Source organism: Rhodospirillales bacterium, assembly GCA_016699855.1.
Lineage (GTDB): Bacteria > Pseudomonadota > Alphaproteobacteria > Reyranellales > Reyranellaceae.
Genome location: CP064988.1, coordinates 342,774 through 398,710 on the forward strand (window position 1 = coordinate 342,774; position 55,937 = coordinate 398,710).

52 protein-coding genes, 1 tRNA gene and 5 pseudogenes (2 of these 58 cut by a window edge) are annotated in these 55,937 nt (G+C 70.7%); 25 read left to right on the top strand and 33 right to left on the bottom strand.

Annotated elements, in window-relative coordinates; all coding sequences use genetic code 11:
* A protein-coding gene (locus IPK81_01595; protein QQS12992.1) for a lytic transglycosylase domain-containing protein crosses the window boundary here: on the top strand, positions 1–1,511 show its 3' portion. Its footprint begins 745 nt before the window's first position; 1,511 of the gene's 2,256 nt are visible here — the last part of the coding sequence; its start codon lies off the left edge, out of view; it ends in the stop codon at positions 1,509–1,511.
* Between the two features lie 6 nt (positions 1,512–1,517).
* Positions 1,518–2,204: a haloacid dehalogenase type II gene (locus IPK81_01600; protein QQS12993.1), complete on the top strand. Its 687-nt coding sequence runs from the start codon at positions 1,518–1,520 to the stop codon at positions 2,202–2,204.
* Between the two features lie 6 nt (positions 2,205–2,210).
* Here the strand turns inward: IPK81_01600 and IPK81_01605 are convergent, their stop codons facing one another.
* The 8 genes from IPK81_01605 to IPK81_01640 form a co-directional block, all read right to left on the bottom strand.
* Positions 2,211–2,837, bottom strand: coding sequence for a hypothetical protein (locus tag IPK81_01605; protein ID QQS12994.1), 627 nt, complete (start codon positions 2,835–2,837; stop codon positions 2,211–2,213).
* Between the two features lie 144 nt (positions 2,838–2,981).
* Entirely contained in the window at positions 2,982–3,209 is a 228-nt protein-coding gene (locus tag IPK81_01610) for a hypothetical protein (protein QQS12995.1), read from the bottom strand.
* Positions 3,210–3,435: 226 nt separating this feature from the next.
* The gene (locus IPK81_01615) at positions 3,436–3,666 is read right to left on the bottom strand and encodes a hypothetical protein (protein ID QQS12996.1); all 231 of its coding nucleotides are present in this window, start codon (positions 3,664–3,666) and stop codon (positions 3,436–3,438) included.
* A 327-nt stretch (positions 3,667–3,993) separates the two neighbouring features.
* On the bottom strand, positions 3,994–4,596 hold the full coding sequence (locus tag IPK81_01620; GenBank protein QQS12997.1) for a hypothetical protein: 603 nt from the start codon (positions 4,594–4,596) through the stop codon (positions 3,994–3,996).
* Between the two features lie 2 nt (positions 4,597–4,598).
* On the bottom strand, positions 4,599–4,886 hold the full coding sequence (locus tag IPK81_01625; GenBank protein QQS12998.1) for a hypothetical protein: 288 nt from the start codon (positions 4,884–4,886) through the stop codon (positions 4,599–4,601).
* Positions 4,887–4,897: 11 nt separating this feature from the next.
* The gene (locus IPK81_01630; protein ID QQS12999.1) at positions 4,898–6,286 is read right to left on the bottom strand and encodes an SWIM zinc finger family protein; all 1,389 of its coding nucleotides are present in this window, start codon (positions 6,284–6,286) and stop codon (positions 4,898–4,900) included.
* Positions 6,283–6,678, bottom strand: a complete 396-nt coding sequence (locus tag IPK81_01635) for a hypothetical protein (protein ID QQS13000.1) — start codon at positions 6,676–6,678, stop codon at positions 6,283–6,285. The genes IPK81_01630 and IPK81_01635 overlap by 4 nt, the downstream gene beginning before the upstream one ends.
* A 5-nt stretch (positions 6,679–6,683) precedes the next feature.
* Entirely contained in the window at positions 6,684–7,157 is a 474-nt protein-coding gene (locus tag IPK81_01640; protein ID QQS13001.1) for an ArsC family reductase, read from the bottom strand.
* A gap of 213 nt (positions 7,158–7,370) precedes the next feature.
* On the opposite strand from IPK81_01640, the gene IPK81_01645 reads away from it, so the two are divergent.
* Complete coding sequence (locus IPK81_01645) at positions 7,371–7,739, top strand: winged helix-turn-helix transcriptional regulator (GenBank protein ID QQS13002.1); 369 nt, start codon at positions 7,371–7,373, stop codon at positions 7,737–7,739.
* Positions 7,732–8,263 (top strand): annotated as a pseudogene (locus IPK81_01650) (SRPBCC family protein). The gene IPK81_01645 and the pseudogene IPK81_01650 overlap by 8 nt, the downstream one beginning before the upstream one ends.
* 3 nt (positions 8,264–8,266) lie before the next feature.
* Here the strand turns inward: IPK81_01650 and guaA are convergent.
* The 3 genes from guaA to IPK81_01665 all read right to left on the bottom strand — a co-directional run bounded on the left by guaA (position 8,267) and on the right by IPK81_01665 (position 11,156).
* On the bottom strand, positions 8,267–9,880 hold the full coding sequence (guaA, locus tag IPK81_01655; protein QQS13003.1) for a glutamine-hydrolyzing GMP synthase: 1,614 nt from the start codon (positions 9,878–9,880) through the stop codon (positions 8,267–8,269).
* 76 nt (positions 9,881–9,956) lie between these two features.
* On the bottom strand, positions 9,957–10,349 hold the full coding sequence (locus tag IPK81_01660; protein ID QQS13004.1) for an NIPSNAP family protein: 393 nt from the start codon (positions 10,347–10,349) through the stop codon (positions 9,957–9,959).
* Between the two features lie 48 nt (positions 10,350–10,397).
* Positions 10,398–11,156 (bottom strand): SDR family oxidoreductase, encoded by a 759-nt coding sequence (locus IPK81_01665; GenBank protein ID QQS13005.1) that lies wholly within the window; start codon positions 11,154–11,156, stop codon positions 10,398–10,400.
* 389 nt (positions 11,157–11,545) lie between these two features.
* On the opposite strand from IPK81_01665, the gene IPK81_01670 reads away from it, so the two are divergent.
* On the top strand, positions 11,546–14,389 hold the full coding sequence (locus tag IPK81_01670; GenBank protein ID QQS13006.1) for a calcium-binding protein: 2,844 nt from the start codon (positions 11,546–11,548) through the stop codon (positions 14,387–14,389).
* Here the strand turns inward: IPK81_01670 and IPK81_01675 are convergent.
* Both IPK81_01675 and IPK81_01680 read right to left on the bottom strand, forming a co-directional pair.
* The gene (locus IPK81_01675; GenBank protein ID QQS13007.1) at positions 14,382–14,903 is read right to left on the bottom strand and encodes a GNAT family N-acetyltransferase; all 522 of its coding nucleotides are present in this window, start codon (positions 14,901–14,903) and stop codon (positions 14,382–14,384) included. The two genes, IPK81_01670 and IPK81_01675, sit on opposite strands and share 8 nt — an antisense overlap.
* A gap of 13 nt (positions 14,904–14,916) precedes the next feature.
* Positions 14,917–16,257: an RsmB/NOP family class I SAM-dependent RNA methyltransferase gene (locus IPK81_01680; GenBank protein ID QQS13008.1), complete on the bottom strand. Its 1,341-nt coding sequence runs from the start codon at positions 16,255–16,257 to the stop codon at positions 14,917–14,919.
* Between the two features lie 270 nt (positions 16,258–16,527).
* Between IPK81_01680 and IPK81_01685 the strand changes: the two genes are divergently transcribed.
* Complete coding sequence (locus tag IPK81_01685; protein ID QQS13009.1) at positions 16,528–17,514, top strand: hypothetical protein; 987 nt, start codon at positions 16,528–16,530, stop codon at positions 17,512–17,514.
* 147 nt (positions 17,515–17,661) lie between these two features.
* Here the strand turns inward: IPK81_01685 and guaB are convergent, their stop codons facing one another.
* The 5 genes from guaB to IPK81_01710 all read right to left on the bottom strand — a co-directional run bounded on the left by guaB (position 17,662) and on the right by IPK81_01710 (position 22,529).
* Entirely contained in the window at positions 17,662–19,128 is a 1,467-nt protein-coding gene (gene guaB, locus IPK81_01690) for an IMP dehydrogenase (protein QQS13010.1), read from the bottom strand.
* 149 nt (positions 19,129–19,277) lie between these two features.
* Positions 19,278–19,922: a methyltransferase domain-containing protein gene (locus tag IPK81_01695; GenBank protein ID QQS13011.1), complete on the bottom strand. Its 645-nt coding sequence runs from the start codon at positions 19,920–19,922 to the stop codon at positions 19,278–19,280.
* A 193-nt stretch (positions 19,923–20,115) separates the two neighbouring features.
* Entirely contained in the window at positions 20,116–20,622 is a 507-nt protein-coding gene (locus IPK81_01700) for a DUF1993 domain-containing protein (GenBank protein QQS13012.1), read from the bottom strand.
* An 80-nt stretch (positions 20,623–20,702) separates the two neighbouring features.
* A complete protein-coding gene (locus tag IPK81_01705; GenBank protein ID QQS13013.1) occupies positions 20,703–21,431 on the bottom strand; it encodes an RlmE family RNA methyltransferase in 729 nt (242 codons plus the stop codon).
* Between the two features lie 9 nt (positions 21,432–21,440).
* Positions 21,441–22,529 carry a Ppx/GppA family phosphatase gene (locus IPK81_01710; protein QQS13014.1) on the bottom strand — a complete coding sequence of 363 codons (1,089 nt, stop codon included), beginning with the start codon at positions 22,527–22,529 and terminating at the stop codon, positions 21,441–21,443.
* A 146-nt stretch (positions 22,530–22,675) separates the two neighbouring features.
* Between IPK81_01710 and IPK81_01715 the strand changes: the two genes are divergently transcribed.
* Positions 22,676–22,749: transfer RNA gene (locus IPK81_01715), tRNA-Gln, on the top strand.
* Between the two features lie 144 nt (positions 22,750–22,893).
* On the opposite strand, the gene IPK81_01720 is transcribed toward IPK81_01715, so the two are convergent.
* The 10 genes and pseudogenes from IPK81_01720 to ccoN form a co-directional block, all read right to left on the bottom strand.
* Positions 22,894–23,112, bottom strand: a complete 219-nt coding sequence (locus tag IPK81_01720; GenBank protein ID QQS13015.1) for a hypothetical protein — start codon at positions 23,110–23,112, stop codon at positions 22,894–22,896.
* Complete coding sequence (locus IPK81_01725) at positions 23,109–23,318, bottom strand: hypothetical protein (GenBank protein ID QQS13016.1); 210 nt, start codon at positions 23,316–23,318, stop codon at positions 23,109–23,111. Before IPK81_01725 ends, IPK81_01720 begins: the two co-directional genes overlap by 4 nt.
* Positions 23,315–23,494, bottom strand: a complete 180-nt coding sequence (gene ccoS, locus IPK81_01730) for a cbb3-type cytochrome oxidase assembly protein CcoS (GenBank protein QQS13017.1) — start codon at positions 23,492–23,494, stop codon at positions 23,315–23,317. The genes IPK81_01725 and ccoS overlap by 4 nt, the downstream gene beginning before the upstream one ends.
* Positions 23,491–25,860: a cadmium-translocating P-type ATPase gene (gene cadA / locus IPK81_01735; GenBank protein ID QQS13018.1), complete on the bottom strand. Its 2,370-nt coding sequence runs from the start codon at positions 25,858–25,860 to the stop codon at positions 23,491–23,493. The genes ccoS and cadA overlap by 4 nt, the downstream gene beginning before the upstream one ends.
* Positions 25,857–26,330: a FixH family protein gene (locus tag IPK81_01740; GenBank protein QQS13019.1), complete on the bottom strand. Its 474-nt coding sequence runs from the start codon at positions 26,328–26,330 to the stop codon at positions 25,857–25,859. Before IPK81_01740 ends, cadA begins: the two co-directional genes overlap by 4 nt.
* Positions 26,331–26,341: 11 nt before the next feature.
* Positions 26,342–27,807 (bottom strand): annotated as a pseudogene (ccoG, locus tag IPK81_01745) (cytochrome c oxidase accessory protein CcoG).
* A 25-nt stretch (positions 27,808–27,832) separates the two neighbouring features.
* Positions 27,833–28,690 (bottom strand): cytochrome-c oxidase, cbb3-type subunit III, encoded by an 858-nt coding sequence (gene ccoP / locus IPK81_01750; GenBank protein ID QQS13020.1) that lies wholly within the window; start codon positions 28,688–28,690, stop codon positions 27,833–27,835.
* Positions 28,680–28,859, bottom strand: coding sequence for a cbb3-type cytochrome c oxidase subunit 3 (locus tag IPK81_01755; GenBank protein ID QQS13021.1), 180 nt, complete (start codon positions 28,857–28,859; stop codon positions 28,680–28,682). The genes ccoP and IPK81_01755 overlap by 11 nt, the downstream gene beginning before the upstream one ends.
* A gap of 10 nt (positions 28,860–28,869) precedes the next feature.
* Complete coding sequence (gene ccoO, locus IPK81_01760) at positions 28,870–29,592, bottom strand: cytochrome-c oxidase, cbb3-type subunit II (GenBank protein QQS13022.1); 723 nt, start codon at positions 29,590–29,592, stop codon at positions 28,870–28,872.
* Between the two features lie 12 nt (positions 29,593–29,604).
* On the bottom strand, positions 29,605–31,080 hold the full coding sequence (ccoN, locus tag IPK81_01765; protein QQS13023.1) for a cytochrome-c oxidase, cbb3-type subunit I: 1,476 nt from the start codon (positions 31,078–31,080) through the stop codon (positions 29,605–29,607).
* Between the two features lie 181 nt (positions 31,081–31,261).
* Between ccoN and IPK81_01770 the strand changes: the two genes are divergently transcribed.
* Positions 31,262–32,047 carry a DUF2189 domain-containing protein gene (locus IPK81_01770; GenBank protein QQS13024.1) on the top strand — a complete coding sequence of 262 codons (786 nt, stop codon included), beginning with the start codon at positions 31,262–31,264 and terminating at the stop codon, positions 32,045–32,047.
* A 12-nt stretch (positions 32,048–32,059) separates the two neighbouring features.
* Here IPK81_01770 and IPK81_01775 read toward each other — a convergent pair whose 3' ends face one another.
* On the bottom strand, positions 32,060–32,806 hold the full coding sequence (locus IPK81_01775; GenBank protein ID QQS13025.1) for a sulfite exporter TauE/SafE family protein: 747 nt from the start codon (positions 32,804–32,806) through the stop codon (positions 32,060–32,062).
* Between the two features lie 46 nt (positions 32,807–32,852).
* Entirely contained in the window at positions 32,853–33,620 is a 768-nt protein-coding gene (locus IPK81_01780) for a Crp/Fnr family transcriptional regulator (protein QQS13026.1), read from the bottom strand.
* 134 nt (positions 33,621–33,754) lie between these two features.
* On the opposite strand from IPK81_01780, the gene IPK81_01785 reads away from it, so the two are divergent.
* From IPK81_01785 to IPK81_01795, 3 genes are all read left to right on the top strand, one after another.
* Positions 33,755–34,246 carry a hypothetical protein gene (locus tag IPK81_01785; GenBank protein ID QQS13027.1) on the top strand — a complete coding sequence of 164 codons (492 nt, stop codon included), beginning with the start codon at positions 33,755–33,757 and terminating at the stop codon, positions 34,244–34,246.
* Positions 34,237–34,596 (top strand): hypothetical protein, encoded by a 360-nt coding sequence (locus IPK81_01790; protein QQS13028.1) that lies wholly within the window; start codon positions 34,237–34,239, stop codon positions 34,594–34,596. Before IPK81_01785 ends, IPK81_01790 begins: the two co-directional genes overlap by 10 nt.
* Positions 34,597–34,699: 103 nt before the next feature.
* Positions 34,700–35,506 carry a universal stress protein gene (locus tag IPK81_01795; GenBank protein QQS13029.1) on the top strand — a complete coding sequence of 269 codons (807 nt, stop codon included), beginning with the start codon at positions 34,700–34,702 and terminating at the stop codon, positions 35,504–35,506.
* A gap of 34 nt (positions 35,507–35,540) precedes the next feature.
* Here the strand turns inward: IPK81_01795 and IPK81_01800 are convergent, their stop codons facing one another.
* On the bottom strand, positions 35,541–36,734 hold the full coding sequence (locus tag IPK81_01800; protein QQS13030.1) for a CoA transferase: 1,194 nt from the start codon (positions 36,732–36,734) through the stop codon (positions 35,541–35,543).
* Positions 36,735–36,871: 137 nt separating this feature from the next.
* Between IPK81_01800 and IPK81_01805 the strand changes: the two genes are divergently transcribed.
* On the top strand, positions 36,872–39,208 hold the full coding sequence (locus tag IPK81_01805; protein ID QQS13031.1) for a xanthine dehydrogenase family protein molybdopterin-binding subunit: 2,337 nt from the start codon (positions 36,872–36,874) through the stop codon (positions 39,206–39,208).
* 101 nt (positions 39,209–39,309) lie between these two features.
* A complete protein-coding gene (locus IPK81_01810; GenBank protein ID QQS13032.1) occupies positions 39,310–41,550 on the top strand; it encodes a xanthine dehydrogenase family protein molybdopterin-binding subunit in 2,241 nt (746 codons plus the stop codon).
* Between the two features lie 22 nt (positions 41,551–41,572).
* On the opposite strand, the pseudogene IPK81_01815 reads toward IPK81_01810, so the two are convergent.
* A pseudogene (locus IPK81_01815) lies at positions 41,573–43,245 on the bottom strand (NAD(P)/FAD-dependent oxidoreductase).
* Between the two features lie 214 nt (positions 43,246–43,459).
* Between IPK81_01815 and IPK81_01820 the strand changes: the two are divergent.
* Positions 43,460–44,152 carry a GntR family transcriptional regulator gene (locus tag IPK81_01820; GenBank protein ID QQS13033.1) on the top strand — a complete coding sequence of 231 codons (693 nt, stop codon included), beginning with the start codon at positions 43,460–43,462 and terminating at the stop codon, positions 44,150–44,152.
* Here the strand turns inward: IPK81_01820 and atzF are convergent.
* Positions 44,125–45,963: an allophanate hydrolase gene (gene atzF / locus IPK81_01825; GenBank protein QQS13034.1), complete on the bottom strand. Its 1,839-nt coding sequence runs from the start codon at positions 45,961–45,963 to the stop codon at positions 44,125–44,127. The genes IPK81_01820 and atzF overlap by 28 nt on opposite strands.
* 291 nt (positions 45,964–46,254) lie before the next feature.
* Here atzF and IPK81_01830 point away from each other — a divergent pair, with 291 nt between their 5' ends.
* The 11 genes and pseudogenes from IPK81_01830 to IPK81_01880 form a co-directional block, all read left to right on the top strand.
* Positions 46,255–47,856: an ABC transporter substrate-binding protein gene (locus IPK81_01830; GenBank protein QQS13035.1), complete on the top strand. Its 1,602-nt coding sequence runs from the start codon at positions 46,255–46,257 to the stop codon at positions 47,854–47,856.
* 16 nt (positions 47,857–47,872) lie between these two features.
* Positions 47,873–48,886, top strand: coding sequence for an ABC transporter permease (locus tag IPK81_01835; protein ID QQS13036.1), 1,014 nt, complete (start codon positions 47,873–47,875; stop codon positions 48,884–48,886).
* Between the two features lie 2 nt (positions 48,887–48,888).
* Entirely contained in the window at positions 48,889–49,734 is an 846-nt protein-coding gene (locus IPK81_01840; protein ID QQS13037.1) for an ABC transporter permease, read from the top strand.
* Entirely contained in the window at positions 49,731–50,699 is a 969-nt protein-coding gene (locus IPK81_01845; GenBank protein QQS13038.1) for an ABC transporter ATP-binding protein, read from the top strand. Before IPK81_01840 ends, IPK81_01845 begins: the two co-directional genes overlap by 4 nt.
* Positions 50,696–50,836 carry a hypothetical protein gene (locus tag IPK81_01850; GenBank protein QQS13039.1) on the top strand — a complete coding sequence of 47 codons (141 nt, stop codon included), beginning with the start codon at positions 50,696–50,698 and terminating at the stop codon, positions 50,834–50,836. The genes IPK81_01845 and IPK81_01850 overlap by 4 nt, the downstream gene beginning before the upstream one ends.
* A pseudogene (locus IPK81_01855) lies at positions 50,773–51,719 on the top strand (ABC transporter ATP-binding protein). Before IPK81_01850 ends, IPK81_01855 begins: the two are co-directional and overlap by 64 nt.
* Positions 51,720–51,773: 54 nt before the next feature.
* Complete coding sequence (locus IPK81_01860) at positions 51,774–51,959, top strand: DUF4089 domain-containing protein (protein QQS13040.1); 186 nt, start codon at positions 51,774–51,776, stop codon at positions 51,957–51,959.
* A gap of 6 nt (positions 51,960–51,965) precedes the next feature.
* Positions 51,966–53,350: pseudogene (locus IPK81_01865) on the top strand (AtzE family amidohydrolase).
* Positions 53,351–53,376: 26 nt separating this feature from the next.
* Positions 53,377–53,784 carry an oxalurate catabolism protein HpxZ gene (gene hpxZ / locus IPK81_01870; GenBank protein ID QQS13041.1) on the top strand — a complete coding sequence of 136 codons (408 nt, stop codon included), beginning with the start codon at positions 53,377–53,379 and terminating at the stop codon, positions 53,782–53,784.
* A gap of 13 nt (positions 53,785–53,797) precedes the next feature.
* Positions 53,798–54,775, top strand: a complete 978-nt coding sequence (locus IPK81_01875; protein QQS13042.1) for a hydroxyacid dehydrogenase — start codon at positions 53,798–53,800, stop codon at positions 54,773–54,775.
* Positions 54,776–54,948: 173 nt separating this feature from the next.
* Positions 54,949–55,937 carry the 5' portion of a BMP family ABC transporter substrate-binding protein gene (locus IPK81_01880; GenBank protein QQS13043.1) on the top strand. 127 nt of this gene lie beyond the right edge of the window, so only the first 989 of its 1,116 coding nucleotides appear in the window; it begins with the start codon at positions 54,949–54,951; the stop codon falls past the right edge of the window.

The following is a 55,937-nucleotide window of genomic DNA, read 5'->3' on the forward strand; positions in this document are numbered from 1 at the left end:
CGGCGTTCGCGCAGGAGAGCTGGCGCGTCGGCACGTTCCGCAACGCCGACGAGATCTCCTTCCTCGCCCGCTACGGCCAGCACTTGCGGCCGGACGACCACCTCCAGCGTTTCAACCGCCTGCTGCGCGAGGGCAAGGACAAGGTCGCGCGCGATCTCGTGCCCAAGCTGGCTGAGGACGACCGCAAGGTCGCCGAGGCGCGGCTGGCGCTGCAGCAGCGCGCGCCCGAGGCCACCGTCGTGCTGCGCGCCGTGCCGGCGGCGCGCCAGGGCGACGGCCGCCTGCTGCTCGACCGCGTCCGCTTCCTGCGCCGGTCCAACGACCTGGCCGGCGCGCGCGCGCTGCTGCTGTCGCTGCCCGCCGATCTGCGTCAGGACGACGACTGGTGGACGGAGCGCCAGAGCGCCGCGCGCGACTCGCTGCAGGCCAACCGCGCCGAGGAGGCCTACAGGCTGGTGTCCGCGCACGGGCTGACGCCGCGCGGCATCGCGTTCGCCGAGGCCGAATTCCTCGCCGGCTGGATCGCGCTGCGCTGGCTGAAGAAGCCCGACGAGGCGCTGAAGCGGTTCCAGACGCTCGAGGAGAACGTCGCGACCGCGCTGTCGAAGAGCCGGGCCGCCTACTGGATCGGCCGCGCCCACGAGGCCGCGAAGCGCGCCCGCGAGGCGCAGGCCGCCTACGAGAAGGGCGCCCAGTTCAGCCACACCTTCTACGGCCAGCTCGCGGCCCGCAAACTGCCGGGCGGCGCGCTGCGCTACACGCCGGACCCGGTGCCGACCGCGCTGGAGCGCGACTCCGTCGAGAAGCGCGAGATCGTCGCGGTCGCGCGCTGGCTGCGGCAGATCGGCGAGGACGAGCGCGCGCGCCCGTTCCTGCTGCGCGTCGGCCGCCTGTCGCAGAGCGCCGGCGAGATCGGTCTCAGCGCGACCATCGCCCTCGACATGGGCCGGCCCGACGTCGCGCTGGCGATCGCCCGCCGCGGCGCGGAGGCCGGCATCGTCTTGACGGAGGCGGCGTTCCCCGTCGTCGACATGGGCTCGACCGGCTCGGTCGAGCGCGCGCTGGCGCTGGGCCTGGCGCGGCAGGAGAGCGCGTTCAGCACGTCCGTCGTATCGCCCGCCGGTGCGATGGGCCTGATGCAGCTCATGCCCGGTACGGCGCGGCAGGTGGCGCAGAAGCTGGGCCAGCCCTACGACCAGGACCGCCTGCTGCGCGACCCCGCCTACAACGTCGCGCTGGGCTCGCACTATTTCTCGGAGATGCTGGAGAAGTTTGGCGGCTCCTACGAGCTGGCGCTATCGGCCTACAACGCCGGTCCCGCGCGCACGGCGCGCTGGCTCGACACGATCGGCGATCCACGCACCGGCGCCATCGACATGGTCGACTGGATCGAGCTGATCCCGTTCCGCGAGACCCGCAACTACGTGCAGCGCGTGATGGAGGCGGTGGTCGTCTACCGCGACCGCCTCAACGGACCGTTCCGCGCCGTGCCGGCGCCGCGGCCGCGCTGACCGGAGATGGACGCGCCCCCCGCCCTCCCCGGAATCCGCGTCTGCGTGTTCGACGCCTACGGCACGCTGTTCGACTTCAACTCGGCGGTCGCCCGCCACCGCGACGAGATCGGCCCGCAGGCCGACCGGCTGTCGGAGATGTGGCGGACGAAGCAGCTGAGCTACACGTGGCTGCGCAGCCTGATGGGCGCCTACGCGCCGTTCTCGCAGGTGACCGCCGAGGCGCTGGACCACTGCCTCGCGGCCTGCGGCGTCGACAAGCCCGGGCTGCGCGGACGGCTGATGGACGCCTACCGCGCGCTGTCGCCGTTTCCGGAGGTGGTGGCGACGCTGCGCGCGCTGAAGGCGGCGGGCATGCCGACGGCGATCCTGTCGAACGGCGATCCCGCCATGCTCGACGCCGCCGTCCGAAGCGCCGGCATCGCCGAGCTGCTCGACGCCGTGCTCAGCGTCGATTCGATCAAGGTGTTCAAGACCGACCCGCGCTGCTACCGGCTGCCGACCGACCGTTTCGGCGTGGCCCCGCGCGAGGTCTGCTTCCTGTCGTCGAACTGCTGGGACGCGCACGCCGGCGCCCATTTCGGCTACCGCGCGCTGTGGGTGAACCGCGCCGGCGCGCCCGACGACAACCTGCCGGGCGAGATCGCCGGCCAGTTGTCGACGCTCGCCGGGCTGCCGGCGCTGGTCGCCTGAGCGGGCCTAGGCCCGATCGCGCCAGCCGTAGTTGAAGCTGACGGAGATCCGTTCGCCGGCGTGCCGCGTGGCCGGCACCTCGTGGCGCAGCCAGCTCTCGAACAGCGTGGCCATGCCCGCCCGCGCCGGCACCGTGACGAACGACCGCCGCCGGGGTGGCAGGTCGCTTCGGCGCGGCGGCGCCGCCATCAGCATCGACAGCCGCGGATCCTCGAACTTCAACCCGGCGGCGCCGCGCGGCGTCGCCACGTAGTAGGTGCCGCTGATGAACGACAGGGGATGCAGGTGCGAGCCGTGCGCGACGCCGGCCGGCATCACGTTGGCCCAGCAATCCGTCATCTCGAGCCGGCGGCCGCGCAGCTCGTAGCCCAGCGCGTCGGCGAAGTCGCGCACCACCTTCGCCAGCCGGCGTTCCAGATCGGTGAACGGCGCCGACACGCGGTGGAGCTTCGACAGCGTCGCGTACGAGGTGTAGCCGCCGACGTAGTTGACGTCCGACCATGCCCGGCCCGGCGCGTCGTGCAGGCGCAGCGCGTCGATCGCGTCGCGCAGCCGTCCGTTGAAGCCGGCGACGTCGCGGCCGCCCAGCGGCGCGCGGTGGATCAGCGTGGGAAATAGCTTCAGATCGGGCATCGCCGCCCTTCTAGCCGACGGCGCGACGGCCGGCGAGGCCGCCGCGCGCGGCCTCAAGACGGGAAGAGCCGCCGGAGGCGTTCCGGCGGCTCTTGGAATTCCACGGACAGGCCCGGCGCCACGGCGCCCGGCCGTCCTCGATCGCTAGCGCTGCGGCGTGGTCGCCGCGCCGACGCCGGCGCCAATCGCGCCGCCGACCAGTGCGCCACCGACCACCGACAGGCCGCCCGTCGCCGCGCCCACCGCGGCGCCCGCGGCCGCGCCCATGGCGCCGCCAGTCACGGCGCGCTGGCCCCAGGTCTCGCCGCACGCCGACAGCGACAGCGTCGCGAGCGCCAATCCCGCGATCGTCGCGGCAGTCTTCGATTTCATGACCATACGCTCCTCCACAATTCCATCTGTGTGCCGTCGGGCAGGATCTCCCCCCGCGCGCTGGACGGACCAAGGTTGAGCCCCGGGCGTGGCGACAATATGGCGGTCGCGAGGCGCGGCGTCGACCGGATCGGGACGCGCGATCAACGGCTTATCCCCCGTCACGCGAAGCGGCCGCGCCCAGAGGACGCGGCCGCTTCCACGTTACGCTACGCCACTCGAAACCCTAGCTGCCGCCCTCTTTCTTTGGCATCGTCAGCACGCCGACGCCGGCGCCGAGAGCGCCACCGATCAGCGCGCCGCCAAGCAACGACAAACCGCCTGTCGCCGCGCCGACCGCCAGACCCGCCGCCGCGCCGATGCCGCCACCCGACGCCGCGCGCTCTCCCCATGTGTCGCCGCAGGCGCCCAGGACGAGCCCCGCCGCGACGAGAAGAGCCAATGCCCTTTTCGTCATTCCATTCTCCGGAAAATTCTTAAAAGGGCGGCAATCACGCGCCGCCGAATGCTGAGGGGTACGCGGGCCCCGAGTACTTTGGGGGAAGGAGGGGCCCATACTACGCTTTGTTCTGAACGCTCCCACAATTGAGGGGGGTGGGGTTCGGGAGCGTTCTGTTTATGACTCGAAGATAGCGCCTTAGAGTCTTGGAATCAATACATTTTTTTGGAATCAATTCCGAGTCGAATTTGAATCTGATTTCAATGGGTTAGCCGATTTCGCGCGTTTCCATCGCCGCGCGCCCGCGCCAGCGAATTCCCCGTCAGCGCACGCACCACGGAATCGCTACGCCGGCGCGTCCCGGCCGCCACCGACATCCGGCAGTTCGAGGGCCGACCGCAGGCGTCCAGCGCCGCGGCGGTAGAGCGTCGACTCCGCGACGCCGGCCAGCAACCCGGGATCGGGCGCGAAATCCGGCACGCGCTTGTTGAACGCGATGGCGCCGCAGCCCGGCACCCTGCAGGGTGGCTTGTCCTTCGGGCACGAGGCGAACGAGCAGAGACGGCCGAGGTAGCGGTCGGTGCCGGGCTCGAACAGGAAGACGTCGAGCTGGTGGCCGACCACGCTGACGCCCTTGCCCGCCTCGTAGGCCGCGCGCAGGGCGCGGTCCGTGGCGCGGCGCAATTCGCCGAGCCGCCGCTGCGACGAGATCCAGACCGCCATGTCGAGGTCGCCGCATTCGTGCCAGATCTCGACGCGGGCGCGGCGGAACTCGCTGAACCGCGGGACCTCCTTCCACAACGCCTTGGCGACGGCGCCGATCACCGCCACCGCGTCGATCTCCGGGAACGCCATCCAGGCATCCGTCACGACATCGGCGGCGCGGCGGAATTCGCGCTGGCGCTCGACCATGCGGCGGTCCTCGGCGTCGATGGCGGCGCGGCGCATCCCTACTCCAGCAGCTTCATGAAGTTGCGCTTGCGCGCAAAGCGGAGCTTGAGCGACGCGATATGCTCGGCGTGCTCGGCCGCGCTCCGCAACGTCGCCATGCGGGCCAGCAGTCTCGCCGCCTGGGCGTAGGCGCTGTCGCCACCGACCGTCGCGAAGAACTCGACCTCCGGCGCGTAGACCGCAAGCGCCTCGCGCGGATGCGTCGTCTCGGTCGCGCGGGCGAGATCGGCCACCGACGCCTTCGACGCGCCGTGGGCGTGCGCCACCTCCCACGCCGCGTCGAACATCCGCTCCCGCTTCAGGATCTCGACGACGACGTCGACGAGACGGCCCGCGCGACCGGGGCCGTCCTCCACGAGCCTCGCGCGGAGAAGCGCGATCGCCCACGCGCCCGCCTCCTTGCCGCCTGTCTTGCGCAGGCGCTCGTACAGCTCGGTGTTCGGCGACTTCTCGAACGCCCGCCGCAGGAGCGCGACGGCGTCGGACTTCCGCCGGGCCTTCGCCAGCAGGTCGGCGGTGAACAGCACGAGCCGGTGGTTCGGCGGGCCGTCCTCGAACATCCACAGCCCTTCCTCGGCGCGCCGCAGCGCCTCGTCGGCGCGTCCCTGCGACAGGCAGAACTCGGCCAGCGCCTGATAGTTCGACGGCGTCGACAAATCCTTGGCGCGCAAGGCGATGCGCAGGTCGACATCGCCGTCGCGCTCGGCGAAGGCGTCGAGGATGTCGATCGAGGCGTGCGGTACCTCGAAGGCGTCGTCCGCCGGATGCCGCCCCGCGCCGCGCCCGCCGGCGCGCGCCGGCAGCTTCTCCCACGCCTCGGTGGCCAGGCGGCGGTACTCGGCCAGCCCTTTCGCGCCCAGGATCTCGGCGTAGACCCACGCGGCGCGGTGGAAGACGTCGCCGGCACCCTCCGTCTCGAGCCGGTATAAGGTCGCGCGAGCGCCACCGGATCCGGCCGCGCGACCCCCGCGGCGGCGAGGTGGATGTCGCGCGCCCGGGCCAGCGACGCGCCGCAATAGCCGTCGGAATCGTCGACCGACTCGATCGCCGCGGCGATCCGGTCGATCGCCCGCTGCGCCAGCGCGAGCGCCACGCCGGCGCGTCCGGCCGCCGCCAGCTCGGCGACGGCGTCGAGCGCTGCGTCCACGCCGGCGGCCCAAGCCGGCACGGCGTGGTACTCGACGTAGCTCCGCACGCGCGTCGCGTCGTCGATCGCCTTCCGCAGCCGCGCCTCGACGGTCTTGTCGTCGCCGGCCAGCGCCGCCGCCGCGAGGTCGAGCTTGCGGAAAAGGGCCCGGTCCCGCTCGGCGAAGCCGACGACCATGTCGACCAGCGCGTCCACGCCCTTCGCCTTCAGATGCGCGCGGATGCGCGGCAACGCGTCGACGGTCGCCCCGGCATCGCCGCCAGCGGCGTTCGCGGCCAGCGCGACCGCGACCATGTGCTTGCAGAAACCGCGCTCGAAGGCGGGGCACGAGCACTCGCCGCCGATGCCGGCGCCCCGACCGGTGACCTCCGTGCGGTAGTCCTCGCCGCCCGCGACCACGGCCAGCACGCGCCCGGGTTCGATGGCCAGTATCTCGACCTGGCCGCGTTCGACATAGGCCTCGCCCCGCGCGAACACCTTGTCGCCGGCGAACCGCCGCAGCGCCGCCACGTCGAACCGGGGCTTGCCCTTGCTCCTCATGGCGGGCGCGACCGCCCGTCGGTCTCGATCAGCCGGGGCGCGTCCTCGAACGGGACGTCGGCGTGCAGGCGCCACCACTGGCCGGTATGCCGCCGCCACATGACGTCGAACCGGACCTCCGCCGGGTGCGCCTCGGCGTGGTCGAGGCGCGCGAACGGCTCGTCGAACTCCTCGCGGGCGTTGTCGGCGAAGCCCGAGCGGTAGCGGGTGATGAAGCTGTATTTGCTTCCCCGCCACCGGCCGAGGATGCCGACGGGATCGTTGAGCGTGGTGGGTTTGATCTCGGGCAGGAACCGCGGCTTCAGGACGTCGACGATGAAACGCTCGCAGGCCGCGGTAAAGGCGGCCTTCTTCTCCGTGGTCAGAGCATTATCCCACGCCCGTTGCGTCACCGGTTTCACCACACCTGCACCCGCTCCACGCGGCGTCGCGCCGACCGCGGGTTCAACGTGCCTCCGGCACCGGCGGGATTCAATCCCGGGGCTGTGGGCGGCCCGCCGGCGTCCGACGTCGTCTCAGGCCGGGAAGGCCGCCGCGTAGACTCCGGCTTGAAGCCGACGAGGACGCGGCCGCCGGCGACCAGCACCGGCCGCTTGATCATCGAGGGCTGCGCCAGCATCAACGCGATGGCCCTGGCCTCGGTGAGCCCGGCCTTGTCGGAATCCGGCAGCTTGCGGAACGTCGTGCCGGCGCGGTTGAGCAGCGTCTCCCAGCCGACGGCGCGCACCCAGCGCGCCAATGTCGCGCGGTCGATGCCCGCCGCCTTGTAGTCGTGGAAAGCGTAGGCGACACCGCGCGCGTCGAGCCAAGCCCGCGCCTTCTTCATGGTGTCGCAGTTCTTGATGCCGTGGATGGTGGTCGTACCGGCCATCTTTCCCTCGTCGACGCGACGCCCGGCGCGCGTTTCAGCCGAAACTCGCGCGGTGGGCGAGCGATTTTGTACCCGACCTTGCCGGCAGCGACGACGCCCAGGAGCGGACCGGCGTCCAAGTCTTGGTGGTCGGCCCACCTCAGGACGTCCGCCAAGCTGAAAAACTCAACCAACGGGTTGACAATAGGTGATCATGATTTCACTCTCAACCAAATGGTTGAATTAGAAACCACCCGGCTCGACGCCGTCTTCCACGCGCTCGGTGACGCCACCCGCCGCCGGATGCTCCGCGACCTGACCGACGGCGAGCGCAGCGTCGGCGAGCTGGCGGCGCCGTTCGACATGTCGCTGGCGGCGGCCTCCAAGCACGTCAAGGCGCTGGAGCGTGCCGGGCTGGTGCGGCGTACCGTCAAGGGCCGCACCCATCTCTGCCGCCTCGACGCCGCGCGTCTGGCGGAGGCGCACCGATGGATCGAGTTCTACCGCCGGTTCTGGGAGCGCCGCCTCGACGTGCTCGAGGATCTCCTGCGCCGGGAAGACGCCGCCGATACCGATGGACCCAAAGGAGACGAGCATGACTGACACCGCCACCCTCGCCGCCTACGGCGTCGTGACCGAACCCATGGCGGTGCGCATCGAGCGCATGCTGCCCGGCCCGATCGAGCGGGTCTGGTCGTATCTGACCGACAGCGAGTTGCGCGGCCGCTGGCTGGCGAAGGGCGAGATGGACCTCCGCGTCGGCGGCCGGGTCGAGCTGATCTGGCGCAACGCCGAGCTCACGCCGCACAACGAGACGCCGCCGGAGGGACACAGCGCCGAGCACCGGATGGAGAGCGTGATCACCCGCCTCGACCCGCCGCGCCTTCTGGCCTTCGGCTGGCAAGGCGGCGCCGAGGTCACGTTCGCGCTGGAACCGGTCGGCGACCAAGTTCGTCTTGTGATCGACCACCCCAAAAACTCCCGGCCCCGCATGCTGCTGCGCCGGGGCGTCGGCGGGCTGGCACGCCCCCCTCGAGCGGGGCGGGCCCCTGGGGAGCGGGCGCGTGCCGGGCCCGTTCTGGCCCGCGTGGCAGCGCCTGCGCGACGAATACGACCGGCGCCTGCCGCGCTCAGCGTTCGATGCCCCCGCCGCGGGCCCGGCCGGCGCGCCCGCCGCCGCCCCGCGGCGCCGCCCTCCCACTCTCGATCGTGCCCGGCGGCTTGCTGGTGATGTCGTAGGTCACGCGGTTGACGCCGCGGACCTCGTTGATGATGCGGGTCGCCACCCGGCCGAGGAAGGCGTGCTCGAACGGGTAGTAGTCGGCGGTCATGCCGTCGGTCGAGGTCACGGCGCGCAGCGCGCAGACGTGGTCGTAGGTGCGGCCGTCGCCCATCACGCCGACGGTGCGCACCGGCAGCAGCACGGCGAAGGCCTGCCAGATCTCGTCGTAGAGGCCGGCCTTCCTGATCTCGTCGAGATAGACGGCGTCGACCCGGCGCAGCAGGTCGAGCTTCTCGCGCGTGATGTCGCCGGGGATGCGGATCGCGAGGCCGGGTCCGGGGAACGGATGGCGGCCGACCATGTCGGCGGGCAGGCCGAGCTCGCGGCCCAGCGCGCGCACCTCGTCCTTGAACAGCTCGCGCAGCGGCTCGACCAGCTTCATGTTCATGCGCTCGGGCAGGCCGCCGACGTTGTGGTGGCTCTTGATCGTCACCGACGGCCCGCCGGTGAAGCTCACCGACTCGATCACGTCGGGATAGAGCGTGCCCTGGGCGAGGAAGCCGGCGCCGCCGATCTTCTTGGCCTCCTCGTCGAACACGTCGATGAACAGCCGGCCGATGGTCTTGCGCTTGATCTCGGGATCGACCACGCCGGCCAGCTCCTTGAGGAACAGGTCGCTGGCGTCGCGGTGGATCAGCGGGATGTTGTAGTGGTCGCGGAACAGCGTCACGACCTGCTCCGCCTCGCCCATGCGCAGCAGGCCGTGGTCGACGAACACGCACTGGAGCTGGTCGCCGATCGCCTCGTGCAGCAGCACGGCCACGACCGACGAATCGACGCCGCCGCTGAGGCCGCAGATCACCTTCTGCTTGCCCACCTTCCGGCGGATATCGGCGATGGCGCGCGCCTTGAACGCGCCCATGGTCCAGTCGCCGGCGCAGCCCGCGATGGTGCGCGCGAAGTTGCGCAGCAGCTTGGCGCCGTCCGGCGTGTGCATCACCTCGGGATGGAACTGCACGCCGTAGAAGCGGCGCGCCTCGTCGGCGACGGCGGCGAACGGCGCGTTCTCGCTGGTGGCGATCACCTTGAAGCCGTCCGGCAGCCGCGTGACGCGGTCGCCGTGGCTCATCCACACCGGCTTGTGGTCGCCGGGCTTCCAGACCCCGTCGAACAGCGCGCTGTCGGCCTTGACGTCGATCTCGGCGCGGCCGAACTCGCGGTGGTGGCCGCTTTCGACGGCGCCACCGAGCTGGGCAGCCATCGCCTGCTCGCCGTAGCAGATGCCCAGCACCGGCACGCCCGAGGTGAACACCGCCTGCGGCGCCCGCGGCGTGTGGGTCTCGGTCACCGACGCCGGCCCGCCGGACAGGATGATCGCCTTGGGATCGAAGGCCTTGAGCTTGGCGTCGTCGAGCGCGTTGAACGGGTGGATCTCGCAATAGACGCCGGCCTCGCGCACACGTCGGGCGATGAGCTGCGTGACCTGCGAGCCGAAATCGACGATCAGGATGCGATCGGACATGGGCGCCTTCTCCGGGGCGCGCGACATCGGCCGCGCCAACGAGGGAGCGGGTTGTTAGCAAACGCGGGCGCCGGGCTCAACGCGGGCCGGGACCCGCGCTGGGGAGAACCGCCGGGGAGCGCCCCCAGCCCCGCCCCCAAAAGGCCCCTACTTGACCGACGAGAAGGGGGGGGGCCCGCGGTTTGGGGACAGAGGCTAGCGACTGGCCGTCGGCCTCGGTCTCGGCCCGCTTGGCCAACCACTCCGGATCGGTCGCAGATCCGGCCCATTTCTTCTCGCGGTCGGCCAGCGAGTCCCAGGCCAGCAGGTAGTACAGCTCCTGGTTGGATTCGCCGATCGCGGTGGTCCAGAAGCCGGCCTGCTTGATGCCGTGCTTCTCCCACAGCTTCAGCGTGATGGTGTCGAAGCGCTTAAGCAGCGCCGGCAGCCGGCCCGGCAGGCAGCGGTAGATTCGCAGCTCGTAGATCATCGCGTTTCCCTTCCCTCTCGATCGATGTCGTTGGATTCGTTCGCGTCGCTACGCCAGCCCGAGGCGCTGGCGGAACGCCTGATCGCGCAGCGACGCCTCCGTGCCCGCGAGGTCGTCGGCCGCGGGCGCGCAGAGATAGACCACGGCCCGCGCGGGATGGTCGACCGGCGCCAGATCGCCGCGCGGGATCTGGCTGACCCGGTTGACGCCCGAGGCGCGGATGGAGACCTGCATGTCAGTGTCGACCGTGCCCGGCGACAGGCCGAACACGCGGATGCCGGCGGCGCCGTGCTCGAGCGCCAGCGACGTCGTCAGCATCGCCAGCCCGGCCTTGCCGGCGCAATAGGCGCTCCAGCCCTCCAGCGCGTGGTGCGCCGCGCCGGAGGAGACGTTGATGATCGTGCCGCCGCCGCCCGCCAGCATGCCCGGCAGCGCGGCGTGGATCACGTGGTAGGCGCCGACGAGGTTGATCTGGATGTTGCGCGCCCACGCCGCCGGATCGGTCGCGGCGATGGCCGCGATCGGCTCGATGACGCCGGCGTTGTTGACGACGATGTCGAGGCCGCCGAAGCGCGCGCGCGTCTCGGCCACCATGCGCTCGACCGACGCGTGGTCCGCGACGTCGCAGGCGGTGGCCGCCGCCTTGCCGCCGGAGGCCACGATGTCAGCCGCGACCTTGCTTGCCAGCGCGCCATCCCGCGCCGCCAGCATCACGCCGGCGCCGGCCTTGGCCAGCGCCGCCGCGACGGCCGCGCCGATCCCGCGGCTGGCGCCGGTCACCAGCGCCGTCTTGCCGTTCAAACCCATACGATCAGATCCCCCCGTCTGCGTTCCGCCGCGCTCCACCGTACGACGCCGAACCACGGCGACGATAGTGCTTCCGTCACCGGCGACGGCGGAGGCGAAGCCGGGTCGCGACACCGGCGCGGGCCGCCCGCCTTGACCCGGCCGGTCGAAGCGGCATAGCCTTTTGCATCCTGGTTTTCCTCCACGCGTGCGTCCGAGCGTTCCGCGGCAACCGCGGCGAGGAACAGTCCATGGCGACTTTCGCCGGTTCCGAGAAATTCGACGCCACCGGCGCGCGTCGCGACGCGATGACGCTCCGGCACACGTCGCGTCCCGGACGGAAGACGTAGGCGTAGCGCATCGCGGTCGCAGGGCGGGTCCAGTCGATCCGCCGACGGGGAGAGCGGAGCATGGCCAGCATCGGTGGCGGCGCGGGCGACGACGTCCTGACGGACTCGACGCTCCCCGAAGGCAACGACAGCTTCTTCGGGTTCGGCGGCGCCGACACCATGACCGCCACCTCGGGCCACGACACGATGTACGGTGGCGCCCAAAACGACACGATGGACGGCGGTGCCGACATCGACACGCTGTACGGCGACAACCAAGACGACCTCCTCTACGGTAGTTCAGGCTTCGACGCGCTGTACGGCGGCGACAACGACGACGACCTGTTCGGCGGCTCGGGCAACGACACGATGTACGGAGGAACGTCCGAGGACTACCTCCACGGCGCCGGCGACGGCGACACCATGTACGGAGACCAGGGCAACGATTCGCTCGACGGCGTCGACGGCGACGACATCCTGTTCGGCGGCGACAACGCCGATATCCTCGAGGGCGGCACCGAGAACGACACGCTCTACGGCGGCGATTTCTCCGACAGCCTGTTCGGCAGCGACGGCGCCGACATCCTCTACGGCGACCTCGACCTCGATTCGCTCATGGGCCAGGGCGGCGACGACACCGCCTATGGCGGTGGCGCGCTCGACCGCATCCAGGGCGATTCCGGGAACGACACGCTGTTCGGTGACGACGGCGACGACGACATCTCCGGCAGCGGCGACGAGGACTGGCTGTTCGGCGGCACCGGCGACGACAAGATCGAGGGCGGCGACGCGAACGACCGGATCGAGGGCGGCGCCGACAACGACACCGTCACCGGCGACGCGGGCGACGACATCCTCGAGCTGGACACCGGCGACGACACCGCCGCCGGCTACGAGGACGACGACAGGATCGGCGGCTGGGACGGCGACGATCTGCTGTTCGGCGACCAGCCGCTGGGCGACACCCTGGAAGGCGTGGCCGGCGACGACACCATGGTCGGCGAAGGCGGCGCCGACACGATGTTCGGCGGCGGCGGCAACGACACGATGGCCGGCCACACCGACGAGCCGACCGAGGAGGCCGATCAGGCGGACACGATGTTCGGTGAGGCCGGCGACGACCTCCAGATTGGCGGCGATGCCGGCGACACGCTCTACGGCGGCGACGCCAACGACACCCTGGTCGGCGGCGGTGTTCCGGAGGTACCGCTCATCCTCGCCGACGGTGACGACGCCCTGTTCGGCGGCCTCGGCGACGACACGATGCGCGGCGATGGAGCCAACGACTTGCTGGACGGCGGCGCCGGCAACGATCTGGCGGACTACAGCACCATCACCGGCCCGCTGGTCGCCACGCTGAGCGGTGGCGGGACGGTGACGCTCGCGGTCGATGGCGTCGACACGTTGATCGGCGTCGAGGGATTGGCGGGCGGCGCATTCGACGACACGCTGACCGGCGACGGCGTCGCAAACGTGCTCGGCGGCAACGGCGGGGACGACACGCTCGACGGCGCCGCTGGAAGCGACACTCTCTACGGCGGGCTGAACGCCGATCTGTTGTTCGGCGGAGGCGAGGACGACACGCTCGTGGGTGATGGCGGCGCCGACGCTCTGTTCGGCGGCGAGGGCAACGACCGGTTCGACGAGGCGGCCGACGGCGCCGCTGACACGATGAACGGCGGCTACGGCGACGATTTCTACATCCTTCGCGAGGCCGGCGAGATCGTCGACGAGAACTCCCCCGGCACCGCAGGCCTGGACACCGTCTGGGTGTCCTTCACCAACTACACGCTGACCACCGGCACCGAGGTCGGCGCCGTGAACTTCTCCGGCCCCGCCATCCTCACCGGCGAGGGCGACCGCAACACGCTGTTCGGCGAGGCCTCGCAGGACACCCTGTTCGGGCTGGGCGGGTCGGACTACCTCTACGGCTTCGGCGCCGACGACACGCTGTACGGCGGGCTGGGGCCGGACTTCCTCTACGGCGGCTCCGGCAACGACACGCTCGTGGGCGGCGAGGACAACGACTACTACCGCCTCGACGATGGCGGGGCGGACACCATCGTCGAGGTGGCGGATGGCGGCGTCGACCAGGTGTGGGTCAATTTCTCCGGCCACACCATGCAGGCCAACGTCGAATGGGGCGTGCTCAACTTCGATACCGCAGGCGACCTGACGGGCAACGCCATCGACAACACGCTCTACGGCACCGACGGCGTCAACACGCTGATGGGCGGCGGCGGCAACGACAATCTGCTGGGCTACGCCGGCATCGACGTGTTGCACGGCGAGGACGGCGACGACGTGCTCCAAGGCGGGCTCGACGCCGACACGCTGTACGGCGGGGCCGGCAACGACGCCTTCATCGGCGGCGGTGGCGCGGGCAACACCTATTTCGGCGGGACCGGCGACGATTTCTTCAGGGTGGACGCCGCCGGCGACGTGGTCAGCGAAACCGGCGGCTCCGGCATCGACACCGTGTGGGTCTCCGTCACCGTCGACTACGTCGCCCCGGACGGGATCGAGAACCTCGCCGCGAACATCGGCACGGCGCTCAACCTCACCGGCAACGGGCTGGACAATCTCATCCAGGGCAACGACGCGGTGAACACGCTCAGCGGCGCGGCCGGCAACGACACGCTGCAGGGCTTCGACGGCGCCGACCGGCTGATCGGCGGGGCGGACCGCGACATCCTCAGCGGCGGCGCCGGCGCCGATGTGTTCGCCTATGCGCTGGGCGACGGCAACGATGTCATCGTGGACTTCAACTTCGCAGACGGCGACCGCGTCGACCTGACGGGAATCTCCTACATCGGCAACGGCGCGACGGCGGACGTCGCGATCCTGTCGGCCGACGGCGGCGCGACCACGTTCACGCTCTCCGCCAACAACGGCTACAACTGGACCGGCGCGGAGTTCATCTGACGGCGGCGCGCAGATCGCGCCATCCATAGGCGATCTCGCGGATGTCGGCGCCGCCGAACCGCTCCGGACGCTCGCCGAGCCGGACGCCGCCGAGCGCCTCGTAGAAGAACCGCGCCGGATTGCCGTCCAGCACCCAGACGATCGCCGCGCCGTGGCCGCGCCGCGCCATCCAGGCGAACGAGGCCTCCATCAGCGCCCTGCCCGCACCCTCGTTCTGGCGACCGGGCTCGACGTAGAGCCGGTAGATCTCGCCGCCCTCGAGGAACGCCTTCGACGCGGCGCGCGCCGGACCGACGGTCGAGAGTCCGAACACGCCGCTTTCGTCCTCCGCGACCAGCGTCGCGCCGGCCGACTCGTGCTGGAGTTCCCGCGCCCACGCCGCGGCCTGGCGGACGTCGGACATCCCGACCAGGACCATATCCGGCAGCAGGCCGGCGTAGGCGTCGCGCCAGGAGTCGACATAGACCCGCGCCAGCGCCGCGGCGTCCTCGACTACGGCCGGACGGATGCGCACGGTCCGCTCCGGCCTACGCCGCCGCGGCTTTGGTGGCGGCCCGCTCCAGCACCGCGACGAAGAAGCCGTCCGTCCCGTGCCGCGCCGGCGTCAGCCGCAGATACGGTCCCGAGGTGCCGTCCGCCGGCAGCGGCGTGCCGACCGTTCCGCCCCAGAGGTTGGCGACCGGCAGCGGCGTGAATTCCGGATGCGCGGCGAGGAACGCGGCGACCACGTCCTCGTTCTCGTCCGGCAGCAGCGAGCACGTCGCGTACACCAGCCGGCCGCCGGGTTTCACGAGCTTGGCGGCCGTCGCCAGGATCTCGCCCTGCTTCGGCGGCAGCTCGGCCAGATCGAGCGGCGTCAGCGACCAGCGTCCATCGGGATTGCGCCGCCATGTCCCGGTGCCGGTGCAGGGCGCGTCGACCAGAACCCGGTCGAAGCCGCCGGCGTGGCGCTTGATCCATTTGCGGCCGTCGGCGTCGAGCACGCGCCGTTCGACGTTGTGCACGCCGGCGCGGCGCAGGCGCTGGCCGGAGCGGTCGAGCCGGAACGCCGCCACGTCGCAGGCCACGACCCGGCCCTTGTTCTCCATGCCGGCGGCGATCGCCAGCGTCTTGCCGCCGGCGCCGGCGCAGTAGTCGACGACTTGCATGCCGGGACGCGCGTCGACCAGGAACGCCACGATCTGCGAGCCCTCATCCTGGACCTCGACCAGCCCGTCGCGGAACGCCGGCGACGTCACGACCGAGGGCCGTCCTTTGAGGCGCAACCCCAGCGGCGACAGCTTGGTCGGCGCGCCGTCGACACCCTGCTCGCGCAGCAGGCGTTGGGCGTCGCTACGCACGCCCTTCAGTGGATTGACCCGCAGGTCCACCGGCGCGGCCTCGTCGAGCGCCCGCACCTCGGGTTCGAAGCGGTCGCCGAACGCCTTGGCGAAATGCGGCGCGATCCACTCCGGCAGATTCAGCCGCACATGGTCGGGCTGCTTCGGATGGTCGAGCGTGTGGCCCTCGAGCCGCCGCAGGGTCGCCCGCTCCTTCTCGGTCAACGACGGCGCGCGGTAGAGCCCGACGTCGATCGTCTTCTCCATGCGGTCGACCTGGAGGCCCTCGGTCAGCACGCCGTCGGCGAACACGCGCATGCGCGCGCTGGGCGCGCCCTCGTGGCGAGCGTGGTCGAGCCACCAGTCGAGCTGGGCGCGGCGGCGCAACACGCCGTAGAGACGCTCCGTGATCGCCCGCCTGTCGCCGCCACCGATGAATTTGCGCGAGCGCAGATAGTCGCCGACGACGGCGTCGGCCGGTTTGCGCGGCGAGGCCTGGATCGCGTCGAGAATCTCGATCGCCGCGGCGAGTCGCGCGGACGGACTCACGGCCGGGCTCCCGAGTCCGCGGCGCGGCCGGAATTTGAATCCGCGTCGATTTGATGATACGAACCAGACACTTAACCGTTCTTTCTTGTGACGCGTGGGGGCCGGAAGATGGAGCCATCGGCGGACAGCGCCGTTCCTTCCACCCCGGCAGGCGAAAGTCAACGCGCGCCCGGCCGCGCGGCCAGCCGCCTCCGCGACGCCGCGACCGGACTGGCGCTGACATTGGCGACGCTGGTCGTCTGTTTCATCGTCCTGGAGGCGGCCGGTCGGATGATCGCGGCGCGCGCCTCGCTGTTCCGGTTCCAGAACTACATCACGGACTACCGCACCGCGCTGGGTCGCGGCCATCCCATGCAGTACGACGCGGAGCTCGGCTACGTCCCGCGTCCCAACTACAGCGGCAAGGAGAACCTCGACGGCGTCCAGTTCACCTACTCCGCCGACGGGCTGCGCCTGCACCACATCGGCGCGCCGCCGCGGGTCGAGACGCCGGCGATCCTCGCGGTCGGCGATTCCTTCGTGCAGGGCGCCGAGGTCGAGGACAACTCGTCGTGGCCCGCCCATCTGCAGCGCGCGCTCGACCGGCGGGTGCACAACGGTGGCGTCGGCGGCTACGGGCTGGACCAGATCACGCTGCGGGCCGAGCGGCTCGTGCCCTCGCTCAAACCGGCGGTGCTGCTGCTGGGATTCATCCCCGACGACATCGACCGCACCGAGCTCAACACCCGCAACGGCGTCGCCAAGCCCTACTTCCGCATCGTCGACGGCGGGCTGCGGCGCTTCAACGCGCCGGTGCCGCCGCCCGATCCCGCCGCCGGCAAGCTCGATCCCGTGCGCCAGATCCTCGGCTATTCCTATCTCGTCGACTTCACGATGCGCCGCCTCGGCTTCCTCGACTACTGGTACGGTGGCGTGGCCGGCGAGCACCGCGCCCATAGCGACGGCCCGGCGGTGGCCTGCCTGCTGATGAAACGCGCCGCGGCGCTGAAGGCGGCGCACGATGTGCGCGTGATCGTCGTCGCCCAGTACCCGCCGCAGGTCTGGACGCAACCACCGTTCCAGCGCGAGCAGACCCGCCGCGCCGCCGACGTGCTCGACTGCGCCCGCAAAGCAGGGCTGGAGACGCTGGACACGTTCGAGGGCGTACGCGCGGTCGTCGCGCGCGACGGCCACGGCCCCTACTACATCAACGGCCACATGAACGGCGCCGGCAACAAGCTCGTGGCCGGTCTGATCGCGGACTATCTCAAGCGCTGAGCGGCGGGCGTCCAACGCGCGATCGCACGCCGCGGCCCTCCGTCCGTTCCACCTCAACCCGAGCGCAGCGAGGGGTCTTGACGTGGCGGACGGCCCCCTCGCTGCGCTCGGGTTGAGGTGGAGAGGGACGGACGTGAGGTCCGCCCCCTACCCGTTCTGACGGTAGTTCGGCGCCTCGCGCATGATGTCGACGTCGTGCACGTGGCTCTCGCGCAGGCCGGCGCCGGAGATGCGCACGAACTCGCGGGTGGTCTGCATCGCCGCGATGTCGCCGTTGCCGGTGTAGCCCATCGCCGCGCGCAGGCCGCCGACGAGCTGGTGAATGACGTTGCCGACCGGGCCCTTGTAGGGCACCCGGCCCTCGATGCCCTCCGGCACCAGCTTCAACGTGCTCGCCACCTCCTGCTGGAAGTAGCGGTCGGCCGACCCGCGCGCCATGGCGCCGATCGAGCCCATGCCGCGGTAGGATTTGTACGAGCGGCCCTGGTAGAGCATGACCTCGCCCGGCGCCTCGTCGGTGCCGGCCAGCAGCGAGCCGATCATCGCGCAGTCGGCGCCGGCGGCGATCGCCTTGGCGAGATCTCCCGAGAATTTGATGCCGCCGTCGGCGATCGCCGGCACCCCCGCCCTATGGCATTCGTCGGCGGCTTCGAGGATGGCGGTGAGCTGCGGCACGCCGACGCCCGCGACGACGCGGGTGGTGCAGATCGAACCCGGCCCGATGCCGATCTTCACCGCGTCGGCGCCGGCGTCGATCAGCGCCTTGGCGCCCTCGCGCGTGGCGATGTTGCCACCGATGATCTGGGCGTAGTTGCTGAGCTTCTTGATGCGCGCGACCTGCCCCAGCACGCCGGCGGAATGGCCGTGCGCGGTGTCGACGACGATGACGTCGACGTCGGCGTCGAGCAGCGCCTCGGCGCGTCGGTAGTCGGTGTCGCCGACGCCGGTCGCGGCCGCCACGCGCAGGCGACCCTTGGGATCCTTGTTGGCGCCGGGGTGCTTGTTGGCCTTCTCGATGTCCTTGACCGTGATCAGGCCGACGCAGCGGTAGGCGTCGTCGACCACCAGCAGCTTCTCGATGCGGTGGGCGTGCAGCAGCCGGCGCGCCTCGGCGGCGCTGACGCCCTCGCGCACGGTGACGAGCTTGTCCTTGGTCATCAGCGTGTAGACGGGGGACGTGGGCTCGGTCGCGAAGCGCACGTCGCGGTTGGTCAGGATGCCGGCCAGCTTGCCGCCGCCGCGCTCGACCACGGGGATGCCGGAGATCTGGTGGTCGGCCATCAGCCGCAGCGCGTCGGCCAGCGTCTGGTCGGGATGGATGGTGACGGGATTGATCACCATGCCGCTCTCGAACTTCTTGACCCGGCGCACCTCGTTGGCCTGCGCCTCGATGTCGAGGTTCTTGTGGATCACGCCGATGCCGCCGAACTGCGCCATGGCGATCGCCATCGCCGCCTCGGTCACAGTGTCCATCGCGGCGGACATCACGGGGATGCCCAGTTCGACGGTGCGGGTCAGCCGGGTGCGGGTGTCGACCTGGTTGGGCAGGACTGAGGACGCGGCCGGCTTCAGGAGGACGTCGTCGAACGAAAGGGCTTCCTGAAACATGGCCATCTCCGGCGGTTGGGATGGCGGCCCGCGCCATCCTCGGGGGTCCCTAGGGGTGGCGCGGCATCATACACATCGCGGCCGCGATGTGAAGCGGACAACAAGATATTGTGTCGACGTGGAAAATCGAGTGATTCCAGCCCGTTGCCACAAATTCATACGGTGGCGACGAACCGGGCGCCGCCCAGCCGCCCGGACACGACGAGATCGACGAAGCGCTCGTAGAACCGCACGTAGTTCGCATGGGGATCCGCTCCAGACCCGCGCCGCGCCTCCTCGCGCAGGCCCCGGTACATCTCCAGGCGGGCCCGCAGGATCGGCTTCCATAGGACCGAGACGTCCTCGTGCGCGATCGAGTCAAACCCCGCGGCCGACAGCAGCGCGCCGTACTCGGCCGGCGTATGGATCGCCTTCGCGGCGATGCCCGTCGACATCAGCGCGCGATCGTCGGTCGTCAGCCCCGGCCCCGCCGTCCAGTCGGTGAACGCCAGACGGCCGCCGGTGCGCAGCGCCCGCCGCGCCGCCGCCAGCAGCCGCGGCTTGTCGGCGATGTGGAGAAACGCCTCCTGGCTCCACGCGATGTCGAACGCGCCGTCCGGCACCGGCGGCGCCGTGACGTCGGCTTCGATCACCGCGATCCGGCCGGCGAGTCCGACCCGCGCGTTGAGGTCCCGCGCGCCGGCGCAGCGTTTGGCGTTGAGGTCGACCGCCGTGACCTCGACGCCACGGACGACGACGTTGTGCCGCGCCGGGCCGCACAACCCGGCGCAGAGATCGAGCACGCGGTCGCCGGGCCGCATGCCGGCGGCCGCGGCCAGCGCGTCGTTGGCGTCGAGGCCGCCGTAGTGGTCCTGGTCGTGCGGCCATAGATCGGCGGCCGACAGGCCGTCGGGGTTCCACGCGCGGCTTGGACCTTCTCGAGGACCTGCGCCGCGGTGATCGGATGGTCGTCGTAGAACTGGACGACGTGGCGGTCCGCCATCGGCCGACCTTTCAGAGGCCGCCGATGAAATCGCGCTTGCCGATCTCGACGCCGCAATGGCGCAGGATCGCGTAGGCCGTGGTGCAGTGGAAATAGAAGTTCGGCATCGCGAAATGCAGGAGATAGATCTCGCCCGTGAAGGTCATCGGACTGCCGCCGATCTGCCGCGTGATCTCGCGCGCATCGCCGCCGTCGATCTGCTCCGGCTTGAAGGTCGCGAGATGCGCCAGCGTCCGCGCGACGCGCGCCTGGACGTCGGCGAAATTCGCCTCTGAATCCTCGAATTTCGGCGGTTCGACGCCGGCCAGCAGCGCCGACGTGTTCTTGGCGAAATCGGCGGCGATCTGCACCTGGCGCACCAGCGGCAGCATGTCGGGGAAGAGCCGCGTCTGCAGCAGCACGCCCTCGTCCATCTTCCTGGCGGCGGCGTGCGCGGCGGCCTTCTCGAACACCTTGCCGACCGCCGCGAGCTGCCGTCGGAACACCGGCACCGAGGCCGAGTACATCGAGATCGCCATGTCGTTTCCTCGCCCATCGGGGGATACCGGCCGATGTCCGGCCGGATGCGCGCGCAGGCAACGCCGAAACGACCGGCCCGTCAACCGCCGGCGCCGGCGCTCCCGCGGAATCCGGTGGCGACGACGAACATCTCCGCCGAATCGGCGCGGCTCGACGGCGGCTTCACATGCCGCACGCTGGCGAAGTCGCGCTTCAGCAGATCGAGCAGGCCGCGCTCCGTGCCGCCGCGCAGCACCTTTGCGACAAACGTCCCGCCGGGCTTCAGCACCTCGCGCGCGAAATCGTGCGCCGTCTCGGCCAGCGCCATGATGCGCATGTGGTCGGTCTGCGTGTGCCCCGTGGCCGGCGCCGCCATGTCGCTGAGAACCGCGTCGGCGGGCCCGCCCAGCGCCGCCTTCAGCATCGCCGGCGCGTCGTCGAGCATGAAATCGTGGTGCAGCAGCTCGACGCCGGCGAGCGGCTCGACCGGCGTGACGTCGATGCCGACGATGCGCCCGCCGGTGCGGTCAGGCGCGACGCGCTCGACCGCCACCTGGCACCAGCCGCCGGGGGCGCAGCCGAGGTCGACGATGCGCGCGCCGGGCTTGAGGAAATGGAACTGGTCGTCGAGCTCGCGGATCTTGAACGCGGCGCGCGAACGGTAGCCGCGGCGCCTGGCCTCGTGCACGTAGGGATCGTTGAGCTGGCGCTCCAGCCACAGCGTCGAGGAGATCTTGCGGCCCTTGGCGGTCTTGACGCGGACCGCCGCGTCGCGGCCGGTGAACGCGGTGCCGCCCTTCACGCCGCCGCCCTTCGATGCCCTGGCCATGTCGCGCCGTCAGCCCGCGGACGCGGCGGTGTCGTCGTCGAACCGGCGCAGCGGATCGCAGTCGCGGTCCGCCTGGCGCATCAGATCGGCCAGCACCCCCTCGCGCAGGCCGCGGTCGGCGACGACGATCCGCGGCACCGGCCAGCGCCGGCAGACCGCCTCGAGGATGGCGCCGCCGGCCAGCGCCAGCTCGGCCCGCTCCTCGCCGATGCACGGCTCCTGCGTCAGCGACGCCACCGACATGCCGGACAGCCGCGCGCAGATCCGCATGACGGCGTCGCGCGCGATCACGGTGCCGTCCACGGCGTTGCGCGCGTAGCGCCTCAGACCCATGTTGTGCGCCGCCATCGTCGTGACGGTGCCCGAGGCGCCGATCATCTGGACGCGGTCGGCCTCGATCTCCCGGCGGACGCCGTTGCGGGCGCAGAACGGCGCCAAGGCGTCGTCGATCTGGCGCAGCATCGCCTCGTAGACGCCTTCCGGCAGCGCCGCGTCGCGCGCCAGGCCGGTGGTGCGGGCCTCGGTCAGCGTGACCACGCCCCACGGGATCGACACCATGTCGCGGATCGCCGGATCGACGCCGCAGACGGTCGGCGGCCGGTCGTCGAGCGCGATCCACACGACCTCGGTCGAGCCGCCGCCGATGTCGACCAGCAGCGCCCTGGGCCGCGTCGGATCGAGCAGCTGCTGGCAGCTCGAGACCGCCAGGCGGGCCTCCTCGCGCGCCGAGATGACGTCGAACACGAGGCCTGTGCGCTCGCGGACGATGTCGAGGAAGGCCTGCCCGTTGGTGGCGCGCCGGCAGGCCTCGGTCGCGATATGCCGCGACCGCGTGACGCGGCCGCGGCGCATCTTCTCGGCGCAGACCTCCAGCGCCGCCAAGGTGCGGCCGATGGCGTCATCGCACAGCGCGCCGGTGTCGGTCAGGCGCTCCCCGAGCCGGACGGGGCGCGAGAACGAGTCCGTCACGTCGAAGCCGGTGGCCGACGCGTTGGCGACGAGTAGACGGCAGTTGTTGGTACCGAGATCGATGGCCGCGAACGTGTGCGCGAACCGCCCACGACGCCAGCCGCCGACATCGGCCGCCCCTTCCGACATGAAGCTTTCTCCTCGGGGCGATGGTACCGAAGCGCCCGCCATCGGGCGAGCGAATTTCCGGCCGAGGTGCCGCCCGGCGCTTGCCAAGCGGGGGCGCCCTCGCTAAATCATCGCCCGCGCGGCCCCCAGGCCCAAGCGCGTCCCGTTGGGGGATAGTTTAACGGTAGAACACTCGGCTCTGACCCGTGTAGTCTAGGTTCGAATCCTAGTCCCCCAGCCAACAACCTTTTCGTCACTGAAAACGAGCGTTTGCGCGCGGTAGGCACGTCAGCCGCCGCGGCGTCGCGGGCACGCCTCCGCGCCTCCGGCCCCCGGGGCCGGGAGCGGAGCGTGGACGACGGGATCGGTGGTATCGGGCGGTGGATCAGGGCCGCATGAAGGAGATCGGCGCGTCCTCGTCGAGGTTCTCGGCGGTCGCCACCAGTTCGGCCGCGATGTCGGCGGGCGACCGGCCGGCCTCCTTGAAGACGCGGACCGCCTCGGCGATCAGGTTGCGGGCGACCACGTCCTTGTCGAACGACTGCGTGCCCGCCTCGACCAGCGCGGCGGCGACGTGCTTGGCCACGATGGTGTAGGCGCTCATCGCGTGCCTCCTCCTTCGCCGCGCTCGACCGCGTCGAAATGGCGCTTCAGAAGCCAGAAATCGAACGCCACGCCGAACACCAGCAGGCCGAAGCCGAACACGGCCATGCCGAGGTCGACGGAGCGCGCCCACAAGAACAGCCCCACCACCGCGCCCAGCGTCGCCAGCGTCGCGACCACCGCGGCCGATATCTCCTCTTCCCTCATCGTCCTCTCCCTTCCTCGCCGCCGCGGCGCGCCGGACGGTCGTCGTCGAACAGCAGACGCGCACCGTCGCCATCCGGATCCTCGAACTGGCCCGACCGGAGCGCCCACAGGAACGCCAGCAGACCGGCGAAACCGAGCGCCAGCGCCAGCGGCAACAGGAACAGCATCGCGTTCATCGAGACGCCTCCCCGGACGGCGCGCGCCCCGCGCGTATCGCGTTGAGCACCACCAGCAGCGACGAGCCGGACATCGCCGCCGCCGCGACCGGCGGCGTCAGCCCACCGGCCATCGCCAACGGCACGGCGACGACATTGTACACCAGCGCCAACGCCAGATTGACACGCATCGCCCGCGTGGCGCGTTGCGCCAGGTCAACCGTCGCCGACACGACCCGCAGCGACCGCCCCTGGAACAGCGCGTCGGCGGCGGCCGTGGCGACATCGGTGGCGTCGCCGGGCGACAGCGAAGCGTGCGCCGCGGCCAGCGCCGGCGCGTCGTTGATGCCGTCGCCCACCATCAGCACGCGGCGGCCGGCGTGCGTCAGCGTCCGGATCCGCTCGAGCTTGTCCTCGGGCGTCGCCCCCGCCGTCCAGTCACGGATGCCCGCCGCCGCCGCGACGCGGGCGACCGCCGGCGCGCGATCGCCCGACAGCAAAGCGACCCGCAGCCCTCGCGCCTCCAGCGCCGCGACCGTGGCCGCCGCGTCCGGACGCAGCGGATCGGCGAAGGCGAACCGGACCGGCTCCCGGCCCGGTCGCGCCAGCCACAGTTCCGCCTGGTCGCCGCCGGCCGATTCCGGCACGCCGCAGAACCGGCGCGATCCGAGCCGTCGATCGCCGGACCGCAGTCCCCGGCCCGCCACCTCCTCCACGCCGTCGGCCGCCGCCACGTCCGGCGCGGCGGCCGCGAGCGCCCTCGCCAGAGGGTGCCGCGACACCGCCGCGAGCGACGCCGCCTCGCGCAGATCGTCGGCCTCCCACGCGCCGTCGCGCAGCAGCTCCGGCCGGCCGATCGTCAAGGTGCCGGTCTTGTCGAACACCACCGTGTCGACGGCGCCGATCCGCTCGAGCGCCGTGGGCGACACAACGAGCACGCCCATGCGCGACAACGCGCCGACGGCGGCGGTCGCCACCGCCGGCTGCGCCAGGGCCAACGCGCAGGGACAGGTGACGATCAGCACCGAGATCGCGGCCAGCAGCCCCTCGCGCGCCGAGGCGTCGAGGACCGCCGTCCACGCGACGAACGTCGCGGCCGCGAGCACGTGCACGAAGGGCGCGTAGTAGCGCGCGATCCGGTCGGCCAGCGCCTGGTAGCGGGAGCGGCCCTGCTCGGCGGCCTCGAGCAGGCGCGCGACGCGCGCGAGCGTGGTGTCGTCGCCGGTCGCCGTCACGCGGACGCGCGCCGGCGCGCCCATGTTGATCGCGCCCGCCGCGACGCGGCCGCCGACCGCGACCTCGACCGGATCGGTCTCGCCGGTGACGATCGAGTTGTCGACCCGGATCGCCGCGTCGAGCGCGTCTCCGTCCGCCGCGAAGCGCTCGCCGACCGCGACCCGGAGGACGTCGCCGGCACGCACATCGGGCGGCGCGACCGTCCGGAGCGCGCCGTCTCCGCCCTCGACCACGGCGACTCCGGCCGCGAGGCTCAGGAGGTTCGCGGCGGCAGACCGCGCCCGTCCCCGCGCCCGGCGCTCGACGTAGCGCCCTGTCAGCAGGAAGAACACCAGCATCAGCGCCGATTCGAAATAGGCGTGCGGACCGGACCGCAGCGTCTCGGCAAGGCTGATGCCCGCCGTCAGCGCGACGCCGACCACGATCGGCACGTCCATGTTGGAGCGCCCGTGCCGCAGCGCGCCGAAGGCCGAGCGCGCGAACGGGCGCGCGGCGTAGAGCAGCGCCGGCAGCGCGATCAACGCGGACACGGCGTGCAGCAGGTCGCGCGTCGCGGAGCCCATCCCCACCGCGCCCGACCACACGGACAACGACAGCATCATCACGTTGGCGGCCGCGAACCCGGAGACCGCCAGGCACCGCAGCAGGAACCGCTCCTCGTCGTCGGCGAGCCGGGCGGCGGCGCCCGGCACGAACGGCGCCACCCTGTAGCCGAGACGCCGGACCAGTGCCGCGAACGCGACGGCCTTCGACGGTTCGCCGTTCCACGCCAGGCGCAGGCGCCGGGTGGTCGCGTTGAGGCGGGCCTCGACCACGGCCGGGTCGCGGCCGACCGCGCTTTCGATCAACCAGACGCATGCCGCGCAATGGAGTCCGTCGACCGCGAGATCGACCGACGCCCGGCCACCCTGTACGCGGACATACGGCGTCGGATCGACCGGCAACGCCTCGGTCGCCGGCGCGTCGACCCGGACGGGACGCCGGGCGTAGTAGGCGTCGAGTCCGAGTTCGCGCACCAACGCGTAGGCGCCGGCGCAGCCGGCGCAGCAGAACCCGCCGGCGCCCGCGACATCCGCGCCGCAATGGGCACACGCCGTCGCGGCGGCGCCATGGCGCGGCGCGTCGACCGCCGCGAGGGAGAGCGATGTCACGGCGCCATCACCCGCGCGACCGCCTCGTGCGCGCCGGCGGTGAGACGGACCGCCCAGACGCCGCGCAGCGGCAGCGCCACGGCCGCGCGGTAGACGCCCGGCTCGGTCTCCGACAAAGCCACCTCCAGCGACGCGCGCTCGCCGACCGGCCGCGTGAACACCGCTCTCGGCGTCAACGCCGCCACCGGCGCGCCGTCGCGCCCGACATAGACGGCCTCGACCGCGCCGCCGGAATCCACGACGCGGACGGTCGTCCGCCACCCCAGCTCCGCGATTCCGGCGTCGCGGGCGATCACGCGGTTGTAGGCGCGCCCCTCCTCGTAGGCGTTGCGCGTCGCGACGCCCGGAAAGGTCGTCAGCGCGAACCACAGCATCACCATGTTGACGGCGACGACGAGGCCGAGCCCGGCGGGAAACAGCCAGGGGACGATCGAGCCGCGCGCTCTGGCGGCCGGTGTGGCGATGTCCATTCCGCTTCCTCCTACCGTGCCGCCGGTCCGGCGAAGACCGTCGTCCGCCGCGCGACCACCCTGCCCGACCCGTCGAGCACCCTGAACGTGACGTCGGTGAACGCGCCGGGCAGCCCCGCGCGCGGGGCGCGCGCGTAGATCGTGAACGTGCCGACGGCGTCCGACCGCACCGCCAGCTCGAGCGCGCCGGTGGTCGGCGCCCCGTCCGCCAGCGCGACGCTGCTGCCCGGCGGCCCGTCGAAGCGCAGCGTGTAGGTCGCCGGTGAGCGCGTCTTGTTGAGCACCTTGACGGTGTAGCCGTTGCGGATCGCGCCGTCGGCGAGGGTGACGAATTGCGGACTGCGGTCGCGCTGCACGTTCACCTCGACCGTGGCGCGCAGCAGAAGTCCCGCCGCCATGACGCCGGCGACGATCGCCAGCAGGCCGGCGTAGATCAGCGTCCGCGGCCGCAAGAGGCGGTGGACCGGCTTCTCCTTCCGCGCGGCGGCCGCGTCGGCGGCGAAGGTCGTCCACGCGATCAGGCCGCGCGGGCGGTCGATGCGGTCCATGATGTCGTCGCACGCGTCGACGCACAACGCGCACCCGATGCATTGAAGCTGCGGGCCGTTGCGGATGTCGATGCCCGTCGGGCAGACCTGGACGCAGGCCTTGCAGTCGATGCAGTCGCCGCGCCCTCCCACGGCTGGTCCTTGCGCTTGGCGCCGCGCGGCTCGCCGCGCCACGCGCGGTAGGTCACGGTGAAGCTGTGCTCGTCGAACATCGCCGCCTGGAAGCGCGGCCACGGGCACATGTAGGTGCACACCTGCTCGCGCGCCCAGCCCGCGAAGGTGTACGTCGTGACCGTGAACAGGCCGACGAAGAAGTAGACGCCGAGGCCGGCGTCGCCGGCGAGGAAGGCGCGCGTGACCGTCGGGGCGTCGTTGAAGTACCACACCCACGCGCCGCCGGTCGCCAGCGAGATCAGCAGCCACGCGGCGTGCTTCACGGCCTTGCGCGCGACCTTGCCGGCCGTCCGCGGTCCCTTGTCGCGCCGGATGCGCTCGTTGCGGTCGCCTTCGATCCAGCGTTCGACCAGCATGAAGAGGTCGGTCCACACCGTCTGCGGACAGGCGTAGCCGCACCACACCCGCCCGAACAGGCTCGTCGCCAGGAACAGCCCGATGGCGCCGAGGATCAGCAGGCCGGTTATGTAGTAGACCTCCTGAGGCCAGATCTCGAGGTCGAAGAAATAGGCGCGGCGGCCGACCATGTCGATCAGCAGCGCCTGGCCCGGCGCCTCCGGGCCGCGGTCCCAGCGCAGCCAAGCGCCGGCGTAGTAGATTCCGAGACACGCGACCAGCAGCGCCCATTTGACGGTCCGCCACCGGCCGGAGACGCTGCGCGGATAGACGCGCACGCGCGAGGCGTAGAGCGACTCCGCGCCGGATGGAGCCGCCTCCCGCGACGAACGCGCGGACCGTCCCGGCTCGGCGCCCATGTCGCTCACTCCGCGGCCGCGGCGGCTACTTGCCGCCGCCGAGCCCGTGCACGTAGAGGGAGAGCATCTTGATCGTCGCCTCGTCGAGGCGGCCCTCCCAGGCCGGCATGGCGCCGGCGCGCGACGCGTGGACGCTGGCGCGGATCGAAGCGCGGTCGCCGCCGTACAGCCAGATGGCGTCGTTCAGCGCCGGCGCTCCGACCTCGCGGTTGCCCTTGCCGCCCTCGAGATGGCAGGCGACGCACTGCTCCGCGTAGACCTTGGCGCCACGCGCCGCCTTCGCCGGGTCGTGCTGGGCCTTCGACAGCGACAGCACGTGTTCGACCACATCGTCGATCTGGGCCGGCGTCAGCGCGCCGTCGAGCCCGAAGCGCGGCATCTGCGACTGGCGCCCCTTGTCGTGGTCCGAGCGGATGCCGAAGCGGATCGTGTGCTCGATCTCCGCCATCGAACCGCCCCACAGCCACTCGTCGTCGGCCAGGTTGGGGTAGCCCTTGATCCCGGCGCCGCCGGACTGGTGGCACGGCGCGCAGTTGATGTTGAACGCGATCCGGCCGCCCGTCCGGGCGACGCTCAGCAGCTGGGGGTCCTTGCGGATGTCGTCGAGCGACGCGCCGCGGATCCTGTCGAGGTAGGGCTTCTGGACGTCAGCCGCCCGCGACAGCGTCGCGGCCACGTCCTTGCGCTCGGTGTGGCCGAGGATTCCCGTCATGCCGGGGAACCAAGGATAGAAGACGCACCACGCCACCGCCCAGACGATCGTCGCGTAGAACGTGTATATCCACCATCGCGGCAGCGGCGTGTTCAGCTCCTTGATGCCGTCCCACTCGTGACCCGTGGTCTCGGTGCCGCTGACGGCGTCGCGCTCGACGTTACCGGCCATCGCGGCCTCCATTGGCGGGGTTGTCTTCCTCGAGCGGGATGCGGGCCTGCGCCTCGAGATCTCCGCGCCGGCGCGGCCACATGGTCCAGACGATGATCACGGCGAACATCGTGAAGAACCACAGCGTCCACAGCGGCTTGATCTGCGGCAGGAGCTCGTTGAGAGTCATCGCGGATCCCCTACTGCCTGAGTTGCTCGGGCTTGACGTCGCTGAACTTCACGAGCGTCCCGAGCATCTGGAGATAGGCCAGCAACGCGTCCATCTCGGTGATCCGGGCGGGATCGCCGTCGAACGCCGCGACCACGGCCTTCGGATAGCGCTCGAGCAGTCCCTTCGTGCTGGCGTCGGGGTTGCTCTGCGCCTCGAGGTCGGCGACGGCGTTGGCGATCATCGCCTCGGTGTAGGGCACGCCGACGGTCCGGTTCGCCTTGAGGTGGCCGGCGATCGAGGCGTAGTCGAGCGGCCGGTCGAGGAACGGATAGGACGGCATGATCGACTCCGGCACGACGGAGCGCGGCGCCACCATGTGCGCGACGTGCCATTCGTTCGAGTACTTGCCGCCGACGCGCGCGAGATCCGGCCCGGTGCGCTTCGAGCCCCACTGGAACGGGTGGTCGTACATGCTCTCGGCGGCGAGGCTGTAGTGTCCGTAGCGCTCGACCTCGTCGCGCAACGGCCGCACCATCTGGCTGTGGCAGACGTAGCAGCCCTCGCGGATGTAGATGTTGCGGCCCATCAGCTCGAGCGGCGTGTAGGGCCGGACGCCGGCGACGCGCTCGATGGTGGTCTCGACGGCGAACAGCGGCACGATCTCGACCAGACCGCCGATCGCGACGGTGACCAGGGTGAGCGCCAGCAGCAGCACGCTGTTGCGCTCGATGGTGGCGTGACGGAAGGCCATGATCCCCTCTCCCTACGCGGCCGCGCGGGCGGCCGGGGCGGCGGCGGGCACGCCGTGCGTCACCGTGCGCCACAGGTTGAACACCATGATCACCGCGCCGCCGAGGAACAGGAGGCCGCCCAGCGCGCGGATCAGGTACGAGGGGTGCTTCGCCTCGACGGTCTCGATGAACGAGTACTGCAGGAAGCCGAGCTCGTCGTAGGCGCGCCACATCAGGCCCTCCATGATGCCGCTGACCCACATCGACGTGATGTAGAGGACGATGCCGATGGTCGCGACCCAGAAGTGCCATGCGACCAGCCGCTGCGACCACACGGCCTGGCGGTTCCACAGGACCGGGACGAGGTAGTAGAGCGTCCCGAACACCACGAGGGCGTTCCAGCCGAGCGCGCCGGAATGCACGTGGCCGATCGTCCAGTCCGTGTAGTGGCTGAGCGCGTTGACCTGCTTGATCGACATCATCGGCCCCTCGAACGTGGACATGCCGTAGAAGCCGACCGCCGTGACGTTGAAGCGCAGGGAGGGATCCGTGCGCAGCTTCTCCCACGCGCCGGACAGCGTCATGACGCCGTTGATCATGCCGCCCCATGACGGCATCCAGAGCATGATGGAGAACACCATGCCGAGCGTCTGCGCCCAGTCCGGCAGCGCGGTGTAGAGCAGATGGTGCGGGCCGGCCCAGATGTAGAGGAACACCAGCGCCCAGAAGTGGATGATCGACAGGCGGTAGGAGTACACCGGGCGCCCCGCCGCCTTGGGGATGAAGTAGTACATCATCCCGAGGAAGCCGGCCGTCAGGAAGAAGCCGACGGCGTTGTGGCCGTACCACCACTGCGTCATCGCGTCCTGGACGCCGGCGAACAGCGAGTAGCTCTTCGCGCCGGCGGCGGACACCGGGACCGCGAGGTTGTTGACGATGTGCAGCATCGCCACCGTGACGATGAACGCAAGGTAGAACCAGTTCGCGACATAGATGTGCGGCTCCCGCCGCTTCATCAGCGTGCCGACGAACGCCACGAGGTAGACGACCCAGAGGGCCGTCAGGAACAGGTCGATGTACCACTCAGGCTCGGCGTACTCCTTGCTCTGCGAGTAGCCGAGCACGTACGACAGGGCCGCCATGACGATGAAGAACTGGTAGCCCCAGAAGATGAACCACGCGACCGGCGCGCCGCCGAACAGGCGGGCGTGGCAGGTGCGCTGGACGACGTAGATCGACGTCCCGAGCATGGCGCTGCCGCCGAACGCGAAGATCGCCGCCGACGTGTGCACCGGCCGCAGGCGGCCGAAGGTCGTCCACTCGAGCCCGAGGTTCAGGGCCGGATAGGCGAGTTGCAGGGCGATGTAGACGCCGGCCGCGAACGCGACCACGCCCCAGAAGCAGATCGCGATCACGAAGGCGCGGACGACGTCCTCGACGTAGTCCTCCCGCGCCACCGCGCGTGGCGCGGCCAACGGTATCGCCGGAGCGGCGGCGGCGCTTGTCATGGTTCCCCCGATCGACGCTTGAAGGTGAGCGCTTGATAGTCCAGCCGCCGGCGTGATCCATTGACGAGGATCAAGGTCGTGGCGCGCGGCGTCGGTGAAGGATGCCGCTAGCGGCCTTCGAGGCGGCGGTCCTGGCGTCCGGGGCCGCGGCCGCTGGCCGCACGGACGGAAGAGGCGATTGATGTCGAAGCCGACCGAGATCGACGAGGAACCACCCGTCGTCCCCGCCGACGGGTCGCTGCCGCTGGACCGGCCGTGGCTGTGGATGGAGCGCGGCTGGGCGGATTTCAAGCGCGCGCCGGCCATCGGCCTGCTCTACGGAATGGGCTTCGTCGGCGCGAGCTGGACGCTGGTCACCCTGCTCGCCATCGTCGGCGACATCCATATGCTGCTGCCGTTGACCGGCGGCTTCTTCATCCTCGCGCCCCTGCTCGTGGCCGGCCTGTACGAGACCAGCCGGCGCCTGGAACTCGGCCGCACGGCGACGGTCGGCGGCGCCTTCCTCGCGTGGCGGGCGCCGGGGCAGCTCGCGCTGATGGGCGTCGTGCTCCTCCTGATCCACCTGGTGTGGGTGCGGATCGCGCTGCTGCTCTACCCGCTCTTCTTCCACGCCCGCGCCCCGACGTGGGAGACGCTGATCCCGCAGCTGCTCGGCACGCCCACCGGGATCGGGTTGCTGATCACCGGCGGATTGATCGGCGGCGCCTTGGCCGTGCTGTCGTTCTGCGTCTCGGCCGTCTCGATCCCGATGCTCGTCGACCGCGACGTCTCGTTCGCCGAGGCGATCGTCGCCAGCCTCAAGGTCGTGGCCCGCCACCCGCGGACGATGCTGTTCTGGGGGGCGGTCATCGTCGTCTTCACGGCGATGGGGCTGGCGACGATGTTCTTCGGCCTCGCGCTGGTCATCCCCGTCGTCGGGCATGCCACGTGGCACGCCTACCGCGACACGGTGCCGCCGGCCGGGTGACGCCCCCGGACGTCAGTGGCCGCCCGCCACCCACATGGCGAGGGCGCCGATGTTGAGGATCGCGATCGGCACCGTGAGGCGGGCGACGGCGTCGCGCCAGCGGCGGCCAGAGGCGGCGCCGAGAGCGCCGACGACGAACAGGCCGGGCCACGTGCCGGCGGCGAACGACGCCATCGTCAGCGCCCCTTCGACCGGGCCGCCCGCCCCCGCGGCGGCGGCCAGCGCGGCGTAGATCATGCCGCAGGGCAGGAAGCCGAGCGCGACCCCGAGACCGAGATCGCCAAGCGGGCCGGGCGCGCGCGAGAACACTCCCGCCACCCGGGCCACCGTGCGTCCGACCGGGCCCATGGATGCGGCCGCCGGCGGCCGTGCTCCGACCAAGACGGGCCAGAGGAAAAGGATCACGGCGGCGGCGACGAAGGCGTACCGGGGCCACCCCATCTCGACGACGGCCGCGAAGCCGGACCCGAACGCCCCGGCCACCGCGCCGAAGGCGGAATACGAGATGGCGCGCCCGAGATGGTAGGACGGCAAGGCGCCGGCACGGATCCGCGACCAGCCGGTCACCTCGGCGAGCGGCGTGCGCACGCCGGCGCGGATGGCGCGCGACACGACGAACGGGCCGCACATGCCGACGCAATGCGTCGCGCCGGCGACGATTCCCGCCAGGAAGAGGGCCGCGAACAGCGAAACGGGCCCGAACATCCCCGGCAGCGCCGAGAGCAGGTCGAGTACGCCGGCGCCGTGGTGTTCGTGCATGCCCGATGGTCCGTCTCAGTTCCGCAGGACGAGCGCGCCCGCCGTGTCAGCTCGCGTCGGCCGCCGCCCGCAGCTTGGCCTCGGACGCCATGCGCACGACGTTGATGTCGTCGAGCTCGATGGCGCCGGCCTTGCGCAGCTTCGTCATCGTCCGGCTCACCGTCTCGATCGTGAGCCCGAGGTAGTCGCCGATCTCGCCGCGGGTCATCGGCAGCGGGATCGGATTGCCCGGACGCCCGTGCGCGACAGCGCGGTCCGACAGGTTCAGCAGGAAGCTGGCGACCCGCTCCATCGCCGTCTTGCGGCCGAGCAGCAGCATCTGGTCCTGGGCGGACGCCAGCTCGGTCGACGCGATCCTCAACAGGCGCCGCTCCATGTGGGGATGCTCGGACATGTAGTTCTCGAACCGTTCCCGCGTGAAGCGGCAGACCTCGACCGGCGTCAACGCCTCGGCCGTGTAGGCGCAGGTCGCGCCGTGCGCCAAGCCGATGAAATCGCCATCGAACAGGAAGCCGGTGATCTGGCGGCGGCCATCGGCAAGCGCCTTGTAGAGGCTCACCGCGCCCTGCGAGATGGCGAAAACGTGCGTGGCCGCGTCGCCCTCCTCGAACAGCGACCGGCCGGGCTCGATGCGCGCTTTCGAGGCCAACGCGTAGAAGCCCGGCAGCTCGGCGTCGGTCAGGGGCGCGCAGACGGAGTACTCGCGAGAGGCGCAGTGGCTGCACGGCTCGAATCCGCAACCCGCGCCACGTGGGCCGGGAACCGCCGAGGGCCGGGTCTTTCCATCCGGAACGGTGGTCGGAACGCTCGGCATCGCTTTCATCCCCCCAGTGAAACGGTCGCGCGCCCGAACCTACGGTGCGGGCATCGCGTCACCTTGATCCACATCATGGCCCGCGACCCTCGATCAAGGCGACAGATGAGCGCGGTGACTATCGGAGGCCTGCCATGAGCGGATGGCGTATCGTTCCCCTGCCGGACTCGCGGATTCCAGAGGCGTGGCCGTTGGTGCGGCTGCGCTATCCGTGTTGGACCCTCGACACTTGGTTGGGCGAGGCTCGAACCCTGCTGGACGACGACGAGCCGTCGGGTATCCTCTGCGCCGAGACCGGCGGCGGCTACATCTACGCGTTGTGCGCCTACGCGAAGCGCGGCTGCGCGCGCGGTGGCGACCAGATGGCCCTGCCGATCGTGGCCAATGTCCGCTGGAATCTCACCGACGATCCGCTGGAGCGGATTCTGTCAGAGGTGGAAACGATCGCTCGCTCCGAAGGGTGCGGTTGCATCGCGACAGCCGGAGGTGCCATTGCTGCGGCCACCGATACCGCCCGCTGGGAGCAGCTTGGCTACCGATGGCTCGGCGAGGTGTTCCGCAAGAAGCTTCCAGCCGCCGGACAGTTGCCGGCGGCCCGTGATCCGAGGTGTTCGATATGCCTATGAAGACGATACGACTTGAACTCGCGCGCAATCCGGGCCACCCCGACGGCGACGCCGCGTGCGGCTACGAGATCAAGGCGCCGCTCGACCGCGACCACCACATCGACGTCGCGGCCTTTCGCGGCGCGCGCAAGGCGTGCGTCGTGCGCCGTTTCTGGCGCGGCGAGGACGACCAGACAGGCGAGCTGCACCACACCCGGCACGGCACTTGGGCGTTTTCGTACGCGCCGGGCGAGGAGGACGACGAGCCTTTGTTCCGCCTCGATACGCACCCTCTCAAGGTCGGAGAGTACGTGACGGTGCGCGAGCGCGATGGCGAGGCGCTGACGTTCCGCGTCGCACGCGTCGCCTGAGCGCGGCCGCGTCCGCGGATTGACGGCGGTCAAGGCGCCACCGTCGCATCGGGCGCAATGGATGATGCGTTAAACCGACTTCCGCCAGAACAGGGAGGGAATCATGCCCTACAAGACGCTTCTCGTGCATGCCGACGCCGACGACCGCCTCGCGGCGCGCATCACGCTCGCCGCGTCGCTCGCCCGCGCCCAGGACGCGCGCGCGCTCTTCGTCTACGCGCTCCAGGCGCCCACCGTCATGGCGCTCTACGGCGAGCACGTGCCCGCCTCGGTGATCGAGATGCAGATCGAATCCGAGCGCCAGACCGCGGCCGGGGTCCACGCCAAGGTCGAGGAGCAGTGCCGGCGGGAAGGCCTGCGGATGGAATGGCGCCAGGTCGAGGGCTCCGCCTCGCAGGTGCTGCCGCCGGCCGGCGCCGTCGCCGACCTGATCGTGATGGGGCAGGATCCCGCCGATTCCGACGGATCCGTCGTCGCCGAGGTCGCGCTCACCGCAGGCCGGCCAATTCTGTGCGTGCCGCACAGCGGCACTTTCACCTCCGTCGGCCGCCGCGTGCTGCTTGCGTGGAACGGATCGCGCAGATCCGCCCGCGCGGCGCACGACGCCATTCCGCTGATGCGCGGCGCCGAGCGCGTGGTGCTGTTCGCGGCGGAGGAGGATGACGGCGTCGCGACGGCGACGGACGCCGCCGCGCATCTGGCCGCGCACGGCGTCAAGGTCGAGCTGCGCCGCGCCCATCTCGGCGATCTGGACGCCGGCACGGCGTTGCTCAACGCCGTGACCGACGATGGCGTGGACCTGCTGGTGATGGGCGCCTACGGCCACAGCCGGTTCCGCGAGTTCGTGTTCGGCGGCGCCACCCGCACGGTCCTCGGATCGATGACGGTTCCGACGCTGTTGTCGCACTGAGCGTCGGGACCGCGCGGTCCCCCGGCGGCGGCGGTCAGCCCGCCGCCACCGCCCCGCCCGCGACCAGCGCGTCGATCTCCGTCTCGGCGTAGCCCGCCTCGCGCAGCACCTCGCGGGTGTGCTCGCCGAGGCCCGGCGCCAGGCGCCGCACGGCGGCGGGAGTGGCGGAGAAGCGCGCGGGCGGCCGCGCCTGGCGGATCCGGCCCTCGGTGGGATGGTCGAGGTCCTCGAACATGCCGACCGCCTTGAGGTGCGGCTGCTCGGCGATCTCCGTCAGCTTCGCGAACGAGGTGTGCGGCACGTCGATGCGCAGCAGCAGCGCCTCCCATTCGGCCGTGGTGCGCGACGGCGCGATGTCGCGCATCCGGTCGTATATGCGGTCGATGTTGCGCGCCCGCGCCACCGGATCGCGCACCGCGAACTCCTCGACGCATTCCGGATGGCCGACGGCCTCGAAGAACGCGCACCAGTTGTCGCCGGAATACGGCAGCATCGTCAGCCAGCCATCCTTGGTCCGCACCGGCCGCCGCGCCTTCATGCGGTTGTAGCCGGCAGGACCGATGGGCGGCACGAAGGCGTGGCCACCGAACATCTCGATGCTGTTGAACGCCGCCAGCGTCTCCAGCATCGGCACCTCGACCATCTGGCCCTCGCCGGTGCGCTCGCGATGCAGCAGCGCCGCCGTCACGGCCGATGTCAGCGCCATGCCGCAGATCTTGTCGCCGATCAGGCTGGGCACGAACGCCGGCTCGTCGTCCGTGCCCATCGCCGACGCGAAGCCGGAGGCCGCTTGGATGATCTCGTCGAAGGCCGGCCGGGCGCGCCACGGACCGTCCTGTCCGAACCCGGTCGCCGCCGCGTAGACGATTCCCGGGTTGAGCGCCTTGCACGCCTCGTAGCCGAAGCCGAGCCGCTCCATGCCGGCGGGCCTGATGTTGGTGACCAGCGCGTGGACGCCGGGGATCAGACGGCGCAGCACCGCCTTGCCGTCGGGATGCTTCAGGTCGAGCGCGAGGCTGCGCTTGTTGCGGTTCGCGGCCATGAACTGCCCGCTCATGCCGCGGTTGCGGAACTGGCCGGAGTTCCGCCAGGTGTCGCCGGTGAGCGACTCGACCTTGATGATCTCCGCGCCCCAGTCGCCGAGCGTCTGCGTGCCGAACGGGCCGAAAAGCACGTTCGTCAAATCGAGGATTCGGATCCCTTTGAGCGGTCCGGCGGATTCGGTCATGGCGTTCCGTTCCCTGAGAGGCGGCCGCAGGATAGGCGATGCGTCGTCGCGTGGCGACCATGCGCGCGGCGCCGTGGGCCGCCGTCGGCGCCATGCTATATTCGCGGCACCGCTCCCCAATCCCGCCAGGATGACCGATGAACGCCCCGTTCGACGCCAGCAAACTTGATTCACTGAAGTTCGGGATCGGCCAACCCGTGCCGCGCCGCGAAGATCCGACGCTCCTCCGCGGCGAAGGCCGCTACACCGACGACCTCAGACTGCCGGACCAGGTCCACGCGGTGATGGTGCGCAGCCAGGTCGCGCACGGCGTCATCAAGGCGATCGACACCGCGGCGGCCAAAGCCATGCCCGGCGTGCTGGGCGTGTGGACCGGCGACGACCTCAACGCCGCCGGCTACGGCGCGCTCAAGACCCTGATCCCCGTGCCCAACCGCGACGGCTCCGCGATGAAGACGCCGGAACGCCGCTCGCTGGCGACCGGCAAGGTGCGCTTCGTGGGCGATCCCGTCGCCTTCGTCGTCGCCGGGACGATCGAGCAGGCCAAGGACGCTGCCGAGGCCGTCGTGGTCGACATCGACGCCCTTCCGGCCGTGACCGACGCGCGCGCCGGCGCCGCCGACGGCGCGCCATTGTTGTTCGACGACGCGCCCGGCAATATCTGCCTCGACTTCCACAGTGGCGACGAGGCCAGGGTCGCCGCGGCATTCGCCGCCGCGGCCCATGTCGCGCGGCTGCGCCTGGTCAGCAACCGCATCGTGGTCTGCGCCATGGAGCCGCGTTCCGTGGTCGCCGTCCACGACGCCGCGACCGACCGCTACACGATGCACGCCGGCAACCAGGGCGCCTTCGGCCTGAAGCACCAGATGGCCGCGCTGCTGGGGATCAAACCGGCCCAGATGCGCATCCTGACCGGCAATGTCGGCGGCTCGTTCGGCATGAAGGGCTCGCCCTATCCCGAGTACGCCGGCCTGTTCCACGCCTCGAAGATCCTTGGCCGGCCGGTGAAGTGGACCGACGACCGCTCCGGCAGCTTCCTGTCCGACCAGCACGGCCGCGACCACGATTTCGACGGCGAACTGGCGCTCGACAAGGACGGCAACTTCCTCGCGGTCCGCCTGACCGGCTTCGCCAACGTCGGCGGCTACCTCGCCAATGTCGGCCCGTTGATGGGCTCGATGGGGGTCACCCGCAATCTCGCCGCCGTCTACCGCACGCCGCTGATCGAGGTCTCGACCAAGGTGGTGTTCACCAACACCTCGCCGGTCGGCGCCTACCGCGGCGCGGGGCGGCCCGAGGCGAACTATTTCATGGAGCGCCTGATCGACACCGCCGCCCGCGGGATGGGCGTCGACCGGCTGGAGCTGCGCCGGCGCAACCACATCAGGCCGGAGGAGATGCCCTACAAGACGGCGTCGGGCACCACCTACGACAGCGGCGAGTTCACCGCGCTGCTCGACAAGGCGCTCAAGCTGGCGGACGTCGACGGCTTCGCCACCCGCAAGGCGGCGAGCGCGAAGCGCGGCCGGCTGCGCGGATTGGGGATCGGCGACTTCCTCGAGGTCACGGCGCCGCCGATGAAGGAGATGGGCGGCCTGCGCTTCGAGGCGGACGGCGACGTCACCATCGTCACGGGCACGCTCGACTACGGCCAGGGCCATTGGTCGGCGTTCGCCCAGGTGCTGCACGAGAGGCTCGGCGTGCCGTTCGAGCGCATCCGCCTCGCGCAGGGCGACAGCGACCGGCTCATCGCCGGCGGCGGCACCGGCGGCTCCAAGTCGATCATGGCCAGCGGCGCGGCGATCGTGGAGGCGTCGGCGAAGGTGGTCGAGAAGGGCAAGCTGATCGCCGGCGTGGCGCTGGAGGCCTCGGCCGCCGACATCGAGTTCAAGGCCGGACGGTTCGCCATCGTCGGCACCGACCGCTCGATCGGAATCATGGAGCTGGCGGCGCGCCTGCGCGGCGGCCTCAAGCTGCCGGAGGGCGTGCCCGACACGCTGGACGTCGACCACGTGCACGAGGCCGCGCCGTCGGCCTACCCCAACGGCGCCCATGTCGCCGAGGTCGAAGTCGATCCCGAGACCGGTGTCGTCGAGGTCGTGAAGTACACGATGGTCAACGACTTCGGCACGGTCATCAATCCGCTGCTGGTCGAGGGCCAGTGCCACGGCGGCGTGGTCCAGGGCATCGCCCAGGCCCTGTTCGAGCGGACGGTCTACAGCGAGGACGGCCAGCTCATGACCGGCTCCTTCATGGACTACGCGCTGCCGCGCGCCTCCGACGTGCCGTCGTTCGAGATCGGTTACCACTCCGTGCCCGCGACCACGAATCCGCTCGGCGCCAAAGGCTGCGGCGAGGCCGGCTGCGCGGGCTCCCTGCCCTCGGTGATGAACGCGCTGTCGGACGCGCTGGGCGGCCGCCACATCGACATGCCGGCGACGCCCGAGCGGGTGTGGGCGGCGCTGCGGTCGTAGGCTCCGGCCCACCGCGCCTCCACCATTGATCTTCACGCCGCGACGGGTTCTGATCGTCCGGTGAGCTAGACATCCCCACCGAACGCGACAGGACACCAGCGATGCCCGACGGCAGCACGAACAACAAGTGGATCGGCAAGCGGACCCTCCGGCCCGACGGTCTGGACAAGGTCACAGGACGCGCGGCGTACGCCGCCGACACCCAGATGCCCGGCATGATCTGGGGCAAGGTGCTGCGCAGCCCGCATCCACACGCCCGAATCAAGTCGATCGACACCTCGAAAGCCGCCGCGCTCCCGGGCGTGAAGGCCGTCATGACGGCCAAGGACCTCGTCGAGTTCCCGATCGACAAGTCGGTGATGCTCGGCATCCAGGACATGCGCTGGATGTCGCGCAACGTGATGGCGCGCGACAAGGCGCTGTTCCCCGGCCATCCCGTCGCGGCGGTCGCCGCGACCACCCAGGCGATCGCCGCCGCGGCGGTGAAGCTGATCGAGGTCGAATACGAGGTGCTGCCCTGGGTGATCGACGTCGACGAGGCGCGCAAGCCCGGCGCCCCGATCCTGCACGACCACATCCGCTTCGACGGCCAGCCCTCCAACATCGCCGGCAAGCTCGAGGTCAAGCTGGGCGACATCGAGGCCGGCTTCGCCCAGGCCGAAGTGGTGGTCGAACGCAGCTTCAAGACCAAGCCCGTGCACCAGGGCTACATCGAGCCGCACGCATGCCTCGTCAGCGTCATGCCCGACGGCAAGGCGACGATCTGGAGCTCGAGCCAGGGCCAGTTCATGGTGCGGGCGATGTGCTCGTACCTGACCGGCATCCCGCAGAGCGACATCCGCGCCATCCCGGCCGAGATCGGCGGCGGCTTCGGCGGCAAGACCATCGTCTATCTCGAACCCTTGGCGCTGACGCTGGCGCGCATGTCCGGCCGGCCGGTCAAGATGGCGATGACGCGCGAGGAGGTGTTCCGCGCCTCCGGGCCGACCTCGGGATCGTCGAGCACGGTCAGGATCGGCGCGAAAAAGGACGGCACCATCGTCGCCGGCCAGGGAACGTTCTACCTCCAGGCGGGCGCCCTGCCCGGCTCGCCGATCCGCGGCGCCGTGGGCTGCGCCTTCGCGCCCTACGACATCCCCAACGTCCTGTCGCAGGGCTTCGACGTCGTCTCGAACCGCTCCAAGGTCGCGGCCTACCGGGCGCCCGGCGCCCCGATCGGCGCCTACGCCGTGGAATGCGTGCTCGACGAGCTGGCGCAGAAGCTGGGGATGGATCCGCTGGAACTGCGCCTGAAGAACGCCGCCAAGCAGGGCACCAAGGCGGCGCACGGCCCGGTGTTCCCGGTGATCGGGTACCAGGAGACGCTCAAGGCCGCGATGGCGCATCCTCACTACAAGGCGCCGCTCGGCCCCAACCAGGGCCGCGGCGTGGCCAGCGGCTTCTGGTTCAACGCCGGCGGGGAGTCGACCGCCCAGATCAACATCAACGAGGACGGCACGGTGGTCGTGATCACCGGTCATCCCGACATCGGCGGCTCGCGCGCCTCGACCGCCAACATCACCGCCGAGCTGCTGGGCATCGACTACCGCAAGGTCAACGTGCTGATCGGCGACACCAGCACGATCGGCTTCAGCAACCTCACCGGCGGCAGCCGCGTCACCTACGCCTCGGCGATGGTCGTCACGCAATCGGCCGAGAAGGTCATCACGACGCTGCGCGAACGCGCCGCGAAGATCTGGAAGATCGATCCCGACGCGGTCGTCTGGGAGGACGGCGAGGCGCGCCCCGCCGGCGACAACGCCGGCAAGTTCGAGCCGCTGTCGCTCGCCCAGATCGCGGCCAGGGCCAGCGAGACCGGCGGTCCGATCGGCGGCGGCGTGGCGTTGAACACGACCGGCGCCGAGGGCGGCTTCGCGACGCACATCTGCGACGTCGAGGTCGACCCGGCGACCGGCGAGGTCCGGGTCACGCGCTACACCTCGTTCCAGGACGTCGGCCGTGCGATCCACCCCGACTACGTCGAGGGCCAGATGCAGGGCGGCGTCGCGCAGGGCATCGGCTGGGCGCTCAACGAGGAGTACATCTACGATAAGAACGGGCACGTCGATAACCCGAGCTTCCTCGACTACCGGATGCCCGTCGCCTCGGACCTGCCGATGCTCGACACGGTCATGATCGAGGTGCCGAACCCGAAGCATCCGCAGGGCGTGCGCGGCGTCGGCGAGGTGCCGCTGGTGCCGGCGCTGGCCGCCGTCGCCAACGCCCTCCATGGCGCCGTGAAGCACCGCTTCGACAGCCTGCCGATGTCGCCGCCGAAGGTGCTGGCGGCGCTCGACCCGTGACGGCGGCGGCGCGGCGGGGTCGCTACTCCGCCGCGCGCCCCACGCCCTCGGCGGCGGTCGAGCCCGCCGGGCCGCCGCCAAACGCGAGGCCCTCGTAGCCCTTGGCCGCGACCTCGTTGATCGTGTTCACGTATTTAGGCGCGCCACCGTTGTAGACGAAGTAGCGGATGCTGCCCTGCTCGTGGCCGGGCACGTTCGAGTTGTACCCCGTGAACCACGACTTCGCCTTCCGCATCAGCATCATCGCGTACATCTTGGTGACGTGGTCGGTCCATCGCGCCTCGGCCGCGCGCGTGGGTTCGGCCCGGACGAGGCCGCGCTCGCGCATGTGGCTCAGGAGCGTGGTGCACCAGTCGACGCCGGTCTCGATGCCGCGCGGATAGTTCGTCGACGCCGATCCGCTTTGCGGGCCGGCCGGCATGAACAGGTTCGGGAAGCCGTGGATCATCATGCCGAGGAAGGTCGACGGGCCGTCGCGCCACTTGTCGCGCAGCCGCTCGCCGCCCACGCCGCGGATGTCGATCTGGTCGAAGGCGCCGGTGATGGCGTCGAATCCGGTGGCGTAGACGATGATGTCGAACTCGTAGTCGCGCTCCGAGGTGCGCAGACCGTTCTCGGTGATCCGCACGATCGGCGTCTCGCTGATGTCGACCAGCCGCACGTTGTCCCGGTTGTAGGCCTCGAAGTAGTTGGTCTCCATCGGCACGCGCTGGACGCCGAAACCGTGGTCCCGGGGGATCAGTTTCTCGGCGACGGCCGGATCCTTGACACGGCGGCGGATGCGGTCGGCGATGTAGGCCGAGAACTCGGCGTTCGCCTCGTCGTTCGTGAAGATCTCCCGGAAGTTCCGCAGCCAGATGCCGAATCCCGGCTCGTCGTAGAGCTTGTCCCAGAGCGCCACCCGTTCCTCGCGGGTGACCTCGTAGAAGCCACGCCGGTCGGGCTCGTGCTCGAAGCCGCCGGGCGTGCGCGCGCAGGCCGCGAAGATCTCGTCGTAGCGCGCGCGGATGTCGGCCATCTCTGCGTCCGAGATCGGTCCATTGTTGAGCGGCGCGCTCCAGTTCGGCCGCCGCTGGAACACGGTGAGATGGCCGACCTTGTCGGCGATCTCGCCGATCACCTGGATGCCAGTGGCGCCGGTGCCGATGACGGCGACCCTCTTGCCCGCCAGATCGACCGGCTCGTGCGGCCAGTGGAAGGTGTGGAACGAGCGGCCCTTGAACGCCTCCATCCCGTCGAGCCGGGGCGGCGTCGGCGTCGAGAGCAGGCCGAGCGCCATGATGACGAAGCGGCACGTCACCTCTGGCCGTCGTCGATACCCAGACGCCACAGGTCCAGCGCCTCGTCGAACGCCGCCGACACGACCTTGCGATTGAAACTCATGTGCCGGCGCAGATCGAACTTGTCGGCGACGTAGTTGAGATAGCGAAGGTTCTCGGGCTGGCCGGAGAAGCGCTCCTTCCAGTGCCACTCGTCCAGAAGCTCGCGGGAAAACGAGTAGCCGTACGTGTAGCTCTCCGAGTCGAACCTGGCGCCGGGATAGCGGTTCCAGTACCAGGTGCCGCCGAGGTCCGGCGCGGCGTCGAGCACCACTGCGTCCACGCCCATGTCGACCAGGCGCTTGATCTGGTAGATGCCGGCCACGCCGGCGCCGATGACGACCACCTCGTGGTCAGGTCCGGTCCTCGCGTTCATGTTCCGCTCCCGCTTCCAAATGTCGACGACCTGCCGTCCGGATGTATGGCCGCTTGTCGCGCGCCGGTACAGATGGCAAACGGCAGGTCTCCTCCGCGGGACTCTCCGACCTCGGGCCACCGGCCCGCGGCTTGCAGCGCCGCCAACGGCGATACGCGGTGCGGCCCCGGCGCCCGCGCTGCTACACTGCGCTCGGGAGGCGGAGACCGGGAACATGCCGACACCGGACGGGAGATCGAGCGACATCGGCGGCGGCGACGCGCCGGCCACGCGGTCGGAGAGCATCCGCCGGCTGTTGGCCGACGAGATCATCACGGGGCGCCTGCCGCCGGGGACCCGGCTCGACGAGGTGTCGACGGCCGAACGCTTCGCCGTGTCGCGCACGCCCGTGCGCGAGGCCTTGAACCAGCTCGTCGGCATCGGCCTGGCGCAGCGCCAGGGCCGCGGGCTGGTCGTGTCGGCGATGACGCCGGAAATCGTCACCGAGTCGTTCGAGTTGATGGCCGACCTCGAGGCGCTGTGCGCCCGCTACGCCGCGCAGCGGATGACGCCGGCGGAGCGCCGCGCGTTGTCGCTCCTGCACGAGCGCTGCGGCGCGGCGATGCGGCAGGGCTCGCGCGAGATCTACGACGCGCTCAACAGCGAATTCCACGCCGTCATCTACCGCGGCGCCCACAACCGGCCCCTCGAGGAGGCCGCCCTGACCGCGCGCCGCCGGGTCGCGCCCTACCGCACCGGCCAGTTCAACGTCGCCGGTCGGCTGGCGAAATCGTTCGGCGAGCACGCGCTGGTGGTCGAGGCGATCCTGCGCGGCGAGGCGGCTTCGGCCGCCGCCCACATCCGCGCCCATGTCCACACCGTCGGCGACGCCTCGGCGAGCTACGTCGGGGCCGCGCGCGCCAAGTAGCCGCGCCAGCCGCCGCAGTCCGAGATGTCCTCGGCGGCCGCGGCGGCGGTCGCCTCGCACAGGAAGCCCTTGAGGGATCGTCCATCGTCGAGCGCGACGTCGCCGAGGCCCAGCGGCGCGGGAATGCGCGCCAGCAACGCACCGATAGCGGCCGAGGGCACCCGCCAGATCTCGCCGGCGATGGCGACGCCGCCCTCGGCCACGCGCACCAGGCCGGGCCGCGCGACGCCGGCGCCCGGCAGCCGGTAGAACCGGTACATCGGCGCGGTCCGGCATTCCGAGTCGAAGCGCGCGCCGAGCGCTAGAAGCTGGCCGTTGAGCGGCAGATCGCGCATGTGCGCACCGACCACGACCAGCGGCATGTCCGGCCACACAGCCGCCGGCGCCGCCGGTCCGGCCTCCGGCAGCGTCGCCGAAGTGGCGCCCAGCGTGCCGCCGACCGCGCGGTGCAATGCGTCGCCCAGCGCCGCCAGCCGCGCCTCGCCGAACGCCGGCGCCACCAGCGTCACTCCTGCCGGCAGACCGTCGCCGCGGAATCCCGCCGGCACCGCCAGCGCCGCCAGATCGAGTTGGTTCACAAAGTTGGTGTAATGGCCGAGGTTGCTGTTCAGCTTGACCGGGTCGGCCAGGACGTCGGCGACGCGGTAGATCGTCCCGGAGGTCGGCAGCGCGAGCACGTCGCAATCGGCGAACACCGCCTCGGCGTGGCGGCGCAACGCGCGCAGGCGGTCGCGCGCGCGGTAGACGTCGACGCCGGTCGCGCCGCGCCCGCTCTCGATGATCGCGCGCGTGACGGGGTGCATCTCCGTCGCGCGGGTGGCGAGGAAGGCGTCGATCGCGGTGGTGCGCTCGGCCGCGCCAGCCGGGCTGTAGAGCACCGCCGCCGCCTCGGCGAGCGGCGCGTAGTCGACCTCGATCAGCGTGGCGCCGAGACCTTCCAATCGCGCGAGCGCGCGCTTGTAGTTCGCCGCGGCCTCGGCGTCGCCGAAGAACTCGCGCTGGTCCGGCCGAGGCACGGCGCAACGGAACGCCGCCGGCGGCGCCTCGAGCGCGGCGCCGAAGCCGGCGGGCGCGGCGCGCGAATAGATGTCGGCTGGATCGAATCCGGCGCCGGCGCGCAGCACCGTGAGCGCGTCGGAGACCGTCAACGCGAAGATCGACACGACGTCCAGCGCGCGGCACGCCGGCACGACGCCGGTCGCCGGCATCAAACCGACGGTCGGTTTGAGCCCGACGAGGTTGTTGAAGCCGGCCGGCACCCGGCCTGAGCCAGCCGTGTCGGTGCCGAGCGCGAAGCTCACCAGCCCGGCCGAGACGGCCACCGCCGAACCTGAACTCGACCCCCCCGGCAGATACGCGGCGTCGAACGGATTGCGAGCCACGCCATAGGGCGTGCGCACACCGACGAGCCCGGTGGCGAATTGGTCGAGATTGGTCTTGCCGATGACGACGGCGCCGGCGGCGCACAGCCGCTCGACGACGGTGGCCGAGCGCTCCGGCATGTAGGCATAGGCGGGACACGCCGCCGTCGTGGCCAGCCCCGCGACGTCGATGTTGTCCTTCACCGCGAACGGCACGCCGAACAGCGGCTGTCGATCGAGGATCGCCGGATCGGCGGCGAGCGCGGCGTCCAGCGCTGCGGCGCGCGTGCGGAGCGCCTGTTCGGGCACGCGGCAGATCCACACGCCGTCGTCGCCGGCCTCGGCGATGCGCGCGAGCACGGCGGCAAAGACCTCCGAAGGCCGACGACGCCCGGCGCGGTAGTCCCCGATCAGGCGCGCCAAATCGAGGCTGGATTTGGGATCAGTCATCGAACCTCCAGAACTGCTCAACCTTCTATCAAGCGACGTGCCAATCCAATCTGGCCCACTTCTCGTCCAAGAACGGCTCCTATGCCTCTTTTATGGGCATTTTTTCTGTAGTGTATGCAAATTGATCGGCTGAAATCACGAACTCCGCTGGGAGCGACCTCGCCCGGCGGCAAATCCACGCAATTCCGGCCGCAGCGGCGCTGGCACGGCGCTTGCTGCCACTCGATTCAGGTGACGGCGGAGCGCGTCGCCAGCAAAGGCCCGGGCTACGGGTCGATCGGGGGCCACACCATGAAGCGCCGGAATTTCCTCGGGACCACGGCCGCGGCCGCGACCGCCGTCACCACGCCCGCCATCTGGTCGCCGCTGCAGGCCCAGTCGCGGCAGGAGACGCTGCTGATCGTCGCCGAGAACACGCCGAACATGATCGACATCCACGGCGTCGGCGCCAACCGGCCGTCCTACGAGGTGTCCTGGAACACCCACGACCGCTTGATGACCTACGGCGTGAAGAAGGACGCCAACGGCCAGGACCACTACGACTACTCCAAACTCGAGCCAGAGCTCGCCACGGACTGGAACGTCACCCCGACCTCGGCGACCTTCAAGCTGCGCAAGGACGCCAAGTTCCACGACGGCACGCCGATCACCGCCAAGGACGTGAAGTGGTCGTTCGACCGCGCCGTCACGGTCGGCGGCTTCCCGACCTTCCAGATGGCGGCCGGCTCGCTCCAGAAGCGCGAGCAGTTCGTCGCCGTCGACGACCACACGTTCCGCGTCGATTTCCTGCGCGCGGACAAGCTGACCATGCCGGACCTCGCGGTGCCGGTGCCGGTGGTCATGAACTCCGAGCTCGTCAAGAAGAACGCGACCGCGACCGACCCATGGGCGATGGAGTGGTGCAAGAACAACCTCGCCGGCGGCGGCGCCTACAAGATCGAGCGCTGGCAGCCCGGCCAGGAGGTCGTCTACACGCGCAACGACGACTGGAAGAACGGCCCGATGCCGAAGATCCGACGCGTCATCCTGCGCATCATCCCGTCGGCCGGCAACCGCCGCGCGCTGCTGGAGCGCGGAGACGCCGACATCTCGTTCGACCTCGGGTCCAAGGATTTCGCCGAGCTTAAATCCTCGCCGAAACTGACCATCGTCGGCACGCCGGTCGAGAACGCCGCCCAGTACATCGGCATGAACGTCAAGCAGAAGCCGTTCGACAATGTGAAAGTCCGCCAGGCGGTGGCCTACGCCATCCCCTACCAGAAGATCATGGACGCGGTGATGTACGGCCAGGCGATCCCGCTCTACGGCGGCGCCGACAACAAGGCAAAAGGGACGAACTGGCCCCAGAAGCACGGCTACACCACGGATATCGCCAAGGCCAAGGCGCTGATGGCCGAGGCAGGATTCCCCAACGGTTTCGAGACGACGCTGTCGTTCGATCTCGGCCTCGCCGGCATCAACGAGCCGCTCTGCATCCTGGTGCAGGAGAGCCTCGCGCAGATCGGCATCAAGGCGTCGATCAACAAGATTCCCGGCGCCAACTGGCGCGCCGAGCTGCTCAAAAAGAGCATGCCGCTGATCACCAACACCTTCGGCGGCTGGCTGAACTACGCGGAGTACTTCTTTTTCTGGTGCTACCACGGCCAGAACGCCGTCTTCAACACGATGAGCTACCAGAACCCGGCGATGGACGCGCTCATCGACAAGGCGCGCTTCGCGACCGGTCCGGAGTACGACGCGGCGGTGAAGGGCTTCGTCGACACGGCGTTCGAGGAGGTGCCCCGGGTGCCGCTGTTCCAGCCCCTGCTCAACGTGGCGATGCAGAAGAACGTCACCGGCTACCGCTACTGGTTCCACCGGCAGCTCGACTACCGGCAGCTCGCGAAGGGCTGACGCGGAGGCCGCCGCGATGCTCGGCCGGATCCTCGCGCGCCTCGGCACGGCGATCCCCAGCGTCGTCGGCGTCGTCGCCGTCACGTTCCTGCTGACCCGGCTGCTGCCGGGCGACCCGGCCGCCTACTTCGCCGGCCAGGCCGCGACGCCGCAAGCCGTGGCCGAGATACGGACCAAGCTCGGGCTCGACCGGTCGCTGCCGGAGCAGTTCGCGTTCTATGTCCGCGACCTCGCGAGGGGCGATCTCGGCACCTCGCTGTCGACCGGCCAGCCGGTCGTGAAGGAGATCACCACCCGCCTGCCCGCCTCGGCCGAGCTCACGCTGGTCGCGTTGATCGTGTCGGCGCTGATCGCCATTCCGCTGGGCGTTCTGGCGGCGGTCAAGCAGGGCTCGTGGATCGACCATCTCTGCCGCGTCGTCACGACCGCGGGGGTGTCGCTGCCGGTGTTCTTCACCGGCCTGCTGTTCGCGTACATCTTCTACTACCTGCTCCAGATCGCGCCGGCGCCGACCGGAAGGCTGGACATATTCCTGTCGCCGCCGCGGCACATCACCGGCTTCTACCTGATCGACAGCGCGCTGACCGGCGACGGCGCCGTCTTCCTCGGCGCGCTGCGGCAGCTCGCGCTGCCGGCGTCGGCGATGGCCATATTCTCGCTGGCGCCGCTGGCGCGCATGACCCGCGGCTCGATGCTGGCGGTGCTGGGCAGCGATTTCATGCGCACGGCGCGGGCGAGCGGCCTGTCGCCGGGCACGATCGTGTTCACCTACGCCTTCCGCAACGCCGTGCTGCCGGTCATCACCACCCTGGGCATGGTGTTCTCGTTCCTCCTCGGCGCCAACGTGCTGGTCGAGACGGTGTTCGCGTGGCCCGGCATCGGCCTCTACGCCGTCAACGCGCTGATCACGTCCGACTACGCCCCCGTGCAGGGCTTCGTGCTGACCATGGCGGTGCTCTACATCGTCCTGAACCTCGTGATCGACATCCTCTACGGCCTGGTCGATCCGCGCGTGCGGCTGGGGTCCTGACCATGCTGCCGCTGCTGCGCCACACCCGCTACGTGCTGTCGGAGAACCCCGTCACCGGACTGGCCTTCGGCCTGTTCACGATGTTCGTGCTGGCCGCCCTGCTCGGCCCGGCGCTGGCGCCCTACGATCCGCTCGCGACCAACACCGCGCTGGCTCTGAAGCCGCCCTCGGCGGCGCACTGGTTCGGCACCGACCAGCTCGGCCGCGACATCTTCAGCCGCGTGCTGGTGGCGACCCGCCTCGACCTCGCCATCGCGCTGTCGTCGGTGGCGCTGGCGTTCATGCTCGGCGCGGTCTCCGGCGTCGCCGCCGGCTACTTCGGCGGCTGGACCGACCGGATCGTCGGCCGCCTCGCCGACACGATCATGGCCTTCCCGCTATTCGTGCTGGCGATGGGCATCGTCGCCGCGCTGGGTAACAAGGTCACCAACATCGTGATCGCCACGGCGATCATCAACTTCCCGCTCTACGTCCGCGTCGCGCGGGCCGAGGCCAACATCCGCCGCGAGTCCGGCTTCGTGGAGGCCGCCCGCCTGTCCGGCAACGGCGAGGCGCGCGTGCTGCTGACGCACATCCTGCCGAACATCATGCCGATCATGATGGTGCAGATGTCGTTGACGATGGGCTACGCCATCCTCAACGCCGCCGGCCTGTCCTTCATCGGTCTCGGCGTGCGCCCGCCGGATCCGGAATGGGGCATCATGGTCGCGGAGGGCGCTAACTTCATCCAGTCCGGCGAGTGGTGGATCGCGCTGTTCCCCGGCGCGACCCTCATGCTCGCGGTGTTCTGCTTCAACCTGCTGGGCGACGGGCTGCGCGACATCATCGACCCGAGGAAGCGGACATGAGCGCCGTCCCGGCGCTGGCCGTCGACGGACTCAGCGTCGAGTTCCGCACGCGGAACGGCGTGGTCAAGGTGCTCGACCAGGTCGGCTTCAGCATCGCCAAGGGCGAAACCGTGGCGCTGGTCGGCGAGAGCGGTTCGGGCAAGTCGGTCACCGCCTTCGCCGTCATGGGCATCCTCGACGCCGCCGGCCGCGTCTCATCGGGCACCGCGGCGTTCGGCGGCGCCGATCTGCTGGCTCTGCGCGAGCGCGACCTCGCCGATCTGCGCGGTCGCGAGCTGTCGATGATCTTCCAGAATCCGCGCACCGCGCTGAACCCGATCCGACGCGTCGGCGACCAGATCGCCGACGTGCTGATCCGTCACGGGGGCGCCACGCGCGCCAAGGCGCCGACGCTCGCCATCGAGATGCTCAAGAAGGTGCGCATCCCCGATCCGGAGCGGCGGGCGCGGGCCTATCCGTTCGAGCTGTCCGGCGGCATGTGCCAACGCGTGATGATCGCCATCGCCATCGCCTGCCGGCCGGCGCTGCTGATCGCCGACGAGCCGACGACCGGCCTCGACGTCACCACCCAGGCCGTGATCATGGACCTGATCGCCGAACTGGGCCGTGAATCCGGCATGGCGACGTTGTTCATCACCCACGACCTGACGCTGGCGGCGGAGTACTGCGACCGCATCGTCGTCATGCACGCCGGCCACGTGGTCGAAGCCGCGCCGAGCGCGACGCTGTTCAGCGGCGCGCGCCACCCCTACTCCGCGCGCCTGCTGGCGGCGACGCCGGGCGAGCGCGACGCGCTGGAGTCGCTGACCTCGATCCCCGGCGCCCTGCCCGACCTGCGGCGCGACGACCTGCCGACCTGCCGCTACAGCGCGCGCTGCGAGCGCCGCCTCGACGTCTGCGCCGGTCCGCTGCCGCGCCGCGCCATCGCCGAGGCGCACGACGTCGCCTGTTGGAACCCGCTATGACCGCGCCGCTCCTCGACATCGCCGAGCTCCACAAGCGCTTCAACGTCGGCGCGCGCGCGGCGCCTGGCGGCGCCTGCGCGATGCGGCTGCGCGGCGAGGAGGCGCCGCGCCGCCGGTGCACGCGGTCGACGATGTGAGCCTGACCATCGGCGCGGCGAGACGGTCGGACTGGTCGGAGAGTCGGGCTGCGGCAAGTCCACGCTGGTGCGGCTGATCAACCGCCTGCTCGACCCGACCGACGGCGTCATCCGGCTCGGCGGCACGGATCTGGCGATCTTCCGCGCCAGCGATTTCGCCGCCAACGACAACCGCGTCCGCATCCAGATGGTGTTCCAGGACGCCGGCGACTCGCTCAACCCGCGCTACACCGCTTTCGACGCCATCGCCGACCCGCTGCGGCGCCTGCGGCGGCTGGGCGGCGAGGCGCTGACGGCCCGGGTGGACGCGCTCGCCGACATGACCGGCCTGCCGCGCGAGCTGCTGGCGCGCTTCCCGCACCAGCTCTCCGGCGGCCAGAAGGCGCGCGTCGGCATCGCCCGCGCCATCGCCGTCGAGCCCGAGCTGCTGATCCTCGACGAGCCGACGGCCGCGCTCGACGTCTCGGTCCAGGTCGTGATCCTGCAGCTGCTCGAGGACCTCAAGAAGCGGCTGGGCATGAGCTATCTCTTCGTCAGCCACGATCTCAACGTCGTGCGCCTTCTATGCGACCGGGTGCTCGTGATGTATCTCGGCCGCATCGTCGAATCCGGCCCGGCCGCCGAGGTGTTCGCCAATCCGCTGCATCCCTACACCCGCGCGCTGATCTCGGCGATCCCGCAGGCCGATCCCGCCCGCCGCGCCGGCCGGCTGCGGTTGTCGGGCGAACCGCGCAGCCCGATCGACCCCGATCCCGAGGTATGCCGCTTCCACGGCCGCTGCCCGATCGGCACGGAACGTTGCGCCACGGCGGCGCCGGTTCTGCGCCGTCTCGCGCCCGGCCGCGAGGTCGCCTGCCATTTCGCCGAAGCGCCGGCCCAATAGTGTCGGCGCGTGTTGTAGGATGCGGCCCTCCGCGAGCGCTCAGGAGATCGGACGATGACCAATGACGAGGACATCGCGGCCTACGTGGACGCGGCGGCGAAGGCGATCGGCCTGCCGATCGATCCCGCCTACCGCGCGGCGGTGATCGCCAACGTCACGATCGCCAAGCGCATCGCCGACGCGGCGTTGGTGGGTCCGCTGCCCGATGCGACCGAGAACGCGCCGGTGTTCGAGCCATGACAGTCGATCCCCTCGGCGCAGGCGACGGCGTCGGACATCGCGCAGGCGGTGAAAGCGAAGCGCGTGACGGCGTTGGCCGTCACCGAGGCGGCGCTGAAGCGGATCGCTGAGCGCGACGGCGTGTTCAATGCCTTCACCACCGTGACCGCGGATCGCGCCCGCAGAAGGCGGCGGCAGTCGACGCGACCATCGCCGCCGGCGGCGATCCCGGTCCGCTCGCCGGTGCCCCGTTCGCCGCCAAGAACCTGTTCGATATCGCCGGCGTGTCCACGCTGGCCGGCGCGAAGATCAACGCCGAGCTGCCGCCGGCGGCGCGCGACGCGACGCTGATCGAGCGCATGGAGGCGGCCGGCGCGGTGCTGCTGGGCGGTCTCAACATGGGCGAGTACGCCTACGACTTCACCGGCGAGAACGGCCATTTCGGCCCGTCACGCAATCCGCGCGATCCCGCCCGCATGACCGGCGGCTCGTCGGGCGGCTCCGGCGCGGCCGCCGCCGGCGGGCTGGTGCCGATCACGCTGGGGTCGGACACCAACGGCTCGATCCGCGTGCCGTCCTCGCTATGCGGCACGTTCGGCCTGAAGCCGACCTACGGCCGCCTCAGCCGGGCGCGCAGCTTTCCGTTCGTCGACAGTCTCGACCACCTGGGACCGCTGGCCCGCTCGGTCGCCGATCTGGCGGTGTCGTTCGACGCCATGCAGGGGCCGGACACCGACGACCCCGTCTGCAGCGGACGTCCGGTCGCGCCGACCAGGCCACGCCTCGCCGAGGGCATCGGCGGGCTGCGCATCGCCATCGCCGGCGGCTATTTCGAGGCGCCGCTCGACCCGGCGCTGGCGGCGGCGGTCGCCACTGTCGCGAAGGCGCTGGGCGCAGCCCGCAGGATCGAGATCGCAGACGCCGCCCGCGCCCGCGGGTGCGCCTACATCATCACCGCGTCCGAAGGCGCGGCGCTGCATCTTGACAGGTTGCGGACGCGGCCCGGCGATTTCGACCCCGACACGCGCGACCGTTTCTTGGCGGGCGCGCTTTTGCCGGCGGCCTGGTACATCCGCGCCCAGCGTTTCCGGCGGATCTACCGCGCGAACACCATGAAGCTGTTCGACGAGGTCGACGTGATCCTCGCGCCGGCGACGCCGACCACCGCGCCCTCGCTGGGCCAGAAGACGATGACCATCGCGGGGACCGAGATGCCGGTGCGGGCCAATCTTGGGCTGTTCACGCAGCCGATCTCGTTCATCGGCTTGCCGGTTGTCGCCGTGCCGGTCCAGACTCCGGGCGGATTGCCGATCGGCGTGCAGGTCATCGCACGCCCCTACGACGAGCAGGCGGCGCTGCGCGTCGCGGCGTGGCTGGAACGCGAGGGTGTCTGCGCCGCGCCGCCGGCGTGAGGGCGCGCATCGAGGGCGGAGGAAGCATGGCTCTTGAGATCAACATTCCGGAGATCGTCGCCGAGGTGACGGAGGCGTTCCAGCGCTACGAGAAGGCGCTGAACACCAACGACGTCGCCACCTTGGACGCGCTGTTCTGGAAAAGTCCGCAGACGCTGCGCTACGGCATCGGCGAGCAGCTTTACGGCCACGACGAGATCGCCGCGTTCCGCGCCGGCCGCGATCCGGGCTCGGTCGTCGATCGCGATCTGCTCAAGCTGTGGGTCGTCACCTACGGCCGGGACTTCGGCACCGCCAACTGCGAGTTCCGCCGCCACGGCTCGACGCGCCACGGCCGTCAGAGCCACACCTGGATGCGCACCCCCGATGGCTGGCGCATTGTGGCGGCGCACGTCTCGTTCCTCGGCGACTCGACGCCGATGAAGCCGGCCTGACCCGCGCCGCCGCGTGAGGCTGCTCCTGACGCATACGCCGCTGGCGCGCGCGACGTACTACGGCGCGCGGCCGCTGGAGCTGTTGCGCGGTCTCGTCGATCTGCGCCTGCACGAGGCCGACGCGCCGCTCTCGCCTGATGGGCTGATCGCCGCCGCGCGCGAGGTCGATCTGGTGATCGCCGACCGGGCGACCCCGGTGCCCGGCGCGGTGTTCGCGGGGCTTCCCGCGCTGCGGGCGCTGATGCGCACCGCCGTCGACATCCGCAACATCGACGTCGAGGCGGCGTCGGCGGCCGGCGTGCTCGTCACCCACGCCGAGCCGGGCTTCGTGGAGGCCGTCGTCGAGCTGGCGCTGGGCTTCCTCGTCGACCTCTCCCGCGGCATCTCGCGCGCCGTCTCGGACTACCATGACGGCCGGACACCCGAGATCCGGATGGGCCGGCAGTTGAGCGGCGCCGCCGTCGGAATCATCGGCTACGGCCGCATCGCCCGCCACCTCGCGCCGGTCCTCGCCGCCATGGGCGTGACCGTGCTGGTCTCCGATCCCTACGCGCAGGTCGACGATCCGCGCTTCATCAAGCTGCCGATGGACGACCTGCTGGCCCGCGCCGACTACGTCGTCTGCCTCGCCGTCGCCACCGAGGAGACCGAGAACCTGCTCGACGCGGCGGCTTTCGCGCGGATGCGGCGGGACGCGTTCTTCATCAACCTCTCGCGCGGCAACCTCGTCGACGAGGCGGCGCTGGCCGCCGCGCTGACGGAAGGCCGGATCGCCGGCGCCGCCATGGACGTCGGCCGCGCGCCCGACCAGATGCCGTCGCCCGGACTGGCCCGCCTGCCCAACGTCATCGCGACGCCGCACATCGGTGGATTGACGCCCTCGGCCGCCGAGAGCCAAGCGATGGACACCGTCCGGCAGGTCCAGGCGATCCTGAAGGGGGAGGTGCCGCCGGGCGCCGTCAACGCCGGAACGTGGCACCGGCGACCGTGATGTCCAAAGCACGGCGGGTTGCCGGGAAACTTTGCATACATTGAACGATATCGGCCTAATTTTTAGGCACAACGGCTTGTGAACCGCGCTCAGAGTTTGGCCCGCGCTTTGCTGTGTCTTCCCGCAGAGGTGTCGACGACGTCGCCGACCCGACGTTCCCGGGGGAATCACTCATGCGCTCAATTAGCTCGCTGTCCCGCCGCCAGCTGATGGCGGGCACCGCCGTCTCGGCCGCCGCCCTCGCCAGCGGCGGCGCGCTTGCCCAAGGCAAGCCGCTCACCGTCGGCTTCATCTATGTCGGACCGCGCGACGACTACGGCTACAACCAGGCCCATGCCGAGGGCGCCGCGGCGCTGAAGAAGATGGCCGGCGTGAAGGTGCTCGAGGAGGAGAAGGTGCCGGAGACGGTCGCCGTCGAGAAATCGATGGAGAGCATGATCAACCTCGACGGCGCCACGCTCGTGTTCCCGACTTCGTTCGGCTACTTCGACCCGCACATGCTGAAATCGGCGGCCAAGTATCCGAACGTCCAGTTCCGCCACTGCGGCGGCATGTGGACCCAGGGCAAGCACCCCGCCAACACCGGCAGCTACTTCGGCTACATCGACGAGTGCCAGTACCTCAACGGCGTCGTCGCCGGCCACGCCAGCAAGAGCGGCAAGCTGGGCTTCATCGCCGCCAAGCCGATCCCCCAGGTGCTGCGCAACATCAACGCCTTCACGCTGGGCGCGCGCTCGGTCAATCCCGCCGCGACGACGCAGCTCATCATCACCGGCGACTGGTCGCTGCCGGTCAAGGAGGCCGAGGCGACGAACAGCCTGATCGCCCAGGGCGTCGACGTCGTCACTTGCCACGTCGACAGCCCGAAGGTCGTGGTCGAGACGGCCGAGCGCCGCGGCATCATGACCTGCGGCTACCACGCCAACCAGGCGAAGCTGGCGCCCAAGGGCTACCTCACCGGCGCGGAGTGGAACTGGCACAAGGTCTACACCGACTTCGTCACCGACATGAAGGCCGGCAAGGCGCCGGGCAACTTCGTGCGCGGCGGCCTCAAGGAAGGGTTCGTGAAGACCTCGCCCTACGGCGCGGCCGTCACCGAGAAGGCGCGCGCGATGGCCGACGGCATCAAGGCGCAGATGCTCGGCGGCACGTTCACGATCTT

Bases quoted from the DNA above. Each gene is read 5' to 3' on its own strand.
- IPK81_01600 (QQS12993.1), top strand. From the start codon at position 1,518: ATGGACGCGCCCCCCGCCCTCCCCGGAATCCGCGTCTGCGTGTTCGAC.
- IPK81_01605 (QQS12994.1), bottom strand. From the start codon at position 2,837: ATGCCCGATCTGAAGCTATTTCCCACGCTGATCCACCGCGCGCCGCTG.
- IPK81_01610 (QQS12995.1), bottom strand. From the start codon at position 3,209: ATGAAATCGAAGACTGCCGCGACGATCGCGGGATTGGCGCTCGCGACG.
- IPK81_01615 (QQS12996.1), bottom strand. From the start codon at position 3,666: ATGACGAAAAGGGCATTGGCTCTTCTCGTCGCGGCGGGGCTCGTCCTG.
- IPK81_01620 (QQS12997.1), bottom strand. From the start codon at position 4,596: ATGCGCCGCGCCGCCATCGACGCCGAGGACCGCCGCATGGTCGAGCGC.
- IPK81_01625 (QQS12998.1), bottom strand. From the start codon at position 4,886: ATGTTCGACGCGGCGTGGGAGGTGGCGCACGCCCACGGCGCGTCGAAG.
- IPK81_01630 (QQS12999.1), bottom strand. From the start codon at position 6,286: ATGAGGAGCAAGGGCAAGCCCCGGTTCGACGTGGCGGCGCTGCGGCGG.
- IPK81_01640 (QQS13001.1), bottom strand. From the start codon at position 7,157: ATGGCCGGTACGACCACCATCCACGGCATCAAGAACTGCGACACCATG.
- IPK81_01645 (QQS13002.1), top strand. From the start codon at position 7,371: ATGGTTGAATTAGAAACCACCCGGCTCGACGCCGTCTTCCACGCGCTC.
- guaA (QQS13003.1), bottom strand. From the start codon at position 9,880: ATGTCCGATCGCATCCTGATCGTCGATTTCGGCTCGCAGGTCACGCAG.
- IPK81_01660 (QQS13004.1), bottom strand. From the start codon at position 10,349: ATGATCTACGAGCTGCGAATCTACCGCTGCCTGCCGGGCCGGCTGCCG.
- IPK81_01665 (QQS13005.1), bottom strand. From the start codon at position 11,156: ATGGGTTTGAACGGCAAGACGGCGCTGGTGACCGGCGCCAGCCGCGGG.
- IPK81_01670 (QQS13006.1), top strand. From the start codon at position 11,546: ATGGCCAGCATCGGTGGCGGCGCGGGCGACGACGTCCTGACGGACTCG.
- IPK81_01685 (QQS13009.1), top strand. From the start codon at position 16,528: ATGATCGCGGCGCGCGCCTCGCTGTTCCGGTTCCAGAACTACATCACG.
- guaB (QQS13010.1), bottom strand. From the start codon at position 19,128: ATGGCCATGTTTCAGGAAGCCCTTTCGTTCGACGACGTCCTCCTGAAG.
- IPK81_01695 (QQS13011.1), bottom strand. From the start codon at position 19,922: ATGCGGCCCGGCGACCGCGTGCTCGATCTCTGCGCCGGGTTGTGCGGC.
- IPK81_01700 (QQS13012.1), bottom strand. From the start codon at position 20,622: ATGGCGATCTCGATGTACTCGGCCTCGGTGCCGGTGTTCCGACGGCAG.
- IPK81_01705 (QQS13013.1), bottom strand. From the start codon at position 21,431: ATGGCCAGGGCATCGAAGGGCGGCGGCGTGAAGGGCGGCACCGCGTTC.
- IPK81_01710 (QQS13014.1), bottom strand. From the start codon at position 22,529: ATGTCGGAAGGGGCGGCCGATGTCGGCGGCTGGCGTCGTGGGCGGTTC.
- IPK81_01720 (QQS13015.1), bottom strand. From the start codon at position 23,112: ATGAGCGCCTACACCATCGTGGCCAAGCACGTCGCCGCCGCGCTGGTC.
- IPK81_01725 (QQS13016.1), bottom strand. From the start codon at position 23,318: ATGAGGGAAGAGGAGATATCGGCCGCGGTGGTCGCGACGCTGGCGACG.
- ccoS (QQS13017.1), bottom strand. From the start codon at position 23,494: ATGAACGCGATGCTGTTCCTGTTGCCGCTGGCGCTGGCGCTCGGTTTC.
- IPK81_01740 (QQS13019.1), bottom strand. From the start codon at position 26,330: ATGGACATCGCCACACCGGCCGCCAGAGCGCGCGGCTCGATCGTCCCC.
- ccoP (QQS13020.1), bottom strand. From the start codon at position 28,690: ATGGCCGGTAACGTCGAGCGCGACGCCGTCAGCGGCACCGAGACCACG.
- IPK81_01755 (QQS13021.1), bottom strand. From the start codon at position 28,859: ATGACTCTCAACGAGCTCCTGCCGCAGATCAAGCCGCTGTGGACGCTG.
- ccoO (QQS13022.1), bottom strand. From the start codon at position 29,592: ATGGCCTTCCGTCACGCCACCATCGAGCGCAACAGCGTGCTGCTGCTG.
- ccoN (QQS13023.1), bottom strand. From the start codon at position 31,080: ATGACAAGCGCCGCCGCCGCTCCGGCGATACCGTTGGCCGCGCCACGC.
- IPK81_01770 (QQS13024.1), top strand. From the start codon at position 31,262: ATGTCGAAGCCGACCGAGATCGACGAGGAACCACCCGTCGTCCCCGCC.
- IPK81_01775 (QQS13025.1), bottom strand. From the start codon at position 32,806: ATGCACGAACACCACGGCGCCGGCGTACTCGACCTGCTCTCGGCGCTG.
- IPK81_01780 (QQS13026.1), bottom strand. From the start codon at position 33,620: ATGCCGAGCGTTCCGACCACCGTTCCGGATGGAAAGACCCGGCCCTCG.
- IPK81_01785 (QQS13027.1), top strand. From the start codon at position 33,755: ATGAGCGGATGGCGTATCGTTCCCCTGCCGGACTCGCGGATTCCAGAG.
- IPK81_01790 (QQS13028.1), top strand. From the start codon at position 34,237: ATGCCTATGAAGACGATACGACTTGAACTCGCGCGCAATCCGGGCCAC.
- IPK81_01795 (QQS13029.1), top strand. From the start codon at position 34,700: ATGCCCTACAAGACGCTTCTCGTGCATGCCGACGCCGACGACCGCCTC.
- IPK81_01800 (QQS13030.1), bottom strand. From the start codon at position 36,734: ATGACCGAATCCGCCGGACCGCTCAAAGGGATCCGAATCCTCGATTTG.
- IPK81_01805 (QQS13031.1), top strand. From the start codon at position 36,872: ATGAACGCCCCGTTCGACGCCAGCAAACTTGATTCACTGAAGTTCGGG.
- IPK81_01810 (QQS13032.1), top strand. From the start codon at position 39,310: ATGCCCGACGGCAGCACGAACAACAAGTGGATCGGCAAGCGGACCCTC.
- IPK81_01820 (QQS13033.1), top strand. From the start codon at position 43,460: ATGCCGACACCGGACGGGAGATCGAGCGACATCGGCGGCGGCGACGCG.
- atzF (QQS13034.1), bottom strand. From the start codon at position 45,963: ATGACTGATCCCAAATCCAGCCTCGATTTGGCGCGCCTGATCGGGGAC.
- IPK81_01830 (QQS13035.1), top strand. From the start codon at position 46,255: ATGAAGCGCCGGAATTTCCTCGGGACCACGGCCGCGGCCGCGACCGCC.
- IPK81_01835 (QQS13036.1), top strand. From the start codon at position 47,873: ATGCTCGGCCGGATCCTCGCGCGCCTCGGCACGGCGATCCCCAGCGTC.
- IPK81_01840 (QQS13037.1), top strand. From the start codon at position 48,889: ATGCTGCCGCTGCTGCGCCACACCCGCTACGTGCTGTCGGAGAACCCC.
- IPK81_01845 (QQS13038.1), top strand. From the start codon at position 49,731: ATGAGCGCCGTCCCGGCGCTGGCCGTCGACGGACTCAGCGTCGAGTTC.
- IPK81_01850 (QQS13039.1), top strand. From the start codon at position 50,696: ATGACCGCGCCGCTCCTCGACATCGCCGAGCTCCACAAGCGCTTCAAC.
- IPK81_01860 (QQS13040.1), top strand. From the start codon at position 51,774: ATGACCAATGACGAGGACATCGCGGCCTACGTGGACGCGGCGGCGAAG.
- hpxZ (QQS13041.1), top strand. From the start codon at position 53,377: ATGGCTCTTGAGATCAACATTCCGGAGATCGTCGCCGAGGTGACGGAG.